Origin of the sequence: Sphingopyxis sp., assembly GCF_035565275.1 — a bacterium.
In the GTDB taxonomy this organism is placed as follows: domain Bacteria; phylum Pseudomonadota; class Alphaproteobacteria; order Sphingomonadales; family Sphingomonadaceae; genus Sphingopyxis.
The window spans coordinates 1-46,083 of record NZ_DATMST010000166.1 but is presented as its reverse complement, the minus strand read 5'-3'; the positions used below and the strand labels follow the sequence as shown (position 1 = coordinate 46,083).

The 46,083-nt window shown below is 64.8% G+C and carries 44 protein-coding genes, 1 tRNA gene and 1 pseudogene; 17 read left to right on the top strand and 29 right to left on the bottom strand.

All coding sequences use genetic code 11. From position 1 onward, the window contains the following. The 4 genes from VN047_RS11725 to VN047_RS11710 form a co-directional block, all read right to left on the bottom strand. Positions 1 to 291: FAD:protein FMN transferase (locus VN047_RS11725; RefSeq protein WP_325542868.1), on the bottom strand; the 291-nt coding region annotated here is incomplete at its 3' end. Positions 292 to 347: 56 nt separating this feature from the next. Next, a complete protein-coding gene (locus VN047_RS11720) occupies positions 348 to 1,175 on the bottom strand; it encodes a DUF4198 domain-containing protein (RefSeq protein WP_325542866.1) in 828 nt (275 codons plus the stop codon). Positions 1,176 to 1,195: 20 nt separating this feature from the next. Beyond that, the gene (locus VN047_RS11715) at positions 1,196 to 1,726 is read right to left on the bottom strand and encodes a DUF2271 domain-containing protein (protein ID WP_325542864.1); all 531 of its coding nucleotides are present in this window, start codon (positions 1,724 to 1,726) and stop codon (positions 1,196 to 1,198) included. Between the two features lie 12 nt (positions 1,727 to 1,738). Further along, complete coding sequence (locus tag VN047_RS11710) at positions 1,739 to 2,383, bottom strand: PepSY-associated TM helix domain-containing protein (RefSeq protein WP_325542862.1); 645 nt, start codon at positions 2,381 to 2,383, stop codon at positions 1,739 to 1,741. Between the two features lie 217 nt (positions 2,384 to 2,600). On the opposite strand from VN047_RS11710, the gene VN047_RS11705 reads away from it, so the two are divergent. Further along, entirely contained in the window at positions 2,601 to 3,497 is an 897-nt protein-coding gene (locus tag VN047_RS11705; protein WP_325542860.1) for a LysR family transcriptional regulator, read from the top strand. Between the two features lie 18 nt (positions 3,498 to 3,515). Here the strand turns inward: VN047_RS11705 and VN047_RS11700 are convergent, their stop codons facing one another. From VN047_RS11700 to VN047_RS11690, 3 genes are read right to left on the bottom strand one after another with little or no spacing between them, the layout of a single operon-like run. Then, a complete protein-coding gene (locus VN047_RS11700) occupies positions 3,516 to 4,592 on the bottom strand; it encodes a tartrate dehydrogenase (protein WP_325542858.1) in 1,077 nt (358 codons plus the stop codon). Further along, positions 4,589 to 5,887, bottom strand: a complete 1,299-nt coding sequence (locus tag VN047_RS11695) for a glycerate kinase (RefSeq protein ID WP_325542856.1) — start codon at positions 5,885 to 5,887, stop codon at positions 4,589 to 4,591. Before VN047_RS11695 ends, VN047_RS11700 begins: the two co-directional genes overlap by 4 nt. 24 nt (positions 5,888 to 5,911) lie before the next feature. Next, complete coding sequence (locus tag VN047_RS11690) at positions 5,912 to 6,892, bottom strand: phosphoglycerate dehydrogenase (protein ID WP_325542854.1); 981 nt, start codon at positions 6,890 to 6,892, stop codon at positions 5,912 to 5,914. Positions 6,893 to 7,156: 264 nt separating this feature from the next. Here VN047_RS11690 and VN047_RS11685 point away from each other — a divergent pair, with 264 nt between their 5' ends. Together VN047_RS11685 and VN047_RS11680 are read left to right on the top strand one after the other, a co-directional pair. Further along, positions 7,157 to 8,554, top strand: coding sequence for an acyclic terpene utilization AtuA family protein (locus VN047_RS11685; RefSeq protein WP_325542852.1), 1,398 nt, complete (start codon positions 7,157 to 7,159; stop codon positions 8,552 to 8,554). Next, entirely contained in the window at positions 8,554 to 8,862 is a 309-nt protein-coding gene (locus tag VN047_RS11680) for a DUF4387 domain-containing protein (protein WP_325542850.1), read from the top strand. Before VN047_RS11685 ends, VN047_RS11680 begins: the two co-directional genes overlap by 1 nt. Before the next feature lie 39 nt (positions 8,863 to 8,901). Here the strand turns inward: VN047_RS11680 and VN047_RS11675 are convergent, their stop codons facing one another. After that, complete coding sequence (locus tag VN047_RS11675; protein ID WP_325542848.1) at positions 8,902 to 10,704, bottom strand: AMP-binding protein; 1,803 nt, start codon at positions 10,702 to 10,704, stop codon at positions 8,902 to 8,904. 113 nt (positions 10,705 to 10,817) lie between these two features. On the opposite strand from VN047_RS11675, the gene VN047_RS11670 reads away from it, so the two are divergent. The 4 genes from VN047_RS11670 to VN047_RS11655 all read left to right on the top strand — a co-directional run bounded on the left by VN047_RS11670 (position 10,818) and on the right by VN047_RS11655 (position 15,181). Further along, complete coding sequence (locus VN047_RS11670) at positions 10,818 to 11,993, top strand: citrate synthase (protein WP_325542846.1); 1,176 nt, start codon at positions 10,818 to 10,820, stop codon at positions 11,991 to 11,993. A 43-nt stretch (positions 11,994 to 12,036) separates the two neighbouring features. Further along, on the top strand, positions 12,037 to 12,702 hold the full coding sequence (locus VN047_RS11665) for a Crp/Fnr family transcriptional regulator (protein WP_325542844.1): 666 nt from the start codon (positions 12,037 to 12,039) through the stop codon (positions 12,700 to 12,702). Further along, complete coding sequence (locus tag VN047_RS11660; protein ID WP_325542842.1) at positions 12,702 to 13,838, top strand: AbrB family transcriptional regulator; 1,137 nt, start codon at positions 12,702 to 12,704, stop codon at positions 13,836 to 13,838. Before VN047_RS11665 ends, VN047_RS11660 begins: the two co-directional genes overlap by 1 nt. A gap of 119 nt (positions 13,839 to 13,957) precedes the next feature. Beyond that, the gene (locus VN047_RS11655; RefSeq protein WP_325542840.1) at positions 13,958 to 15,181 is read left to right on the top strand and encodes an MBL fold metallo-hydrolase; all 1,224 of its coding nucleotides are present in this window, start codon (positions 13,958 to 13,960) and stop codon (positions 15,179 to 15,181) included. A 77-nt stretch (positions 15,182 to 15,258) separates the two neighbouring features. Here the strand turns inward: VN047_RS11655 and VN047_RS11650 are convergent, their stop codons facing one another. Both VN047_RS11650 and VN047_RS11645 read right to left on the bottom strand, forming a co-directional pair. Continuing rightward, a complete protein-coding gene (locus tag VN047_RS11650) occupies positions 15,259 to 16,548 on the bottom strand; it encodes a citrate:proton symporter (RefSeq protein WP_325542838.1) in 1,290 nt (429 codons plus the stop codon). Between the two features lie 69 nt (positions 16,549 to 16,617). Next, the gene (locus tag VN047_RS11645) at positions 16,618 to 18,861 is read right to left on the bottom strand and encodes a TonB-dependent receptor (protein WP_325542836.1); all 2,244 of its coding nucleotides are present in this window, start codon (positions 18,859 to 18,861) and stop codon (positions 16,618 to 16,620) included. A 332-nt stretch (positions 18,862 to 19,193) separates the two neighbouring features. On the opposite strand from VN047_RS11645, the gene VN047_RS11640 reads away from it, so the two are divergent. After that, on the top strand, positions 19,194 to 19,970 hold the full coding sequence (locus VN047_RS11640) for a class II aldolase/adducin family protein (protein WP_325542834.1): 777 nt from the start codon (positions 19,194 to 19,196) through the stop codon (positions 19,968 to 19,970). Between the two features lie 144 nt (positions 19,971 to 20,114). Continuing rightward, on the top strand, positions 20,115 to 21,617 hold the full coding sequence (locus VN047_RS11635; RefSeq protein WP_325542832.1) for an MFS transporter: 1,503 nt from the start codon (positions 20,115 to 20,117) through the stop codon (positions 21,615 to 21,617). 29 nt (positions 21,618 to 21,646) lie between these two features. Here VN047_RS11635 and VN047_RS11630 read toward each other — a convergent pair whose 3' ends face one another. From VN047_RS11630 to VN047_RS11620, 3 genes are read right to left on the bottom strand one after another with little or no spacing between them, the layout of a single operon-like run. After that, the gene (locus tag VN047_RS11630) at positions 21,647 to 21,955 is read right to left on the bottom strand and encodes a DUF4387 domain-containing protein (protein ID WP_325542830.1); all 309 of its coding nucleotides are present in this window, start codon (positions 21,953 to 21,955) and stop codon (positions 21,647 to 21,649) included. Further along, positions 21,948 to 23,330 carry an acyclic terpene utilization AtuA family protein gene (locus tag VN047_RS11625; RefSeq protein WP_325542828.1) on the bottom strand — a complete coding sequence of 461 codons (1,383 nt, stop codon included), beginning with the start codon at positions 23,328 to 23,330 and terminating at the stop codon, positions 21,948 to 21,950. The genes VN047_RS11630 and VN047_RS11625 overlap by 8 nt, the downstream gene beginning before the upstream one ends. Further along, positions 23,330 to 25,570, bottom strand: coding sequence for a TonB-dependent receptor (locus tag VN047_RS11620; RefSeq protein ID WP_325542826.1), 2,241 nt, complete (start codon positions 25,568 to 25,570; stop codon positions 23,330 to 23,332). The genes VN047_RS11625 and VN047_RS11620 overlap by 1 nt, the downstream gene beginning before the upstream one ends. 230 nt (positions 25,571 to 25,800) lie before the next feature. On the opposite strand from VN047_RS11620, the gene VN047_RS11615 reads away from it, so the two are divergent. Beyond that, entirely contained in the window at positions 25,801 to 26,400 is a 600-nt protein-coding gene (locus VN047_RS11615; RefSeq protein WP_325542824.1) for a Crp/Fnr family transcriptional regulator, read from the top strand. Positions 26,401 to 26,404: 4 nt separating this feature from the next. Here VN047_RS11615 and VN047_RS11610 read toward each other — a convergent pair whose 3' ends face one another. Then, positions 26,405 to 26,965, bottom strand: coding sequence for a methylated-DNA--[protein]-cysteine S-methyltransferase (locus VN047_RS11610; RefSeq protein ID WP_325542822.1), 561 nt, complete (start codon positions 26,963 to 26,965; stop codon positions 26,405 to 26,407). Positions 26,966 to 27,132: 167 nt separating this feature from the next. On the opposite strand from VN047_RS11610, the gene paoA reads away from it, so the two are divergent. The 3 genes from paoA to paoC are packed head-to-tail and all read left to right on the top strand — an operon-like array spanning position 27,133 to position 30,936. Further along, on the top strand, positions 27,133 to 27,777 hold the full coding sequence (paoA, locus tag VN047_RS11605; protein ID WP_325542820.1) for an aldehyde dehydrogenase iron-sulfur subunit PaoA: 645 nt from the start codon (positions 27,133 to 27,135) through the stop codon (positions 27,775 to 27,777). Continuing rightward, the gene (locus VN047_RS11600) at positions 27,774 to 28,724 is read left to right on the top strand and encodes a xanthine dehydrogenase family protein subunit M (protein ID WP_325542818.1); all 951 of its coding nucleotides are present in this window, start codon (positions 27,774 to 27,776) and stop codon (positions 28,722 to 28,724) included. The genes paoA and VN047_RS11600 overlap by 4 nt, the downstream gene beginning before the upstream one ends. 4 nt (positions 28,725 to 28,728) lie before the next feature. Beyond that, the gene (gene paoC / locus VN047_RS11595; RefSeq protein WP_325542817.1) at positions 28,729 to 30,936 is read left to right on the top strand and encodes an aldehyde oxidoreductase molybdenum-binding subunit PaoC; all 2,208 of its coding nucleotides are present in this window, start codon (positions 28,729 to 28,731) and stop codon (positions 30,934 to 30,936) included. A 13-nt stretch (positions 30,937 to 30,949) separates the two neighbouring features. Here the strand turns inward: paoC and VN047_RS11590 are convergent, their stop codons facing one another. Next, entirely contained in the window at positions 30,950 to 31,516 is a 567-nt protein-coding gene (locus VN047_RS11590) for a nucleotidyltransferase family protein (RefSeq protein ID WP_325542815.1), read from the bottom strand. Positions 31,517 to 31,567: 51 nt separating this feature from the next. On the opposite strand from VN047_RS11590, the gene VN047_RS11585 reads away from it, so the two are divergent. After that, entirely contained in the window at positions 31,568 to 32,554 is a 987-nt protein-coding gene (locus VN047_RS11585) for an XdhC family protein (protein WP_325542814.1), read from the top strand. A gap of 10 nt (positions 32,555 to 32,564) precedes the next feature. On the opposite strand, the gene VN047_RS11580 is transcribed toward VN047_RS11585, so the two are convergent. The 8 genes from VN047_RS11580 to phhA are packed head-to-tail and all read right to left on the bottom strand — an operon-like array spanning position 32,565 to position 40,058. After that, a complete protein-coding gene (locus tag VN047_RS11580; protein WP_325542812.1) occupies positions 32,565 to 33,317 on the bottom strand; it encodes an Asp/Glu racemase in 753 nt (250 codons plus the stop codon). 4 nt (positions 33,318 to 33,321) lie between these two features. After that, complete coding sequence (locus tag VN047_RS11575) at positions 33,322 to 34,230, bottom strand: fumarylacetoacetate hydrolase family protein (protein WP_325542811.1); 909 nt, start codon at positions 34,228 to 34,230, stop codon at positions 33,322 to 33,324. A gap of 16 nt (positions 34,231 to 34,246) precedes the next feature. Then, entirely contained in the window at positions 34,247 to 35,383 is a 1,137-nt protein-coding gene (locus tag VN047_RS11570) for a cupin domain-containing protein (RefSeq protein WP_325542809.1), read from the bottom strand. Then, entirely contained in the window at positions 35,380 to 36,393 is a 1,014-nt protein-coding gene (locus tag VN047_RS11565; protein ID WP_325542807.1) for a carbon-nitrogen hydrolase family protein, read from the bottom strand. The genes VN047_RS11570 and VN047_RS11565 overlap by 4 nt, the downstream gene beginning before the upstream one ends. Further along, positions 36,390 to 37,631: a kynureninase gene (gene kynU, locus VN047_RS11560; protein ID WP_325542805.1), complete on the bottom strand. Its 1,242-nt coding sequence runs from the start codon at positions 37,629 to 37,631 to the stop codon at positions 36,390 to 36,392. Before kynU ends, VN047_RS11565 begins: the two co-directional genes overlap by 4 nt. Next, the gene (gene kynB / locus VN047_RS11555; RefSeq protein WP_325542803.1) at positions 37,628 to 38,257 is read right to left on the bottom strand and encodes an arylformamidase; all 630 of its coding nucleotides are present in this window, start codon (positions 38,255 to 38,257) and stop codon (positions 37,628 to 37,630) included. Before kynB ends, kynU begins: the two co-directional genes overlap by 4 nt. Next, complete coding sequence (locus tag VN047_RS11550) at positions 38,254 to 39,174, bottom strand: tryptophan 2,3-dioxygenase (RefSeq protein ID WP_325542801.1); 921 nt, start codon at positions 39,172 to 39,174, stop codon at positions 38,254 to 38,256. The genes kynB and VN047_RS11550 overlap by 4 nt, the downstream gene beginning before the upstream one ends. Then, positions 39,171 to 40,058: a phenylalanine 4-monooxygenase gene (gene phhA, locus VN047_RS11545; protein WP_325542799.1), complete on the bottom strand. Its 888-nt coding sequence runs from the start codon at positions 40,056 to 40,058 to the stop codon at positions 39,171 to 39,173. The genes VN047_RS11550 and phhA overlap by 4 nt, the downstream gene beginning before the upstream one ends. Before the next feature lie 272 nt (positions 40,059 to 40,330). Here phhA and maiA point away from each other — a divergent pair, with 272 nt between their 5' ends. Beyond that, on the top strand, positions 40,331 to 40,972 hold the full coding sequence (gene maiA, locus VN047_RS11540; RefSeq protein ID WP_325542797.1) for a maleylacetoacetate isomerase: 642 nt from the start codon (positions 40,331 to 40,333) through the stop codon (positions 40,970 to 40,972). A gap of 23 nt (positions 40,973 to 40,995) precedes the next feature. Then, the gene (locus tag VN047_RS11535) at positions 40,996 to 41,469 is read left to right on the top strand and encodes an Lrp/AsnC family transcriptional regulator (RefSeq protein WP_325542795.1); all 474 of its coding nucleotides are present in this window, start codon (positions 40,996 to 40,998) and stop codon (positions 41,467 to 41,469) included. A 42-nt stretch (positions 41,470 to 41,511) separates the two neighbouring features. Here the strand turns inward: VN047_RS11535 and VN047_RS11530 are convergent. Further along, positions 41,512 to 41,604, bottom strand: a tRNA-Ser gene (locus VN047_RS11530). Positions 41,605 to 41,847: 243 nt separating this feature from the next. Between VN047_RS11530 and VN047_RS11525 the strand changes: the two genes are divergently transcribed. Then, positions 41,848 to 42,618: a DUF1134 domain-containing protein gene (locus tag VN047_RS11525; protein WP_325542793.1), complete on the top strand. Its 771-nt coding sequence runs from the start codon at positions 41,848 to 41,850 to the stop codon at positions 42,616 to 42,618. A gap of 74 nt (positions 42,619 to 42,692) precedes the next feature. On the opposite strand, the gene VN047_RS11520 is transcribed toward VN047_RS11525, so the two are convergent. The 5 genes and pseudogenes from VN047_RS11520 to VN047_RS11500 form a co-directional block, all read right to left on the bottom strand. Further along, a complete protein-coding gene (locus tag VN047_RS11520) occupies positions 42,693 to 43,247 on the bottom strand; it encodes a nucleotidyltransferase family protein (RefSeq protein WP_325542791.1) in 555 nt (184 codons plus the stop codon). Positions 43,248 to 43,260: 13 nt separating this feature from the next. Further along, entirely contained in the window at positions 43,261 to 43,815 is a 555-nt protein-coding gene (locus VN047_RS11515) for an adenine phosphoribosyltransferase (protein ID WP_325542789.1), read from the bottom strand. A gap of 28 nt (positions 43,816 to 43,843) precedes the next feature. Beyond that, positions 43,844 to 44,656, bottom strand: a complete 813-nt coding sequence (locus tag VN047_RS11510; protein ID WP_325542787.1) for a cytochrome c1 — start codon at positions 44,654 to 44,656, stop codon at positions 43,844 to 43,846. Between the two features lie 31 nt (positions 44,657 to 44,687). Next, entirely contained in the window at positions 44,688 to 45,974 is a 1,287-nt protein-coding gene (locus VN047_RS11505) for a cytochrome b/b6 (protein ID WP_325542785.1), read from the bottom strand. 13 nt (positions 45,975 to 45,987) lie between these two features. Then, positions 45,988 to 46,083, bottom strand: a pseudogene (locus VN047_RS11500) (ubiquinol-cytochrome c reductase iron-sulfur subunit); the annotation flags it as partial.

The window sequence follows — 46,083 nt, the reverse complement described above, 5'->3', positions numbered from 1 at the left end:
TTCGGTCAGGCGGCCCATCCCCGCGTCGAAAGCGCCGCCGCTGGCGCGCGCGATCCGAAGCGCCGCCTTGACGACATGGGCGAGTTCGTCCGGCACGCGATGCCATCGCCCGGGCGGCGCGCGGTTAAAGCGCGAGAGGTTGGAGCCCGCCTCCCACTGGCTCATCTGCGCCACGACCAGATCGAACGCCGCTTCGATGCCGTGCACGATCGCGGGGGGTGGCGACGCGGCTTGCAGCGACCAGCTTGTCCCCATGGTCTCGCCGGCAAAGCTTTCGATCTCCGCGCGCACGTCGCGCCCCGCGAAGGCCGCGGGGGTCAATGCGCGGGGGACGAGGATGCGGTCGGTCAGGGCGCAAGCACCTCGAGCGTCGTGACATAGCTCGCGCGGCGCTGCGGTGCCGTCGGCGCGGCACCTTCCTCGCGCGCCGTGCGCGGCGTCGTGACGTTGAGCCAATAGAGCCCGGGCGCGGTCCAATCGACCTCGACCTTGCCGTCGGCGCCGGTCTGGAGGTCCATCTGGCCGAGTTGATCGCGATAACGGATGCCGCCGGGGATCACCGTCACCGGCAGGCCCGCGGCGGGCTTGCCGTCGAGCAGGAACTGAAAGGTCGCGGCCTCACCCGCGATCAGGTCGTTCGGATGGGTGACCGGAACCAGCTCGATCCCCTTCCCCGTCGGTTTGAACAGGGTCGTCGTCGGTTCGCCGACGGTCACGAAAATCTCGTTGCGGTTATTCGATTCGGCGGTCCGCACATTGGTCGCGCCCGCGGGAATGCGCTCGGCAAGGTTCGCCGTCGTCGTCCCGCGCGGCAGGCGCTCGGTCTTGCCACCCAGGTCATAGCTGCCCGACACGCCGTCGGACAGCGACGCGATGCGCCATGTCCCCTTTTGCGTCAGATGGACGTCGAAGGTGCTGCGATAGCGCCCCGTCGCCTTATTCTCGATCGCCGCTTCGCTGCCGTCGGGCGCCCACGCCTTCATCGCGTCGAGGCGCATCGGATGATGTTCGAAATAGAAGAGATCGTTCGAGATCGCGGCATCGACGGTGACCCACACATCGTCGCCCGACAGCACGGTCGCCGACGGCATCATCCACTGGCGGTGCGCCGACGCCGGGACGGCGATCGCGGCGAGAGCGGCGGTCGCGACAAAACCCCAAATATGCTTCTTCATATCCCTGTTCCTTCTTAAGCTCAGCGGAAGGCGACCGAGACGGCGCCCAATTCGGTGGTTCCGGCGGCGCGCCCGCCCGCCCCGGCCTTCGCGGGCCAGGTGAAGGGGATGCGCAGCAGTTCGCGGCCACCGACCTCGCGCGCCGCCTCGATCACCAGCGTGTATTGGCCGGGCGCGGCCGCACCGAGCTCAGCGCGGGTGAAGGAGATCTTGTGCGCGCCGGGCGCGCGCGTCGCGCCGGTGATGCCGTTCGCCGGGAAGGTCATCGATCGCCCTGCGGCGCGCCACCACTGGCGCACGTCGCGAAGCCACTTCGTGCCTTCGTTCGCCTTCATGTCATAATCGTACCAGACCGCGACGGTCTTTGCGGGAGCGCCGGCCTTTTCGACCCAGATTGCGACATAGGGCTTGTGATATTCGGCGACCTTCAGCCGCGGAATGTTGACCGTGACGTCCATCGTGCCCGGTGCGGCCGCGAGCGCCGGGGCGGTGAGCATGGCACCGAGGCCGATCGTTCCGCCGAAGATGCGCGCGGGGGTGGAAAGCTGCATGGACTGGTCTCCCTAATGAATGAAGATGATCGCGATCGCGGCGGGAATCGCGAGGCCGAGGCCGACGAGCGGCCAGGTGCTCTTGCGCTTCGCCGAATGGAGCTGGAGCAGAAACAGGCCGGTGATCGCGAAGACGAGGCAGGCGAAGGCGAAGATATCGATGAACAGGCTCCACTCGCCGCCCGAATTGCGTCCCTTGTGCAGATCGTTGAGGTACGAGATCCAGCCGCGGCTGGTGACCTCGCTCGACGCGGCGCCGGTCGCAAGATCGATCGCAACCCACGCATCGCCGCCGGGGCGCGGTGCGGGCAGATAGACTTCATCGGCCGACCATTCAGCCTCGGCGGATGCCCTGACCGGAAAACTGCTTTCGACCCATTCGATGATCGCGGGCGGCAGCGGTGCCTTTTCGGCAGCAGGCGCCGCCGCCTTGAGCCGCGCGAGCAGCGCGGGCGGCATTTGGGCCGATCCCTGCGTGACGACGGGCGTCCCTTCGATATCGGCAGCATGATTAAGCGTGAAGCCGGTGATCGCAAAGAGCAGCAACCCGATCAGGCTGACAGCCGAACTCATCCAGTGCCACATGTGGAGCTGTTTCAGCCAGAAGGCTTTCCGGCTCTTCCTGGTCGCCGGTCGCGAGGATGGTGGTGCGTGCATCAAGGGTTCTGATCGGAAGTGGTGCGATGGCCATTATCGAGAACGATTCGCAATTACAATAACTATTCGGACTTTTCAGCGGTGGCGCGAGTCGGGCGGCCGGACGGCGCGAGCGCGGCCATGCATAATCCGCATCAAATCATTCGCCCTATTCGCGATCTTGTATTTCGCCCGCATTCTTGGGACCAAGATGGCCCGCGCCGACAGGAAGAGACCGATGGATTCCAGCCTACTCGAAGATTTTCTGACGCTCATCGATTGCGGAAACTTCTCGAGAGCGGCCGAAAAGCGCGCGGTCAGCCAGCCGAGCTTCAGCCGCCGCATCCGCACGCTCGAGGAATGGGTCGGCGCGGTGCTGATCGACCGCAGCACGCATACGGTGCGCCTGACCGCGGCGGGCGACCGCTTCCGGACCACCGCCGAGGAAACGCTGCGCCGGCTCCAGCTCGGGCGCGAGGAGGCGCGCGCGGTGGCCAAGGCGTCGTCAGAAACGCTGCGCTTCGCCTCGACGCACGTCCTTTCGCTGACCTTTTTCCCGAGCTGGCTGCGGAGCCTCGAAATCGATGCGCAGCGCAATGTGACCATCGAGCTCATTGCCGACAATATGGTCGCGTGCGAGCGGCTGATGATCGAAGGTCGCGCGCAGTTCCTCTTGTGCCACCATCATGAAGCCGCGAACGTCCGGCTCGGTTCCGATTTCCGGTCGGTCAGGCTGGGAAGCGACATTCTCCTCCCCGTCGCCGCGCCGCAGGTCGTCGCGTCGGGCATCACCGCCGATACGCCGCAGCTCGCCTTCACCAGCGATTCGGGAATGGGGCGGATCCTGGCATCGGCGTGGGCCACGAAAGGACTGCCGCCGAAACCGCAACCCGCCTTCGCCTCGCATCTCGCCAGCGTGCTCGCCGCGATGGCACGCGACGGGCGCGGGGTGACCTGGTCGGCGCTGAGCCTCGTCGAGGACGACCTTGCCGCGGGCCGGCTTGTGCGCGCGGGCGGCGAATCCGACGAAGTACCGATCGAGATCCGGTTATGGCGTCCGAAGGCGCGCCAATCGCCCGCTGCCGAAGCCTTCTGGAGCCGGCTGCTCAAGATCGAGGCGGCGAACCCCGCCTGACCGCGAGCGGACGCGCCGTCAGGCGAGCGCGTCGGCGATCGCCTTGCCGCATTCGACCGTCCCCGCCGGGCCGCCGAGATCGCGCGTGCGCAGCCCGGGCTGGGACAGCACCGCCTCGATCGCCGTCAGCACTGCCTGCGACGCCTGGAACTCGCCGAGATGGTCGAGCATCAGCGCCGCCGACCAGATCTGTCCGACCGGATTGGCGATCCACTGCCCCGCGATGTCGGGCGCCGATCCATGGACCGGTTCGAACAGCGAGGGAAAGCGACGCTCGGGGTTGATATTGCCCGCGGGCGCGATCCCGATGGTGCCCGTGCAGGCGGGGCCGAGGTCCGAGAGAATATCGCCGAACAGGTTCGACGCGACAACGACGTCGAACCAGTCGGGATGCTGGACAAAATGCGCGGTCAATATGTCGATATGATATTTGTCCCAGCGCACGTCGGGATAGCTGGTCGCCATCGCTTCCACGCGTTCGTCCCAATAGGGCATGGTGATCGAAATGCCGTTCGACTTGGTCGCCGACGTCAGATGCTTCTTTTCGCGGCGCTGCGCGAGTTCGAAGGCATAGCGCAGGATGCGGTCGACCCCGACGCGCGTCATCACCGTTTCCTGCACCACGACCTCGCGGTCGGTGTCGGGAAATATCTTGCCGCCGATCGACGAATATTCGCCCTCGGTATTTTCGCGGACGACGAAAAAGTCGATATCGCCGGGTTTGCGGCCCGCCAGCGGGCTCGGCACGCCGGGCATCAGCTTGACCGGGCGCAGGTTCACATATTGGTCGAACTCGCGCCGGAACTGGATCAGCGATCCCCATAACGAGACATGGTCGGGCACCGTTTCGGGCCAGCCGACCGCGCCGAAGAAGATCGCGTCGTGGCCGCCGATCTGCTGTTTCCAGTCGTCGGGCATCATCTGGCCGTGCTTCAGATAATAGTCGCACGAGGCGAAGTCGAAATAGTCGAATTCGAACCCGCAGCCGTAGCGCGCCGACGCCGCTTCGAGCACCCTTATGCCTTCGGGCACGACTTCCTGGCCGATGCCGTCACCCGGTATCACCGCGATGCGGTGGACATTCGTCTTGTTCATTCTGGATGGCCTCCCCGGACGCGCGGGCCATCGATCAGGATCGCGCGAAAATCATTCACATTGGTCTTGGTCGGACCGGTCGTCACAAGCGCCCCGGTCGTACTGAAAAAGCGGTACGCGTCGTTTCGCGCCAGACAGTCGGCGGCGGACAGCCCCGCGCCGTGCGCGCGCGACAGGATATCGGGGCCGATGATCGCCCCCGCATTGTCTTCGGTCCCGTCGATCCCGTCGGTGTCGGCGGCGAGTGCGTGGACGCCCGTCATGCCGTCCAGCGCCACGGCAAGCGCGAGCAGATATTCGGCATTGCGGCCGCCACGCCCGTCGCCGCGGACGGTGACCGTGGTCTCGCCGCCCGACAGCAGGACGCAGGGTGCCGACACCGGCGCACCGCTCTCGCAAACCCGGCGTGCGATATCGGCGTGTATCGCTGCAACCTCGCGCGCCTCGCCCTCGATCGCGTCGCCAAGGATCAGCGGCGCATAGCCGAGATCGCGTGCGACCGTCGCGGCTGCGTCCAGCGCCATCGCGGGCGTTGCGAGCACATGGCATTCGGCGTCAAATGCTCCCGGTTTCGGTGTCTCGCTCGCCGGATCCGCCAGCCATTCGGCGACCGGTCCGGGTTCAGCCAGACCATAGCGGGCAAGAATTTCCAGTGCCTGCTCGCGCGTCGTCGGATCGGGAACGGTCGGTCCCGATGCGATCGTCGAGGGGTCGTCGCCAGGCACGTCGGAGATGACGAGCGTCACGACCCGCGCCGGCGCCGCTTCGAGCGCGAGCCGCCCGCCCTTCACCATCGACAGATGCTTGCGCACGCAGTTGATTTCGGAAATCGTCGCGCCGCTTTTGAGCAGTGCCTTTGCGAGCCGCTGTTCGTCGGCGAGCGAAATGCCCGGCGGCGGCGCGCTGAGCAGGGCCGAGCCGCCTCCGGACATCAGCGCGATCACCAGATCGTCGGGGCCCAGCCCCTTCAGCAGCGCGCGCATCCGGCCGGTCGCGTCGATCCCCGCCTGATCGGGAACCGGATGCCCCGCCTCTTCGACCGCGATATGTTCGCAGGGCACCGCGTGTCCGTGGCGCGTGACGACCAGCCCCGACAAGGGACCGCCCCAATGCGCCTCAAGCGCCGCCGCCATCGCGGCGCTCGCCTTTCCGGCGCCGATCGCCACCGTGCGGCCTTTCGGCTGCGGCGGCAGCGCGGCAGAAACGATGCGCGACGGCAGCGCACTTGTCACCGCCGCGTCGAACATGCGCCGCAACGCGAGCTGCTCATGGTCGGCTCCGGATGGCGTCGTCATGATATCGGCCTCACGCCCAAAGCCCTATCCCGCGCCCCGGCCGTCGGCGACGATGCATTGCGCGGGGGGATCGCCGCCATCGAGCACCGCGACGACGCAGCGCGCCGCGACCATGTTCGTGCGGTCGAGCCCCTCGCGCGTAGAAGCCCCGGCATGCGGGGTCGCGATGACGTTCGGCAGCGCGATCAGTTCGTCGGTCACGGCCTTGTAGTCGGGATCGCTCTCGCTCACGAAGACATCGAGGCCGGCCGCGGCGATCTCGCCCGACCTGAGCGCCGCGAGCAGCGCACGATCGTCGACAAGTCCGCCGCGCGCGGCGTTGATCAGGATCGCGGTCGGTTTCATCCGCCGAAGCGCCGCGGCGTCGATCATGAAGTGCGTTTCGGCGGTCAGCGGCGCATGCACCGAAACATAATCGCTTCGGGCCAGCAATTCGTCGAGTTCGACGAGCGTGATGCTGTTCTGCGCGATGAAATCGGCGTCGACATGCTGTTCGACCGCGAGGATTTCGACGTCGAACCCCTGCAGGCGTTGTACCAGGCTGCGCCCGATCCGGCCCAGACCGACGATGCCGACGGTCTTTTGGTACAAGTCCGACCCCATAAGGATAGACCAGTTGCCGCCGATCATATTCTGCTGCGTTTCGCGGAAACGGTGCCCCGCGGCGAGCATCAGCGCCATCGTATGGTCGGCGACCGACGCGTCGTTGCCCCCGGCGGCGATGCACACGACCTTTCCGAGGTCATTTGCAGCCGCGATATCGACGCGCTCATAACCGACCCCGCGCCGCGAGATGATCCGAAGGTCGGGCAAGGCGGCCTGCAGTTCGCGCGTGACGCGGGCGTGCCCCACGATCCAGCCCGCGGCGCCATCGATCATCCGGACAAGTTCGTCATGCGAGAGATTGCCGTCGGCCTGCCCCGCCGGCAGCTCGGCCTGAATCACCTCGCACCCCGCACCCTCAAGATAAGCAACGGTTTCCTCGTCGAAAAAACGCTGGGTCACGACTATCCGCCGGTTCTGCACTTCGGGTCCTCTCGCTGCCATTCGGGTCACTTGCGACCTCGGGTATCGACCGATCCCCCCAATCTCAATCGCACAAAGGCTATGAAATCATACGGCAAGCGCGAGCGCCACTTCGTTTCGCCCGTTTACCGCTCCGCACACGAGTTTGGAGGCCGAAAGAAACATATATTGACGACTTTTGTACATCTTGACGCATGCATCCGTTTCACCGATCGCGATGGCGTTCAAGCAAGGAGATGAAATATGACGCGGGGATTGACCGAACCGGTCGTGATAATGGTCCCGAACGGATCGCTCGGCGCGGGCGCGAACGAGGAAGAGATGGATTATGGCATCGCCCGCGGCGCGCAGGTGATCGCAACCGATGCCGGATCGACCGACAGCGGTGCCGCCTATCTGGCGCTGGGCATTTCGAAGAACAATCGCGGCGCGGTAAAGCGCGACCTGACGATCATGATGAAGGCCGCATCGAAGGCGGGCATCCCGATCGTGGTCGGGACCAGCGGCCAGGCAGGCGGCGACCTCAATCTCGAATGGACACGCGATATCGCGGTCGAAGTCGCGCGCGAACTGGGTATCCGCCCGAAGATCGCGCTGCTTTATTCCGAGCAGAGCAAGGACACGCTGAAAGCGAAGAACGCCGCGGGCCGCATTCGCCCGCTCGCACCGATGGGCCCGCTCGACGATGCCACGATCGATTCCTGCGAGCATATCGTCGCGGCGATGGGCCCCGAACCCTTCATGGCCGCGCTCGAAGCCGGCGCCGACATCATCCTCGGCGGCCGCACGACCGATACCGCCGCCATCTGCTGTTATGCGCTGTGGAAGGGTGCGCCGCCCGGGCCAAGCTGGCATGCTGGCAAGATCGGCGAATGCGGCGGTCAGGCATCGATCAAGGAGGTCGACGGTCGCGGGATCCTGATCCGGATCGACAATGACGGTTTCGAGGTCGAAGCGTTGAACGCGGTCAACAAATGCACGCCGCACAGCGTCTCGGCCCACATGCTGTACGAAAATTCCGACCCCTTCTCGCTCACCGAACCCGGCGGCGTGCTCCACACGACCGACAGCCGCTATGAGCTGGTCGATCCGCGCATCACGCGCGTCACCGGATCGGTCTGGGAAGAGCGTCCCTATACGATGAAGCTCGAGGGTGCTTCAGCGGGCCAGTACCAGACCGTGATGCTTGTCGGCATCCAGGATCCGGTGGTGCTGAACGACCTCGAAACCTTCGAAGCGAACATGACCAAGCATCTGTACAACCGTGTGCGAATGACGATCGGCGACGCGGCGGGCGATTTCCACATCTCGCTGCGCCTCTACGGCTGGAACGCCGTGTCGGGCGAAAAGGTACCCGAGGGCACGCCGCCGCCGCGCGAAGTCGGCGTCTTGTTCGTCGCGACCGCCGATACGCAGGAAATGGCGAACCAGATTGCCAAGGCGTGCAACCCGATCTTCTTCCACATGTATATGCCCGGCCATCACGGCGAAATGCCGAGCTATGGCTTTGCTTTCAGCCCCGCGGACATCCCGCGCGGCCAGCTTTACGAATTCCGCCTCAACCATGTCGTCGAATGCGACGATCCGATGGAACTGGTGCGGACCGAATGGGTCGATCTGAGCGTCGGGGAGGCGGCATAATGGCAAGCGTCGGAGAAATTTGCAGCTATGTCCGGTCGAAAAACGCCGGCCCCTTCTGGGTGACATTCGACCTGTTCTTCAAGGATCGCGAAGATTTCGCGCGGTACGCACGCCATCCGGCGATCGGCCCCGAAACCTTTCATCGCCTGTTCGGCGCCGAACCGTCGCAGGTGAAGAGCTTTCCCGTCGAAAGCCTGAACATGGTCAAGATTTCGTGCGTGCGCCCGACCCCGTCGGGATCGCGCGTCGAACGCGACCTGCACAGCGGCCAGATGTTCGTGCGTCTGCTCGACATCGAACTCGACTGACTGCATCCGGCCGGCGCCCGCGCGGCGCCGGCCGGACGATCAACCGGCGATGATCACACCCGGTCCGCCGGAGAACAATGCGCCGATCGCACCGGCATGCAGACTGCGCGCCACCGACTGCGCGATATAGCCCTTGTCCGTGATCTCGCCGCGCCGCGGATCGGGTGCGCCGGCAAGCACCAGCGCCCGGCCGATCCGGCCGCCCTGCCCCTTTGCCTTGGCGTTGAAGCGGTGCAGGCCTTCCGTGACGGCCGCCTCGACCCCGGCGCGATCGCGGCGCGGATCGGGGTAGAAAAGCGCGCCGATCTCGGCCCTGTCCTCGCCGCAGATCACCGCGTCGGAAACCGCAGGCCCGATCGCCGACAGCAGAGCCAGCCGCAATTCGCTGACCCCGACGAAAGTGCCGCTCGCCAGCTTGAAATTCTCCGACAACCGGCCTTCGTAGACGAGACCGCTCACCGGATTGTCCGGATCGGACAGGCGGACCGCATCGCCAAGCCGGTAATAGCCCTGTTCGTCGAACGCCGCGGCGGTGGCTTCGGGTGCGCCCAGATAGCCATCCATCACCTGCGGCCCCGCGACGCGCAGCTCGAGCTTGCCGTCGGTCGGTACGAGGCGGATCGCGGTGCCCGGGATCGGCAGCCCGAGCAGCCCCATGCGCATGTTCGGCCAATGGACATTAGCGACCGAGGGGCCGGTTTCGGTCGCGCCATAACCGCTGCCGAAACTGATCGTCTCGCCAACCGTGCGCACCGCGATCGCCTCGAACCGGTCGACAATGTCCTGCCCCAGCGCGGCGCCGCCGTTCTGGACGACACGCACGCGGTCGAAGAAGCGGCGCGCCAGTGCGGGATCGCGATCCAGTTCGTCGGCCAGCATCATCCAGCCCGCAGGCACCATCGAATGCGAGGTCGGCGAGATTTCGGCGAGGTTGCGCAGCGTCTCGCCGAAGCGCGCCGCGGTCGGCTGGCCGCGATCGATATAGAGCGTGCCGCCCCGATGGAGCGCCTGATGGAGCACCGAATGCGCGCCCATACTGTGGCTCCATGGCGCCGAATTGACCCAGACGGGCGGATCGGGGTCGTCGAAACAGGCGGCAAGCTGCGCGACGTTGAGCGCGATCATGCGCTGCGTGCAGACCACGGCCTTCGGCATGCCCGTCGAACCCGAAGTCAACAGATAGCGCGCGGCATCGGCGGGCTGCTCGCGTGCCGTCACCTCCTCGCCGCCATAAAGCGCGTCGATCGGAATGTCGCCGGGGCGCGGGTTCGCCGACGCGATCACCGGCAGGCCCGCGACGCACCCGAACTCCAGCCCGTCGGCGAACAGCGCCGCATCCTCAACGTAGACGGCTCGCGGTCTTATCCGCGAGCAGGCGGCGGCAAGCCGCGCGGGGTTGGCGCCCGCGAGCCCATATTGCGGCGACACCGGCGCGGTGACCCCGCCGATCCGCATGAGGGCGTAGCTGATCAGCGCGTTGTCGATCGAATTGGCCGACAGGATCAGCAGCGGACTGACGCGATCGAGACCCATATGCGCAAGCGCGCCCGCGAGACGGGCGACGCGGCTCCGGCCCTCCGAATAGCTCACCGTTCGCCAGCCCGCCCCCGATCGCCCGGCCAGCCAGATCCGATCGGGTGCGGCGGTCGCCCAATGATCGAGCGCGGCGTTCATCGTCCGGCATCCGGTCGGATATTCGCCCAGATTTTCGATCCGCACCTCGCCGTTGGCGAACTTCCTGCACGCGAAGCGATGCGGCGGGGCATAGCGCGCATCGCGCATGCCTTCGATCAGCACATCGGGGCCACGCAAAGTGATCTCGTCAACCGCCTCGACCATCATATCCACCCCATATCCCCGCATCCGATTCACTCGCCGAACAGGGTCTCAAATTGTAACACCGCACGATCAACGTCAAGATTGACGAATCACTATCAACATGTAACCAAAAGAGGATGGAAGACGATTACATCTCGGCCGAGGAAGCTGCAGGCATTCTCGGCGTATCGCGCGCCACGATCTACGCTTACGTCAGCCGCAAGGGCATCCGTTCGCGTCCGGTGCCGGGGACGCGCCAGCATCGTTATCGCCGCGTCGATGTCGAACAGATCAAGGCGCGCAGCGGACGCTCGGCCGCCAGTGGCGGCATCGAGATCGCAAGCCGGATCACGACGATCGGCGACGACGAAATCTTCTACCGCGGCCGCAGCGCCGCCGAACTGTCGGACAGCGCGACCTTCGAACAGGTGGCGGCGCGATTGTGGGATGTCGACGCATCGGTTTTCGACCGCCCGGCGCCGCGAGGCTCGCCGCTTTTCGAGCGGCTCGACACGCTGCTCGCGGCCGAGGCCGGGGTCGACCGCGCGATCGCGCATTTCCCGTTCCTCGAGCAAGCGAACCCGCGCGGATATGACCTCAGCCACGCGGGCATGGCCGCGACCGGGGTCGACATCGTCCGCTGGCTGACCGCGATCATCCTCAACAAGCGCGAGGCATCGGCCGACCCCGTCCACCTGCAGTTCGAGCGCGCGCTGGCGCTGCAGCCCGAACAGACCGAACTCCTGCGCCGCGTGCTGATCCTCGCCGCCGATCATGGCGTCAACGAAAACACCTATGCCGTGCGCATGGTCGCACGCGCGGGCGTCACGCCCTGGCGCTCGGTCTCGGTCGGGCTCGCGCTCGCAGTGGGGCGGCAGAGCAAGTTCGGACAGAATGAATCGCTGCGCCGTTTCATCGGCGAAATATTGGCGGCGCCCGATCCCGAAGTCGTGGTGACGCGGCAGATCAAGGAGAATCAGGAACTGCCGGGTTTCGGCAGTCCGATCTATCCCGACGGCGATCCGCGCGCGGCGGCGCTCGTCACCTTCTGCGACCATGCGCTTTCCGATCGCGCCGAGTATCGCAAGCTGCGCCGCGCGATCGAACTCGCCCATGAATTCGGCGGACTGCGACCCAATTTCGCTTTCGTGAGCACGTTTGCCGAGGCGCTCACCGGCCTGCAGACGCGGCGCGAATTCGTCGGACTGAGTTCGAGCGAGGCGCCCTATCTGATCGGCCGTTCGGCGGGCTGGGTCGCGCATTGTATCGAGCAGGTCGCAAGCGACGGCCACTTCGCGGACTCGGGCGATTGAGCCCGCGCGCCCCTCTGTGACCGCCGCGACCGGAAAGGCTGCGATGCACGAAACGCTGGGCGACGACGACCGCTGGCTATCGCTTCTGCCGCAGGAGACGCGCGATTTCATCCGCGCACGCGTCCGGCTGCGCCATTTCGCCGACCGCGCGCGCGTCTATGCGGTGGGCGACGAGGCCGACGGCCTCTACCAGATCGTGTCGGGCGAGGTCAGGCTGATGGCCTATCCTGCGGTCGGGCGCCAACTCCTCACGCTGGTCGCGCGGCGGCGGCACTGGTTCGGCGAGCTTTCGGTGGTCGACCGCGGCCCCCGCCCGCACGATGCGATCTGCCAGGGCCCGGTTGCACTGCTCCACCTGCCGCTGCGCGACATCGACGCCTTCGCAAAGACCGACGCCGGCATTTACGGCCATGTCGCGCTGATCGGATGCGCCCATCAGCGGGCAGCGCTGTCCTATATCGGCTCGATGCTCGCAAAGCCCAGCCGGGCGCGGCTTGCCGAAATGATCCTGAACATGGCTTCGCGCGAAGCGGGTTTCGACCACCCGGTGCTGCAGATCAGCCAGGAGGATCTTGCAGGCCGCGTCGGCATGTCGCGCCAGCATCTCGGCAACCTGCTGTCGGACCTGAAGGCGGCCGGCTGCATCGCGACCTCTTATGGCCGCATCCATATTCTCGATCAGGCCGCACTCGCGGCGATGGCCGACTGATGGCGGAGCCCGCCGACGACGCGCCCGATGATGATGGCGCCGAAAACAAGGCTTCGGCCGCCCGGCGCGCCGGTGCCTGGGCGGCGCTGCTGATCCTGTCGATCGCGAGCACCTGGGCGCTCCGCACGCTCCACGTCCCGGCGGCGCTGATGCTCGGTCCGATGCTGTCGGCGATCGTCATCGCGCAATATCATGGCAAGCTCGAGATGCAGCGACCGGTCGTCATGGGCGCGCAGGCGCTGCTAGGCTGCCGGCTCGGCATGGCGATTTCGCCCGAACTGCTGAACTCGGCTCTCGCCTATCTGCCGATCCTGTTTGCCTTCGTGCTCGCCGTCGTTCTCGCGACCGTGACCCTCGCGATCGTGGTCAGCCGCGCCAACTGGTTCCCCGGCACGGTCGCCGTCTGGGGGCTTTCGCCCGGTGCCGCGTCGGCGATGGTGATGCTCGCCGAAATGTACGGTAGCGACGCCCGGATCGTCGCGGTGATGCAATATCTGCGCGTCCTCGTCGCCGCGCTCGTAGCAATTCTGGTCGGCACCCTGATGGGCAGCCCCGAGGCGAATAGCCACGGCATTCCGACGACAGGGTCCGGCGTCGTCTGGTTCCCGCCGATCGACGGGTTGGCCTTTACCGAAACGCTGGCCCTCGCGCTGCTCGGTGCAATCGCCGCGTGGGTCAGCAAGCGGTCGATCGCGATCCTGTTCGTCCCGATGATCGGCGGCGCGTTCCTCCAGATCAGCGGCCTCGGCCGGCTCGAGCTGCCCGCCTTCCTCGCCGCGGCGGTTTTCGCGGTGATCGGCTGGAATATCGGCCTCAAATTCACGCGCGCCTCGCTCCGCGCCTCGATGAAGCTCATGCCGCGCATCGCCGCCGTAATCGCTGCGATGATCGCGCTGTGCGGCATCCTGTCGTGGCCGCTCGCGCACGTGATCGGGGTCGACGCGCTGTCGGCCTATCTCGCGCTCAGTCCCGGCGGGCTCGATTCGGTGCTGATCATCGCCACGAGCACGCATGTCGACCTGCCGCTGATCCTCGCGGCGCAGGTCGTGCGACTGATCGTCGTCATGACCGTCGCGCCGCCGCTCGCGCGCCTTGTCGTCCGGCGCGTCCTCCCGGGCGGTCGCGAGTCCGGATAGTCAAGCCGCGCCACGCATGAAACCATAGGTTTTGCGCGATTGAGCGGGGTTCGCGGCCCCGATATCCCTGATTTTCCAGGGCGGATCATCCGCCCCCGATCATCAGGGAGGGAATGAAAATGCGACATCGATGGACCCGGCTCGCGCTCGCCACATGCATCGCCGCCGCGCTCGCCGCGCCCGGCCTCGGCCACGACGCGGGCGAAGGTGAAGCCAGGCCGTTTCGCGGCCCGCTGAAACCCGACATGCCGCTTGCGCAAGGCTATAACGATGCCGCGAAAGCGCTGGCGCTGGTCGACGACAATCCGTTGATCCGCTGGGAATATCGCGTGTGGTGCGAAACCGGATATCGCAGCGTCGGCGACGCCGGCACCGGGCAGGCGGTCGATACCCCGTCCGACGTCACACGCGACATGGTTTCGCCGAAAGGCTTTTTCCACACCGGCCACGCGCGCGAGCTGTTCACGCCCGGCGGCGCGCGTTTCCTCGATAATGCCTGGTATTTCGGCGCCAACGGGCTGGGCGTCGTCGTCGTCAAGACGCCCGAGGGACTGCTGCTGTTCGACACGATGGGCACGCCCGAAGAATTCGAGAAAGCGGTGTTGTCCGAAATGCCCGCCGCGGGGCTCGATCCGAAGGACATCACGCACGTCTTCGTCGGGCATTTCCACTGGGATCATACCGGCGGGGTCAACATGATGCGCACGCTGGCGCCCAACGCCAGGGTCGTGATCAGTGAACCCGACGCGCGCATCATCGATACGGCGCGCACCAACCTGCTCGCCGGAAAGCCGGTCGAGCCCGCCAACGCCCTCGCCTCGCCGCGCGCGAAGCCAAAGACCCCCGAAGAAGCTGCGGCGCTCCGCGACCTTCGCCTCCGCTCGATTCCCGAACGGTTCGACATCCGCGTGCCCGCAACTCCGGGGCTCAAGACCGGGATGCTGAAGATCCGGACGGGTGATAATACAGAGGTTTTCGCGATGCTGACGCCCGGTCACACACCGGGTCAGATGGCGGTGGTCGTTCCGGTGCGCCATCAGGGCGGCGTCCGCAACCTGTTGATCATGAGCGGCAACGATCAGCCCGAAGAAGCGGCGCAATATGCGATCTCGACCGATTATCTGCGCTCGGCCGCAGCACAGCTTGGCGCCGACACGCTGATCAACACCCACCCCTATCAAAGCGCGATGTATTACCATCTGCGGCAGTTGAAGGCGGATCCGAACGCGCCCAACCCGTTCGCGATGGGCGTCGATGGCGTCAACCGCTTCCTCGGCATCTACGCCGAGTGCCAGCGCGCGACGAAGCAGCGGCTGCAGGACGGAACCTGGCTCGGCTTCTGATCGGACAAAGGCAAAAAGAGAACGGGCCGATCCGCTGGCGGATCGGCCCGTTCTTTATGTGCGGGGTGCCCGTCCCGCTAAAGGATCACACCGGTCAGCGTCGCGGCGGCGATCAGGATCAATGACAGGAGGAAGGCCCATTTTAGGCCGAAGCGCTGCATTTCGCCGACATCCTTTCCGATCAATCCCGCGAGCAGATAGATCGCGGCGATCAGCGGGCTGAGCCCGTGGATCGGCAAGGCGAGCAGCGACGCCCGCGCAATGACTTCCGGCGCGACCTGATAGTGGCTCGCGGTTTCGGCGATCACCGGCACGACGCCGAAATAGAAGGCGTCGTTCGACAGCACGAAGGTCAGCGGCATCGCCAGAAATGCGGTCACGACCCCGATGTGCGGACCAAGCTCGGGCGGAATCAGCGTCACCGCGCCATCCGCCATCGCATCGATCATTCCGGTACCCTGCATGACGCCGGTAAAGGAACCCGCAGCGAGGATCAGCAGCACGATCGGCAGACCGTTTTCGGCATGCGCCTGGATGCGCTCACCCTGCTGCGACACCTTCGGATAATTGACGAGCAGTGCGATGGAAAGGCCGATCATGAACACGAGCGGCAGCGGCACGATCCCGCTGATCGCGGCGCCGAGGATGGCGAGCGTCAGTGCGAGGTTGAAATAGAACAGCCCCGGGCGCCGCAGCGTTTCGTCGCGATCGAAAAGGATTGGCCCGCCGGCGCCGTGCACTTCGGTGCCCTCGACCGCGATCCGTCCGCGTTCCCTGCGCCCGAGATGCCAGGCGATCAGCAGCGTTCCGGCGATCCCCGCCGCCCATGTCGGGAGCAGCGGAACGAAGATATCCGACGGATCGATGTGCAACGCCGCCGCCGCGCGCCCCATCGGCCCGCCCCATGGCGTGAGGTTCATCACGCACGATGCCGAACCCAGATTGACCGCAAGGACCAGCGGATTCATCCCGAGCCGGCGATAGACGGGCAGGAAGGCGGTGACGGTGATCAGCGCCGTCGTCGCGCCATCGCCGTCGAGCGCGACGACGAGCGCAAGGATCGCCGTACCCAGCGACACGCGCACCGGATCGTCGCCCGCGAATTTGAGGACGCGACCGACGAGCGGGTCGAACAGGCCGGCATCGATCATCACCGCGAAATAGAGCACGGCGAACAGCAGCAGCGTCGCCGTCGGCGCCAGCTTCGAAATGCCGTCGACCGCCATCGCGCCAAGGTCGGCGCCATGACCCGCAAGCAGTCCGAAGACGATGGGAACAACGGTCAGCGCGACGAGCGCCGACATGCGCTTGGTCATGATCAGGACCATGAAGGTCAGGACCATGAGATAGCCGAGAAGCATGAGCATTATGTTTGCGATTCCATTCCCTTATCGCGGTGGACGTGCCGCCGCCCCCGGCCGGCACGCCCTGCCCCCTTACCGCAACGCCGCGCTGAAGGTGACGCCGAACTGACGCGGCGCGCCATATTGGACATAATGGTAGAAGCTGTTGCCCGTCTGCCAGATGCGATAGGTCTTGTCGGTGAGGTTGCGGCCCCACAGCCGGACCGAGAAGCGATCGTCGAGATGATAGGTCAGGCTGGCATCGATCAGCGTTCGCGCTTTCCGGTATTCGAGAAAGTCGTTGATATTGTTGTCGTAGATGTCGCTCTGATAATCCATCGACACCTGCGCACGCAGCCAGCCCCAATCGGCATCTTCTGACGTCTGCACGCCCAGATCGGCCGCCAGCGCGTGCTTCGGCGTGCGGCTCAGCCGGTTGCCCGCACCGTTGGTGATCACCGGCGTGCCGTCGGCGAGGAAAGCAGATGTCTGGACGAAATCGGTGAAATAGGGATCGAGATAGGTATAGCGAACCGTCGCGTCGATCCAGCGCGCGGGCGCGATGATGACCTCGGTCTCCACCCCCTTGATCGTCGCATCGCCCGAATCGACGGTCACCCGCGAACCCGTGGGTCCCTGCGTCGCGTCGGGCACGACCTTCGCGGTCTGGAAATCGCGATACTTCATCCTGAACGCCGAGACGTTGACGCGCAGCCGGCGGTCAAGCCAGTCGGTCTTGAGCCCGATTTCATAATTGGTGCCGCGTTCGGGGTCGGTCGGAACGCGCGCCAGCGCGGCGTTGCTCGGCTGTTCCTGGAACGCGCCCGCCTTGAACCCCGTCGACACCGTCGCGAAGGCGAAGATATTCTCGTTGAAGCGCCAATTGGCGCCGACGCGATAGGTAAAGATGCCGTCGTCGAAGACGCCGGGCGAGTCCGCTGTGTCATACGCCGTCGTCGGCGCGGCGAGCGAGCCGGTCAGACGCCGCGCGCGATAGACTTTCCGTTCCTTCGTATAGCGCCCGCCGGCGAGCAGCTTCAGCCCGAAGTCAAAACCATATTCGGCCTCGCCGAACACCGCATAGCTGTTGTTCTTCGCATGGCCGAAGAAACGGTTGATCGTCGTCGGGGTCGCCGACTGCTGCGTCTCGCGTTGGCGGTGGATGTCGTCGTGGTTGTAATAGAGGCCCGCGACCCAGTTGAACGCACCGCCGCCGTTCGACGACAGCCGCGTTTCGGCCGAATAGGAATCCGCCGATTCGACCTGAAATACCTGGATCCCCGATACCGGCAGCCCGATCAGGGCATTGGTCGCGACGTCGGTGCCGTCGAGATCATTGGCATAATCGAAGTCGAGCGTCCGCCACGCCGCCGTCGTCGTCCAGTTCGCGAAGCCGAGGTCGGTCGAAAATTCGGCGCGCGCGCCGCCCGTTTTCGATGTGTTGAAACCGAGATGGTCGGGGTTGGCGCGGCGCGGATTGTCGTAATCGGCATACCCCTTGCCCGGCGTGAAGGGCAGCAGGAAGACGTTGAAGCGCGACGTGTCCGACAGGTCCTGATTGGCGATGTCGGCCGAAAGCAGCAAGCTGCTTCGCTCGCCGATGTCGGCGCGGACGTGAAGGCGCGCCGACAGCTTGTTCTCGTCGTCGAGCGCGCGGCCGTCGACGGTCTTGCGGAAACCGTCGTTGGTTTCGGCACCGAGGACGAGGCGCGCGGCGATCCCGTCCGTGATCGGCGCGTTGAGCATCAGATTGCCGTTAAGCTGGCCATATTCGCCGAAGGTCAGCTGCGCGGTCGATTCAAAGCGGTCGACCGGTTTCGCGGTGATGAAATTCACCGCACCCGCGACGACATTCTTGCCCCACAGCGTGCCCTGCGGCCCCTTCAGCACCTCGACACGTTCCATGTCGTAGAAGTCGATACCGAGCATCGCGGGGCGCGCAAGATAGACGCCGTCGAGGAAGGCCACCGACGACGGATCGCCGCCGGCGCTGCCCGCGCCGCCGCCGACGCCGCGGAACCACAGGCGCGGCGCCGATTTCGGAAAGGCGTCGAAATTGATGCCCGGCGTCACCTGCGCGAGCCGCGCCGCGTCGGTGATCCCCTTGGCCTGAAGCTCGGCGCCCGTCACCGCGGTGACCGTTACCGGCGTATCCTGTTGCGATTCCGCGCGGCGACGCGCGGTCACGACGATATCGTTGATACCGGCTTGCGACGTCTGGGCCTCTTCATCCGGCACCGCCGGCGCCGACCCGGTCTGGGCGAAGGATGGGGCCGAGCAGAAAAGCATGGCAGTCGTGGAAGCAAGCAACAGCGGACGTGTCCGGAATTCAGGCATAAATCCTCCCCTCGCGCGGAAGCCGTCTTGGGGCACCCTGCGCATCGATCTGGCTAAGGCCGGTGTATTTGTTGGCCGTCCGCATCACCTTGCGCGTCGCCGGATGAAGTCAATCGGGTTGGCCTGACGCAGGAGAACATACAGAGTCCATAAATGGCTCAAAACGGGATTATGCATCGTTATATGCGCCCTCACTATCGGCAAACGGGGCCAATCGGGGTACCCGGGCGCCCTCCCGCAGGCGATCGGACAGACTCGCGAATTGCAAAGGATTTGGCAGTCGCGGATGCGGCGTCCTGATAGGCAGGACCCGACATATCGGGAGACTGTTCATGACGACCTTGCTGGAAAGACCCACCATCCGCGACACCGTATCGGACGAGGAATGGGCGCTGCGCGTCGACCTCGCGGCGGCGTACCGGCTCGTCGCGCTCTATGGATGGGACGACCTGATCTTTACCCACCTGTCGGCGCGCGTGCCCGGGCCCGATCATCATTTCCTGATCAATCCCTATACGCATATGTTCGAGGAGATCACCGCATCGTCGCTGGTGAAGATCGATATCGAAGGCAACAAGGTGACCGATACGCCCGCGCCGGTAAACCGCGCGGGCTTCGTCATCCACTCGGCGATCCATGCAGGACGGGAGGACGCAGCGGCGGTGCTCCACCTTCACACGCCGCACGGTCAGGCGGTCTCGGCGATGGCGTGCGGGCTGCTGCCGCATACCCAGACCGCAATGATCGCGCAGCACGACGTCGCCTACCACGACTTCGAAGGCATCGCGACCGAGCTCGACGAACGCGAACGGCTCGTCGCCGACCTCGGCACGAAGAATATGATGATCCTGCGCAACCACGGCACGCTGACCGTCGGCGCGACCGTCGCGCAGGCGTTTTTGCGCATGTATTTTCTCGAGCGCGCGTGCGAGGCGCAGGTGCTGATGCTCGGCGTCGGACGCGAGGGGCTCAACAACCCCAATCAGGGCGTCGCCGAAAAGGTCGAGCAGCAGACGCAGCCCGAGGGCATGGGGATGCTCGCGCAGAGCCTTGCCTGGCCCGCGCTGCTCCGCAAGCTCGACCGCATCGACCCGGGCTTCCGCGACTAGGGTCCGTACCATTAATTGCAGCACGATGCGTTTCGCGCATGAATACACACGCGGACAAAATGTAACTTAGTTGTCATTCCTTTGCCGCTGCGCCTGATAGGTCCGGTCGATCGCCGGACAGCGGCGGCAAAGGGAGAGACATAAGTGGCGGGTAAAAAACGTACGGATCCGGCAGGCGCCGGACAGGATCCCGCTGCCGATGCCCCGGCGTTGAACGAAGCCCCGCCGCTCGGCTGGGGCACGATGCTTTTCTATGGCCTCGGCTCGGCGTCGAACGGGATCAAGAATCGCAGCATCTCGACCTTCCTGCTGCTCTTCTACAGCCAGGTCGTCGGCCTGCCGGCGACGTGGGTCGGCAGCGCGCTCGCGGTGACGCTGATCCTCGACGGGCTGTTCGATCCGGTCATCGGCCAGATTTCGGACAATTTCCGCAGCCGCTGGGGCCGCCGCCACCCGTTCATCTATTTCTCGGCGATTCCCTACGCGATCGTGTTTGTGATGCTCTGGACACCGCCGGTCGGCTGGTCGCCGGGCGCGCTGATCGCCTATATGACGGTGTGCATCGTTCTCCTCAGATCGATCGACACCTTCTTCGAGGTGCCCGCGTCGGCGATGTCGGCCGAACTGACGACCGACTATCACCAGCGCACCTCGCTGATTGCCAGCCGTTATTTCTTCACCTTCGCGGGCGGCCTGACGATGATCTGGATCGCCTACAGCTTTTTCTTCGACGAGGATCGCGGCGGGCTGTTCGTCCGCGCGTCCTATGGCCAATATGCGATGCTCGCCGGCATCGCGATCGCACTCAGCATCCTCGGCTGCGCGATGGGCACGCACCACCGTATCCCGTGGCTGCGCCAGCCGCCGCAACGCAAGCTGACGATCGGCCTTTTGTTCCGCGAACTCGCCCAGACGCTTGCCAACCGTTCGCTCTGGCTTGCCAACGCGGCGGGCCTGTTTACCGCGATCGCGACCGGGATGGTCGGCGGGCTCGCGACCTATTTCCAGGTCTATTTCTGGGAACTGACGCCAAGCCAGCTGTCCTATCTGCCGATCGCGGGCATGATCGCTGCGCTGATGGGAATCGTGATCGGTCCGTGGATCACGCGCTGGCTCGGCAAGAAAAAGGGCGGAATTGCGATGTTCGCCGCGCTGATGATCGTATCGGTCACGCCGATCTCGCTCCGCCTCGCCGGGCTGCTGCCGCCGAACGGCACCCCGCTCATCTTCGGCCTGTTGTTCGCTGAAGCGCTGCTGATCGCGATGCTGACGCTGATGACCTCGATGGCGATCACCTCGATGATCGCCGACGTCGCCGAGGACAGCGAGGTCAAGACCGGGCGCCGGTCCGAAGGCCTGCTCTTCTCGGTCGACAATGTACTCAAGAAATCGACCGCAGGCGCCGGCGTGTTCGCCGCCAGCCTGATCCTGACCGCCGCGGGCCTGTCGGGACAGGTCCGCCCCGGCGAGATATCGGAAGCGGCGCTGCACCAGATGGGGCTCTATTTCGTGCCCGCGATCATCCTGATCTATGGCGGCGCGATCGTCAGCCTGCTCGTCTTCCCGCTCGACGAGAATACGCACAAGGCGAACCTTGCTGCGCTGCGCACGCGCAAGGAAACCGGAAAGACCGACCGGCCGGCCTGAAAGGTCGACCGGTCGGCAGCGGAGGAGAGCTAGTCGATTTCGACCGGGAGCAGCGGGACGAAATATTGCCCCGCATGCGAATCCACGTCGCCGAGCGATCCCTGCACCGCGGTGCGCGGGAAGCTGATCTTGAAGACCTGGATCGACGGCAGGCGAAACTGCCGCACCGCATTTTCGGACACACCGAACAGGTCGGCAATCGCGCGCGGCGCAAGCTGCGGCGCGCGCGCAATCCGCTCGAAGCTTTCGGCGTCGTGGCAGAAGATATCGATCGTCACCCAAAAGGGGCCGGCGCTTTTCGACCGGACATATCTGGCGATCTCGCCGAGCTTAGCCATGCGCCGTCTCCCCGATCGTCTCGAAGTGCGTCCGTGCCAGTTCGTCGGGCCGGTCGATGCGGACGACATGGTTGAGCTTGAATTCGTAATGGCGTCCCAATTCGACCTCGGCGGGCGAAAAAGGAAAGGCGAAGCTCGGCAACGGATCGTCGAGGTTGAGCGGGAAATGCAGGATATACGGGTTGCAGTATTTGGCGATCTCTGTCGCCAGTTCCTGCGTCGGCGCCCAGACAAGCGTCATCAGTCCGACCTCGTGTGGCGGCGTCGCGGCGGGCGTCTTGTTCACTGCATCCTTGCCATAGGGGCGAAATTCGATCCCGTAGTCGCCTTCTTCGAGGCCGAGCACGCGCGCGATACCCGCTCGCAGAAAGGCATCGAGATTGCCGAGCCATTCGTCGAACCGTGCGAGCAGCTTGGGATCGGCGATCGCGCTGAACACCATCGTCCGGTATCCCGCGGCGCCCGATCCTTCGAGCTTGACCGTGTAGGGCATTTTCTCGGCGCGCGAACCGGTCACGCGTACCGTTCTTTCGTCGACGGCGTCGTAACGCGCATCGCTCGCGTCGAGCAGAACGCCGGGTTCGCGCAGCCGGAACGGATCGCTATTCTCGTAAAGCAGATGCGCCGACACCGTATACGGCGTGCACTGGTTCGCCGCGTGCAGCGGCTCGATATCGAAGCCATCGGCGTCGATCGACAGCATCACGCCGCCCATCCGCGTGTGCACCGTGCACAGCCCGCCGCATTCGGCGGTCTTCGCCGCATGCCACGAGGCACCGGCGGGGAAACCCCGCATCAGCGGGACCGCCGACAGGACGGCAGTGTCGGTCGTGCGCCCCGACAGGATGATATCGGCGCCCTTCGCGATCGCATCGGCAAGTGGTTCGTAACCGAGCAGGCCGACGATATGGTCGCATTCAAGCAAGCGCTCGCGCGTCAGCGGCAAGGCGGGGTCGAGCGGATCGATCTTGCCGGCGCCCAGCAGCGGCAACAGATCGTCCGCCGATACCTCCGAATAAACCAGCGCGAGACGGGCTATCAGCCCCTCTTCGCGGGCGATCTCGCGCGCGATGCCGGCCATCCAGTCGACCCCCGAATCGGTACCGCAAGTGCCGCACGATCCGACGAGCAGCGGCACGCCCAATCGGTCGCGCGCGAGCATCATCTGACGAAGGTCGTGCTTCGTCGCCTGCCGCGTCATCTTCGACGTTCCGGTGCCCAGATAATGCGGCCCGGAATCGGTCGATCCGCCATCGATGGCGAGGCAATCGGGGGCAAGCGCAACGCCGCGCTGAAAGGCCTCGTCGTTGCAGCCCGCCCCGAGCACGCCCGACGGAACCAGAACCTTGCAGCGCGGCGTATCCCCTTCGTGCATCACAGGAACTTTGCGCGGAGCGTCACACCGAACTGTCGCGGCGCGCCATATTGGACATATTGGTATACGCCGCCGTTAGTCTGCCAGATGCGATAATTCCTGTCGGTCAGATTATGCCCCCAGACCTGCACCGAATAGCGGTCGTCAAGGTGATAGGTCAGGCTGGCGTCCCACAGCGTGCGCGGCTTGCGATATTCCTTGAAGTCATTGATATTGTTCTCGAACGCGTCGCTCTGATAGTCCATCGTCACTTCGGCGCGCAGCCAGCCCCACGATGCATCGCGCGAGCTTTGCAGGCCCGCGGTTGCGGTCACAGCATGCTTCGGCGTGCGGCTCATCCGGTTCCCCGCGCCATCGACAAAAGTCGGATCGCCGTTGATGTCGAAACCCGCGGTCTGGATGAAGCGCGTGAAATAGGGGTGAAGATAGGTGTAGCGGACGGTCGCGTCGAACCAGTCGACCGGCGCGAGAATGAATTCGCTTTCGACGCCCTTGATCGTCGCGTCGGCCGAATCGACGGTCACGCGCGTGCCAACCGGTCCCTGCGTCGCGTCGGGGACGACCTTGATCGTCTGGAAGTCGCGGTAATCCATCCAGAAGGCGGATATATTGGCGCGCAGCTTGCGGTCCAGCCAGTCGGTCTTGAGCCCGATTTCATAGTTGGTCAGCCGTTCGGGATCGGTCGGAATGCGCGCGAGCGCAGCCGAACTGGGCTGTTCCTGGAACGCGCCAGACTTGAACCCCGTCGATACGGTGCCAAAGGCAAAGATATTGTCGCTGAACCGGAAATCCGCGCCGACGCGATAGGTGAACACGCCCTTGTCGAAGACCCCCGGCGTGTCGCCGGTGTCGTAACTGGTCGTCGGGGCTGCGATCGCGCCCTGCAGCCGGCGCGCATCATAGGTCTTCTTTTCCTGCGTATAACGCCCGCCTGCAAAGAAGCGCAGGCCGAAATCGAACTTGTACTGCGCCTCGCCGAACACCGCATAGCTGTTGTTCACCGAATGGCCGAAGAAGCGGTTGATCGTCGTCGGGGTCGCCGACTGCTGCGTCTCGCGCTCGCGGAACACTTCGTCGCGGTTGTAAAAGACCCCCGCGACCCAGCTGAACGGCCCGCCGTGAAGCGACGACAGCCTGCTTTCGAGGGAATAGGAATCGGCCTTTTCGCGCGCCAGCACCTGCAGCCCGCTCACCGGCAGGCCCGTCGCCGCATTGGTCGCGGCGTCGGTCCCGTCGAGATCGTTCGAGAAATCATAATCGAGCGTGCGCCACGCGGCGACGGTCGTCCAGTTCGCGAAGCCGAGAACGTCGGTCGACAGTTCGGCACGCGCGCCGCCGGTCGTCGACTTGGTGAAGCCCAGCCGGTCGGGATTGGCGCGGCGCGGATTGTCGAAGTCGGCATAACCTTCGCCTGGCGTGAACGGGTTGAGCAGCACATTGTAGCGCGAGCTGTCCGACAAATCCTGCTTCGCGACATCGCCGGTCAGGAGCAGCCAGGTATCGGGGCCCAGGTCTGCGCGAACATGCAGCCGCGCCGACAGCTTGTTCTCGTCGTCGAGCGCGCGGCCGTCGATGGTCTTGCGAAACCCGTCGTTGGTCACCGCTCCCAGCGTCAGGCGCGCGGCAACCCCGTCGGTCACCGGCGCGTTGAGCATCAGATTGCCGTTCATCTGGCCATATTCGCCGAAGGTCAGCTGGGCGTCGGCCTCGGCATGATCGACCGGCTTCGCGGTCACGAAGTTGACCGATCCGGCGACGACATTTTTGCCCCACAGCGTGCCTTGCGGCCCCTTCAGCACCTCGACGCGTTCGAGGTCGTAGAAATCGATGCCCAGCATCGCCGCGCGGCCGAGGTAGACTCCGTCGAGGAAAGCCACCGACGACGGGTCGCCCCCCGCACCCTGGTTGCTGCTGCCAACGCCGCGAAAGAAGGGCCGCGGCGCCGCCTTGGGAAAAGCATCGAAGTTGATCCCGGGCGTCGCCTGCGCAAGGCGCGCAAAATCGGTAATCCCCTTCTGCTCGAGCTGGTCGCCCGAAAAGGCGGTGACGGTGATCGGCGCGCTCTGCAGCGATTCTTCGCGGCGGCGCGCGGTCACGATGATTTCGTCGATGCCCGATCCCTGCGCGGCCTGCGCGTCTTCAGCGGGGGCGGCGGGCGTTTCCTGCGCCATCGCGGGCGCAGCCAGCGTTGCAAGCAATGCGCTCGAAGCGCGCAGGATGCTTATTTTCGTTGATGCCATCGGTCCTCTCCCTTTTCTGCAGGTCGGCTTCGGCCGATCCGTGATTCGATGGCCTTGTGCATCGGTTCGCTGGTCGCGGCGTGACACCTATGTTACATTCATGTCCGGAAAACCGCGCTAATGGCGCCACGCGGGGAGGCAAGCCAGCTCGGTCGATGCAAAGAATTATTACGCACGAAAACTGGATCGGTGATCTGCCCGGCCGGGCACGGGACGCGGTTTTATCCCGAATGAGCGAAGTCGAAGTCGCCCCCGGCGAGATCATCGCCGAGGCGGGTCGCAGCGCGACGCGCATGTTCCAGGTCGCCGAAGGCTATGTCCGCCTCGTCGGATTGCATGAAGATGGCAGCGAAGCGCTCATCACGATCTTCGTCGCCGGCAATTGTTTTGCCGAGACCGCCGTCGTTTCACGGCGTCCCTACAACCATACATCGATCGCGATGGTAAAAAGCCGCGTCCGCGTGCTGCACGAAAATGATTTCTGGGACCTCTATCACAGCCACAGTGCGATTCCCGAGGCGCTGTGCCGGAAGTTCGCTGCAATCATCAGCCGACAGTTCACTGCGCGCGAGATGCGGGCGACCACCCGCCTGAGGGTCCAGATCGCGAACATGTTCGCCGACTTTGCCGAGAAATGCGCTGGCGACCTGACGTCCAGCCCGATCGCGCTCGACTTCCCCTTCACCCAGTCGGACATCGCGAGCATCTTCGACGTCACGCGGCAGAGCGTGCAGCGCGAGGTCACCTATTTCAAGGAACAGCAGTTGGTCGAGAAACGCGATGGTGCCTGGACCGTGCTCGATCTCGACCGACTGAGGCGAATGACCTGAGCGCCTAGAAATCGAATCCCTGCTGAGCCGGTGGAGCCGCCACGCTCGTCACGCCTTCAAGCTCCAGCATCCGTGCTTTCGATAGCGAGCCGCCGGGCGCGGAGAAGCCGCCGATCTTGCCGCCCGCAGCCGTGACGCGGTGACAGGGAATGATCAGCGGAACAGGATTTCTCGCCATCGCCTGCCCAACATCGCGCGCAAATTCGGGACCTGCGCCGAGCGTTTGGGCAATCGCGCCATAGGTCGTGGTCTCGCCCCAGCCGAGCTTGCGCACTTCATCATACACGCGCGCGAAGAATGGGTCCTGCGGACCGAGATCGACCGGCACCTTCGCAAAGTCGACGCACTCTCCCGCGAAATAACGTACGGCCCTGTCGATGATCGACCGCACTTCGGGCGGCGGTTCGGCATGCGCCGCGTCAGCGAGTCCGCGCAAGATGGCGCGCTCGGCCTCGCGCGCCGTCGGCGCAGGCAAGCGCAGGCTGGCGATGCCGGAGCCGTTCCAGCCGATGGCGGCGATGCCCGCCACCGTTTCGAAGAGTTGATAGTGGTTTTTGCGTACCATTTTCTACGTCATGCACCGGGAATTGCGGCGGGCGGGATCTGTGTGTTAGGAACTGAAGATAACCCGAAATGACCCGGGACGGCAACGCATCGTCCCGTTCTGCATTCCATTGCCAAAGCCTTGCGGACACCGTTGTCCGGCGGGCGCAAAAGATGATGGGGACTGGCATGTCGATACCGGACGATTATTCCATTTCACGGCGCGGGCTGCTCGCGGGCGGCGCTGTCTCGGCCGCCGCCGCGACCGTAGCCGCCAACCCCGAGGCCGAAGTGGCGCCGGCAAAGCCCGTCCGCCGCCCGCCCACCGCGCGCGTGTCTTTCGAGGTCAATGGCACGGCGCACCAACTCGAGCTCGATACGCGCACCACGCTGCTCGACGCGCTGCGCGAACATCTTCGCCTGACGGGAACCAAAAAGGGCTGCGACCACGGGCAGTGCGGCGCCTGCACCGTCATCGTCGACGGACGCCGGATCAATAGCTGCCTTTCGCTCGCCGTCCAGCATGACGGCGACAGGATCACCACGATCGAAGGGCTCGGACTGCCGGGCAAGCTCCACCCGATGCAGGAAGCCTTCGTGACGCACGACGGCTATCAGTGCGGCTATTGCACGCCCGGCCAGATTTGCTCGGCCGTCGCGGTGCTCGATGAAATCAACGCGGGCATCCCGAGCCATGTCACGGCGAACCTCACCGACGCACCCAAGGTCACGACGCGCGAACTGCGCGAACGGATGAGCGGCAATATATGCCGCTGCGGCGCCTATTCGAACATCATCGATGCGATCACCGACGTCGCGGGAGTGAAGGCATGAAGAGCTTTACCTACGAGCGTGTCGATACGCCCGCCGCGGCAACCGCCGCCTTCGCGCGCAACGCCGGGGCGCGCTTCATCGCGGGCGGCACCAATTTGCTCGACCTGATGAAGCTCGAGATCGAGACGCCGGCGCATCTGATCGACGTCAGCCGGCTCGGCTTCGACAGGATCGAGGCGACCGGGGACGGCGGGCTCAGGATCGGCGCGATGGTGCGCAACACCGATCTCGCGTCCGATGCGCGCGTGCGGCGCGACTATGGTCTGTTGTCGCGTGCGCTCGTCGCCGGCGCGTCGGGCCAGCTCCGCAACAAGGCAACGACTGCGGGCAATTTGCTCCAGCGCACCCGCTGCCCCTATTTCTATGACACCAACCAGCCGTGCAACAAGCGGAAGGCCGGCAGCGGCTGCGCGGCGATCGGCGGCTTCAGCCGGCTGCACGCCGTGGTCGGCGCGAGCGAGGCGTGCATCGCCACGCATCCCAGCGACATGGCGGTCGCGATGCAGGCGCTCGACGCGGCTGTCGAAACCGTCGACGCCGCGGGCAAGACGCGCAGCATCGCACTCGCCGATTTCTATCGCGCGCCCGGAACCACCCCGCATCTGGAAACGACGCTGGCGCCCGGCGAACTGATCACCGCGGTGACGCTGCCAAAGCCGGTCGGCGGGATCCACATCTATCACAAGGTCCGCGACCGCGCGTCCTATGCCTTCGCGCTGATCTCGGTCGGCGCGGTGGTCCAGCCCGACGGCAGCGGACGCGTCGCGCTCGGCGGGGTCGGATACAAGCCATGGCGCGTGAAGGCAGCCGACGCCGAATTGCCGCGGGGCGCCAAGGCAGCGACCGCGGCGCTCCTCGCAGGCGCGAAGACGAGCCATGAAAATGCCTACAAGCTGCCTCTGGTCGAGCGGACGCTCGCCGGGGTGCTGATGCAAGCGAAGGGTTGAGCCCATGAAGTTCGACACGCCCGCCACCGACAATCCGATCGACCGCCTGAAGGTCGTCGGCAAGCCCACCAACCGCATCGACGGTCCGCTCAAAACCAGCGGCACCGCGCCCTATGCCTATGAACGGCATGATGTCGTCCCGAACCAAGCCTATGGCTATGTGGTCGGTTCGGCGATTGCCAAGGGCCGGATATCCTCGATGGACCTGCGCGCAGCGCGGGCGGCACCCGGTGTTCTCGCGATCGTGACCGCCGCGAGCGCGGGCAAGCTCGGCAAGGGCGATTTCAACACCGCGCGCCTGCTCGGCGGCCCCGATATCCAGCATTATCATCAGGCCGTCGCGCTCGTCGTGGCCGAAAGCTTCGAGCAGGCCCGCGCAGCCGCGGCGCTTGTCCGGGTCCAATATACCCGCGCCAAGGGCAGTTACGATCTCGCGAAGGCGATGGATGGTGCGGTCAAACCGCCGCCAGCCTTCGGCACCGAATCCGACACGCGTTTCGGTGACTTCGATTCGGCGTTCGCGAGCGCACCGGTCAAGCTCGACGCGCGCTACACAACCCCCGACCACAGCCACGCGATGATGGAACCGCACGCATCGATCGCGAGCTGGGACGGCGACAAGCTGACCCTGTGGACGTCGAACCAGATGATCGCTTGGTCGGTCGGCGACATGGCCAAGACGCTGGGCATCCCCAAGGAGAATGTCCGGCTGGTCTCGCCCTATATCGGCGGCGGTTTCGGCGGGAAATTGTTCATTCGCTCCGATGCGGTGCTCGCTGCGCTCGGTGCCAAGGCCGCCGGACGCCCGGTCAAGGTGGCACTGCCGCGGCCGTTGATGACCAACAACACCACGCACCGGCCCGCCACCATCCAGCGCATCCGGCTCGGCGCAACGACCGACGGAAAGCTGACCGCGATCGGGCATGAAAGCTGGTCAGGCGACCTCAAGGGCGGCGGCCCCGAAACCGCCGTTGCGCAGACGCGGCTCCTTTACGCCGCGCCGCACCGGATGACCGCGATGCGGCTTGCGGTGCTCGACCTTCCCGAGGGCAATGCGATGCGCGCACCTGGCGAGGCACCCGGCCTGATGGCGCTCGAAATCGCAATCGACGAGATGGCCGAAAGGCTAGGCATGGACCCCGTCGCTTTCCGTATTCTCAACGATACGCAGGTCGATCCCGAGAAACCCGAGCGGCCCTTCTCGCAGCGCCGCCTCAACGAATGCCTGCAGTTCGGTTCAGAGCTCTTCGGCTGGGAGGACCGTAATCCCGAGCCCGGCGTCACCCGCGATGGCCGCTGGCTGGTCGGGATGGGCGTGGCGGCGGCGTTCCGCAACAATCTCGCCGAAAAGTCGGCCGCGCGCGTGCGGCTCGACCGCCACGGCATGGTCGTCGTCGAGACTGACATGACCGATATCGGCACCGGCAGCTACACGATCATCGCGCAGACTGCCGCCGAAATGCTCGGGATCCCGCTCGATCAGGTCGACGTCCGGCTAGGCGATTCGCGCTTCCCCGTCTCGGCTGGATCGGGCGGCCAGTGGGGCGCGAACAGCTCGACCGCAGGCGTATATGCGGCGTGCGTCAAGCTGCGCACCGCGGTCGCGGAAAAGCTGGGCCTCGATCCGGCCGACGCGGTATTCGAGAAGGGCAAGGTACGGTCGGGCGGCAAAAGCGTCGCTCTCGCCAAGGCGGCGGCCGACGGGGAAATCGTCGCCGAGGATTTCATGGAATATGGCGACCTTGCGCAGAAGTTCCAGCAGTCGACCTTCGGCGCGCATTTCGCCGAAGTGGGGGTCGATGCGATCACCGGCGAAATCCGCGTCCGCCGCATGCTCGCTGTCTGCGCGGCGGGCCGGATTCTCAATCCCAAGGCGGCGCGGAGCCAGGTCATCGGTGCGATGACGATGGGCGCCGGCGCGGCGTTGATGGAGGAACTTGCCGTCGACAAGAGATTCGGCTTTTTCGTGAATCACGACCTTGCCGGATATGAGGTACCCGTCCACGCCGACATTCCGCATCAGGAGGTCGTATTCCTCGACGAGGTCGATCCGACCAGCTCGCCGATGAAGGCCAAGGGCGTCGGCGAACTCGGGATTTGCGGCGTCGCGGCCGCGGTCGCCAACGCCGTCCATCATGCGACGGGTATCCGCGTGCGCAACTATCCGGTCACGCTCGACAAGCTGCTGGACAAGCTGCCGGACGTCGCGTGACGATGATCTTGTCTCAGCGCATATCCTCTGGCCGGTCGATATCGGCCAGTTCGTCCGGATCCGCCGCGACGAGAGTCGCCCCCGCAAGCAGCACCCGGCCGCCACGGTCACCCTCGCCTTCGCGCAGGCGACCGAAATATGCGCGCGCGAACAGCGCCGGCGGCATCGCTGTGTCCCCCTTTGCCGACGCGACGACGGGCGCTTTCCCGGCGTCGAACGCGGCGAGCAGGGCAGAAAGATGCGCCGGACCGACGAAGGGCATGTCACCCAGCGCGACGAGTGCCGCACGCGCGCCGTTCGCCTCGGCATATGCGATGCCGAGCGCGAGCGACGACGACAGCCCCTGCGCCGGATGGGGGTTGATCAGCACGTCGAAGCCGAGCGCTGCAAACTGCTCGGCCAGTGGGCTCGCCTCGCGGCATATCGCAACCCGCCAGCGGGTATCGAGTCCCGCGAGGCGCTTCGCCGCGTGGAGCGCAACGGGCTCGCCCGCCAGCGGGGCAAGCAGCTTGTCGCTGCCGAAGCGCTCGGACCGTCCGGCGGCGAGCAATATGGCAGCAACCTCGGCGGCTTCGATCATTGCAAATCCTTCAGCGGGGCCCATGCCCCGCCGGTACGCAGGTCGGACAAAATGAGCGGTCTGGCAACATCGCCCCTCGATATTTTGCTTTTCCTCCGCACGTATGCCGACGACGGCCAAGCGTGTGTTCTCGTCACACTGACCGGCATCGAAGGTTCCTCGCCGCGCGCGCTCGGCGCCCAGATGGCGGTCGCCGCGAATGGCGACTTTGCGGGTTCTTTCTCCGGCGGCTGCATCGAGGCGGCGGTGGTTGCCGAAGCGCTGGAGGCGCTGGGCAGCGGAACCGCGCGGCTCGTCCGTTTCGGGGCTGGTTCGCCCTATCTCGACATCCGCCTGCCGTGCGGCGGCGGCATCGACCTGTTGTTCACCCCGCAGCCTGATCCGATCGCTATCGCCCAGTCGATAGCGCTGCTCGACGAGCGCAGGCCCGCCGCGCTCGCGCTGTCCGGCGCCAGGGTCCGGGCGCGCGAGGCCGACAGGCCGACGGGCTGGCAAGGCGATGATTTCATCGTGGCCTATACCCCGCGACTGCGGATCATTGCCATCGGCCAAGGCGAGGAACTGACCGCAACGGCGCAGCTCGCGCACGCATTCGGCGCCGAGACGCTGGTCTTTTCACCATATGAAAGGGATGTCCGCGCGCTCAACGCCCGGGGAATCGCCGCGGACATCCTCGCCTTTCGGACTGCACGCCCCGAACTCCGCTCGGACCCGTGGACGGCGTTCGTCTTCCTGTTCCATGACCGCGACTGGGAGGAAGCGCTGATCCCGTGGGCGCTGGACCTGCCGAAATTCTATATCGGCGCGCTTGGCAGCAAGCATTCGCACGTGGCGCGCCAAGCCATGCTGAAAACCGCTGGCGTACCGAGCGATCACCTCCAGTCGCTGCGATCTCCGGTCGGCCTCGTTCCATCAACGCGTGACCCGGCAGCGCTCGCCGCGTCGATCCTCGCCGAGATCGTGCAGGAATTCGCAGCGGATGCGGGTCTGGCGTTGATACCGGCGGATACGATGCCGGAACTTCGCACGACCTGCTGAAGCCGGGCGTCTAGAAACGCCCGGACAGCAATGCCCCGGCGCCGGGAACTTCCGTCAACAGCCCGAGGCGCGTCAGCATCTGGTGTGCAGTGCAGATGGCGGCCGAGACGACGGGCAAGCCGATTGCGTCCTCGACCTTCTGCACCGACGGCAGCGACGGCATCTGGACGCAAGCCGACAGCACGAGCGCGTCGATGCCGGTCAGGTCGAGCCGCCTGTAATGGTCGAGCAGATTGGCGGGATCCTGCGCAGCGACCTCCAGATTGTCGGGGATTTCGAGTGCGAGCCAGTCGCTTACCTCGATGCCTTCATCCTGGATGTAGGACACGACCATCTGCGTCAGCGGTTTCATATACGGTGCGACCAGCGCGATGCGCCTGGCCTTCAGCGCCGCCAGCCCCTCGATCAGCGCCCCGGCGCTGGTGACGATCGGAGCGGCACGGCCGTTTTCGACCGTACGCTGATGCAGCCGCGCCTCGGACACGCGGTGATAGCCCTCGCCCATGCTCATGATCGCGACGAGGCAGGCATAGCCGAGCACATCGACCGCGGCGTCGGACAGTTCGAGCGCGCAGCGATCGGAGTCGGCGTCCATCGCCGCAAGCTCTTCCTTCGTGACCTTCTTCATCCGCATCCGCGACGAGTGGAAGGTAAAGCGTTCCGGCGCGATCACCTCGCGCGCACGGAGCAGCGCGGGGATCTCGGTCTCCATCGTGACGTTCGAGCTGGGCACGATCTGCCCGATGCGGATGGGTCGTGTCATCGCCTCAGACCGCGATGATCGGGTTGCGCAGCGTACCGATGCCCTCGACGGTGCATTCGACGACGTCGCCCGGCCACATGAACTCCTGCGGCGTACGGCCGGCGCCGACCCCCGCGGGCGTGCCCGTCGCGATAATGTCGCCGGGCTCGAGCGTCATCACGCTCGAAATGTCGGCGATCAGTTGCGGCACATTGAACAGCATGAAGCGCGTATTGCTGTTCTGCTTCTCGACGCCGTTCACATGGGTGAGGATATTGAGGTTGTGCGGATCGCCGATTTCGTCGGGCGTAACGATGCACGGCCCCATCGGCGCGAAGCTGTCCTGCCCTTTCGAGACGATCCACTGCCCGGCCCGGCGGCAGTCGCGCGCTGACACGTCATTGATCACGGTATAGCCGAACACGTGGTTTAGCGCGTCACCCTCGGCGACACGGCGCGCGGTGCTACCGATAATCACCGCCAGCTCGGTTTCCCAGTCGAGCTGCTGCGTCACCTTCGCATTGTGACGGATCGGATCGTTCCACGCGACAACCGCGGTCGGCGGTTTCGAGAAGATCACCGGCTGCTGCGGCAGTTCGTTCGATGTGTCGAGCGAACGCGCCGATTCAGCGACATGCTCGGTATAGTTGAGGCCGATTCCGAAGATATTCTTGCGCGGGCGCGGGATTGGCGCGAGCAAGATGACATTGCCCGCGGGCAGCGAAGTGCCGAGCAGGTCGGCGGTAGTCGCCGCTGCCACGGCTTCCGTCAGGAAGCGGAGCGCGATCGGACCAAGGTCAATAAAATCGAGCATCGTCGACGGCAGATCCTGCCCGATCGCATCGCCGAAATATTCGACGTCGATCACGAGCCCGTCGTGGAGAAGGCCGAGCCGCGGTTCGGTCTCGGCGGTGCGATAAGTCACGAAACGCATAATCTGTCCTGTCTGCTCAGGCGGGCTGGTTGCCGCCATTTTCTGAATAGGGTTCTTCGATCCGGACGCCGAGCGCCTCCATCACGGGGAAATCGTTAAACGAGAAGAGGAAGGCTTCCTCGGAGGCGTCGAGATTGACATGCTCGTGCCACATCCACGCGGGCACGCAGAAAATGTCATGCGTGCCCCAGTCGAAGCGCTCGCCGCCGATGATCGAATAGCCGCGCCCGCCCGCGACATTATAGACGACATTGCCGGTGTGACGGTGCGCCTTGCCGCGGAAGCCGGGCTTCAGCATCTGCATATGCGCGCCCATCGTCTGGAGCGCCCAGCCGCCGGTCAGCGGATTCGAATAGCGGACCATATGCCCGTCGAACGGCGTGCCCTCTGACACTTTCGCGAGGTTCCGCAGCGCGTCGCGCGTTGCTTCCCAACGATAGACCATTACCGGCGAGTAAGGTTTCTCCCACGCCGCCACACCCTCGGGCCGCAGCGCGGCGCCGCCATAGCTCAGCGGCAGGTCGTCAGCGGGAAAGGCGGCCGTCTGCGCGGGCTGGTCGTAGACCGCGTAGAAATTGGTCTCGAGGCTGTTCATCAGCGGGATGTCGAGCCCGTCCTGCCAGATCGACACCTCTCCCCCGGCCACGACGCCATGGTCGTGCCAAGCGCCGTTCGGGGTCAGCACATAGTCGTTGGCGCCAAGCGTGATGTGGTGCCCGTCGACGACGGTATAGGCGCCCTTCCCCTCCATGATGAAGCGGTGCGCCGAGGCAGTATGCTTGTGCGCGGGGGTGATTTCGCCGGGGCGCATCGCCTGCATCCCGCTGAACAGCCAGCCGCACACCGCGACATTTTCACGCCCCGCATCGCTGTCGTTGAGCAACGTCACGACGCGGCGCCCCGCTTCCTCGGGCTTCACCAGGTCGAGCGCGCGCAGGCACATGCCGCGCATTTCGGCATAGCGCCACAGCGTCGGGCGATAGCGCGTCTCGGGCTCCCACGGCTCGATCGCATTCGCACGCTTCCAGAACGCACCTGCATTACGCGCCGCAAGCTCTTGATAAAAGGCTTCGAGCTCGGGCGTGTCGGTTACGCGCGCGCGGCCGAGCACATCGTCTCGCGGATCGATGATCGTGCTGTTGCCAGCCATCATGACGTCTCCTCATCGGGATCGACAGGCTCCGGCGCGTCGATGAAAAGGGCCGACGCCCGGGGAGTCCGGTCGACCGTCAGGTTGAAGATGTCGAAGCGGTTATAGCCGCCGATGATGTCGTGCATCAGCTTGGGGCGGATGCAGTTGCCAAGATCGATGTCGGCATAGACGATGCCCTCGTCGTCGATCAGTGCCTCGCCGACCAAGTTTCCGTGCGGGTCGATTACCCCCGAAAAGGCGCTGTTGGACCGCGACAGCAGGTCGCGGTTCTGCGGGCGGTCCGCCGACATCGCCGCGATGATCTCCTCGCCCACAGCCGAGCAGGCGACGATCGTGAAGATCTTGCCCTCGAAGCTGTGCGCGGTCGCGCGGATCCTGATCGCCTCCGCCATATTGTAGGAAGCGGGCGCAACGGGCAGCGCGATATAATTGGCCACGTGGACCAGCTCGCCCTGCGAGAGCAGCGCAAAGCGCGCGAGCGTATTGGTATTCTCGCCGCACGCCAGCGTCCCGAGCGGCCCCACGGGCGTATCGTAGACGCGGATCGAACTGCCGTCGCCGCCCGCCCATGTGAGCTTCTCGGCCCAGGTCGGCACCAGCTTGCGGTGCCGCCCAAGCAGGCTGCCGTGGGCATCGATGATCAGGTTGGTGTTGTAGAGCGTGCCGACGCTCACCGGATCGCGCTCGTTGATGCCAATGACGACGGTGCAGCCATGGTCGCGCGCGGCGGCGCAGAGCGCCGCGACTTCCGGGCCGTCGACGCGGATCGACGCTCGATAGAGGCGCTCGTGCCATTCGGCGCCTTCGATCGGGGTCATCAGCCAGTTCCAGTAGGGATAGGCGGACACGAACACTTCGGGGAAGGCGACGAGCTGCGCGCCATTTCCGGCCGCCTCGGCGATCAGCGCGCACGCCTTGTCGACGGTGCGCGCGGTGTCGAGAAAGACCGGCGCGGCCTGCACCGCGGCGACACGCGATTTGGGCAGGAAGGGTGCCGACACGTCGCTCATGTCACTGCTGCCCGCTGATGATATTGCGCCTTGTCCCACGCGCGCGTCGCGCAGACCTTTTCGAGCCGCTCGACCGTTTCAACGATGTCGCGATAGCGCAGGTAAAGCGGCGTCAGCCCGAAGCGTAAAATATCGGGCGCGCGGAAATCGGCGATGACGTCAAATTCCTTGAGCGCCTGGACGATCTGATAGCCGTGCGGGTGTGCGTAGGCGATCTGGCTACCCCGCTCGGCGTGTTCCTGCGTGCTCACCAGTTCGAAGCCATAGGCGTCGCACAAAGGCCGCATCTGTTCGATGAACAGGTCGCCGAGCGCGAGCGACTTGAGGCGGATTTCGGCCATGTCGGCTTCGAGCATCAGGTCGACACCGACTTCGAGCGCTGCGAGTCCGAGCACCGGCGGCGTCCCGCACTGGAAACGCTCGATCCCGGCGGCGGGATCATAATCCTCTTCGAAATCGAAGGGCCGTGCGTGGCCGAACCAGCCCGACAGCACCGGCGTTGCTGCATGGTGGCGCGCCGCCGCGAACAGATACGCGGGCGCCCCGGGGCCGCCGTTGAGAAACTTGTACCCGCAGCCGATCGCGAAATCGGCATTGGCGCCGTCGAGGTCGACCGGAATCGCGCCCGCGCTGTGGCTGAGATCCCAGACGACGAGCGCGCCGGCTTCGTGCGCGGCGCGTGTGACCGCAGCCATGTCGCGGACACGGCCCGACTTGTAGTGGACCTGCGTCAGCAACAGAACGGCGACGTCTTCATTCAGCGCGCCGACGACATCGTCAGGCGCAACGGTTATCGCCTTGAGGCGGCCGCCCGAAAAGGCCTCGATGCCCTGCATCATATAGACGTCGGTCGGGAAATTCGTCGCCTCCGACAGGATGACCGTCCGTTCACGTCGCAATGACAGAGCCGCCGTCAACGCCTTGAAGATATTGACCGACGTCGAATCGGTCGCGACAATCTCGCCCGGCTTCGCGCCGATCAGCCGCCCGATCTTGTCACCGATGCGCCGCGGCGCGGTCGACCATCCGGCGCCGAGCCACGAGGTGATCAGCCCCTCGCCCCATTCGCCGGCGACAACTTCTCCCAGCCGTTCGCCCGTCGCCTTGGGCAGCGCACCGAGCGAATTGCCGTCGAGATAGATGAGGCCTTCGCGCAGGTGAAAACGATCGCGGAAAGGCGCGAGCGGATCGGCGGCGTCGAGCGCCGACACATCGGCGGCGAACATCGTATCGGTCATGCAATGTCCCTCAAGATGGCGCGAACCGGACTGGCGTCGGCGCCCACGATGCGCAGCGGCAATGCGACAAGTTCGTACCGGCCGGGCGGCACGTCATCGAGCACCAGCCCCTCCAGTATCCGCATGTCGGCCGCCTTCACCGCGTGATGCGCGTCGAGCGTCTTCGACTGTTCAGGGTCGAGCGATGCGGCATCGGTGCCAATCAGCCGCACGCCCATTTTACCGAGCCGCGCGATCACCTCGCTCGCGATCGCGGTGAAATCGCTGTCCCATTGCTTGTGCGGGAAATGCTCATAGGTCCGCAGCAGTACGCGTTCGGCGCCCTCAACCGCATCCCAGTCCATATCGCCGATCTCGACCCGCCCGCGCGCGTGCCGCACGTCGAGCAGCACGCAAGGGCCGATATAGGCATCGAGGTCGCAATCGGCCGACGAAGCGCCGTCATTGGCATAATGCAGCGGGGCATCGCCGTGCGTGCCCGCATGCAGCGGCGTGAACATGCCGCCGACATTGACCGGGCAGCCGTCGCCGATCACCGCATGGCTGTGGAGCGCGAACGGCGGCTCGCCCGGCCATACCGGCACCGCAGCGTGGAGCGGCTGCGAAATGTCCCGGATCCGGCTCATGTCCCCATCCCTTCGGCATAATCGCCGCCCCCATAATCTCCACCTTCGCGCGGCGCGACCATCTCGGTCCGCATCGACCAGAGTTCGGGGAAGAAGCTGAGGCTGAGCGCCTTGACGAGATAATTGACCCCCGACGAGCCGCCCGTCCCCGGCTTGTGGCCGATGACCCGAGCGACGGTCTTCATGTGCTTGAAGCGCCATTCCTGGAAATAATATTCGAGCGCGGTGATCTTCTCGGCGAGCGTGTAGAGGTCCCAGTGCCGGTCGGGGTCGGTGTAGATCGCGAGCCACGCCTTCTCGACCGCCTCCGAGGCCTCATAGGGGTTGGTCCAGTCGCGTTCCAGATGATCGGCGGGAATGTCGAAGCCGCGCCGCGCGAGCAGCTTCAGCAGTTCGTCGTAGAGCGACGGCGCCTCGAACGCCGCGCGCAGCCGTGCCGTGGCCTCCGTATCGCCCTTGTGGACGATCATCATATCTTCGCGCTTGTTACCGAGCAGATATTCGAGTTCGCGATATTGCTGCGACTGGAAACCCGACGCGCGGCGCAGGAAGCCGCGAAAGGTCAGGAAGTCGTGCGGGGTCAGCGTCGCGAGTACTTCCCAGCTGTGGATCATGTGGCGCTGGATCGTCGCAATGCGGTCGAGCCCCTTGCCTGCAATTTCCAGCCGGTCGGCCTTGATTGCCTCAACCACCAGCCGCGCCTCGTGCAGCACCAGCTTGATCCACAGCTCCATCGTCTGATGCATGATGATGAACAGCATCTCGTCGGGCTTGTCCGATACCGGCACCTGCGCCGACAAGAGCTGCTGCGTCTGAAGATGGCGGGCATAGGTCAACCCATTGTCCCACTGGATCGTCTCGCCATCGATCTCGGTCTCGAAGATATCGGTTTCGCCGTCGCGGCTTTGCCTGATCATCGCGGCGCCTCCTGCTGCATGAAGGCCGGTCCCGGCCGGACCGGTTGCAGGGGACCTTCATAGGCGAGGTCGCCCGGGAAATCATCTTCGGGGTCCAGCGTCGCTTCGCCTGCAATCTTTTTATAAATTCGCGAAAAGTCGGCTTCTTCAGTTGCGCGAAGCAATTCTCCGAAGCCTTCGACCACGAAATAGATGCGCTGGAATTCGTCGAAATGATATCTGGTCCGCATCACCCGATCGATATCGAGCCAGATGCGCCGGGGATCATGCGACGTCAGCGAGCGGATCGTTTCCGCATAGCTGGAAAGAATCCCCCCGCCAAAGGCACGCAACTCCCCATTCTCGACCACCAGTCCGAACTCGGTCGTATAAAGCCAGAGCCGTCCGAGGAAGTCGGAAGCGCCGAGTTTCTCGGCACGCAGCCCGGCCTGACCGTAAGCGACCAGAAACTCGCCGAAAGCCGGATTGGCCAGCATCGGGACATGACCGAAAATATCGTGGAACATATCGGGCTCTTCGCTGTAGCCGATCTGTTCGGGCGGGCGAAGGAAGTTGGCGGCGGGAAAACGGCGGTTCGCGAGATGGTCGAAAAAGGGTTCGTTGGGAATCCAGCCCGGGACCGCGACGATTTCCCACCCCGTCGCGGGTTTCAGATGCCGGTTCAGTCCTGCGAAGTCGGGGATGCCCGGTCCAACCGAGCGCAGCATGTCGAGTCCGCGCAGGAAATCTTCGCACGCATAGCCCGCGAGCGCGGCGGACTGCTGGTCAAGCAGCGTACGCCAGGTCGCATGCTGCGCGGGCGTGAAACCCCGCCAGTTCTGCGATATGGTCCAGTCGGACGCCGCGCCTTCGGGCGGCGCGTCGAAGATATGTGTCGCGGCCAAATCGTCTCCCCTGACTTTCGCGGAGAATAATTCCCATCGCGGCGAACATTGTCCGCAATTGGCTCTGATCCATCCCGCGAAATCCGGATATGTTCCGCACATTTGTTGTCATGTAGAACGATGTTCTTCGCAATCGCACAAACTCCTTCACAATGATCATGGATTGCGAATCAAGGCGGAACGATCCCTATATGATTGGTGGCGCTTGCCCCGTCGCGGATGCATAAGGACGTACGGGTCCGCGCCGCGATCCCTCGGACAAAGGATGCAGTATGAGCGAAATGGTCCTGCACGGTTACTGGCGCTCCAGCGCCGCCTATCGCGTCCGCATCGCGCTGAACCTCAAGGGTATCGGCTACCGGCAGGTCGGGCATGATCTGCGCGCGGGGGAGCAGCGCGATCCGGCCTATCTCGCGATCGCGCCGCACGGGCTCGTACCCGCACTCGAACACGAAGGGCAGATATTGATCGAGAGCCCCGCGATACTCGAATGGATCGAGGCAAAATGGCCCGAGCCACCACTTCTCCCCGATACACCCGATGCGGCGGCAAAGGTTCGCACGATTGGGGCGCTGATCGGGTGCGACATCCATCCGCTCAACAATCTCAGAATCCTCACGCGGCTGCGCGACCAGTTCGACGCCAGCAATCCGCAGGTGAAAGACTGGATCGCGCACTGGATCGGCGAAGGTTTCGGCGCCCTCGAGCAACTGATCGCGCGCGACGGCGGCGTCCATGCCTTTGGCGACACCCCGACGCTCGCCGACTGCTATCTCGTTCCGCAAGTCTACAATGCCGAACGGTACAATGTGGACCTTGGCGCCTTCCCGCGCATCTTGGCCGCAGCCGACGCCGCGCGCTCCCTTCCCGCCTTTGCCGCTGCGCATCCCGACCTGCAGCCCGACTTCGGCTGAACCCGGCGATCGAGGAAAGAAACATGGACAGACTCGACTGGAAAATCGTTGCCGCGCTCGAACAGGAAGGGCGCCAGTCCTTCGCCGAACTTGGCGAAACCATCGGCCTGTCGAAATCGCCCTGCTGGTCGCGCGTCCGCAGCCTCGAAGAGTCGGGGGTCATTCGTGGCTATGCCGCGCGCCTCGATCCAGCCACCCTCGGGCTCGCGGTTCAAAGCTTTGTCGAGGTACGCATCAGCCTCGACGCGCACACCGAGTTCGAGGCCGCGGTGGTCGCGCACCCCGCCGTCGTCGAATGCCACACGACTGCGGGTGACAGCGACTATATGCTGAAAGTGTTCGCGCGGTCGGTGGACCATCTCGACGAACTGCTTCGCCACGACCTGTCGAAACTTCCGGGCGTTCACCGACTTTCGACGGTCGTCTGCCTGAAACCGATCAAGCAGCAGGGCCCTCTTGCCGAATGGGCGCTCATGACCGAGCAGCAGCGACGTTGACCCCGATCCCGGCAGTGCCGGAAGAGGACGGGGAAGATGAAGTGGCGGAGACGGAGGGATTCGAACCCTCGGTACCGGATTTACCAGTACGACGGTTTAGCAAACCGTTGGTTTCAGCCACTCACCCACGTCTCCGCATGGTCTGTCGCGCTAACGACAGGCTGGCCTAGGCGGGTCGCTATAGCCACGCCCTTCGCGCGCCGCAACGTCAAACATTGCCATTTTTTCATGTCATCGCGCACGCTTCACCGCCAAATCGATTCGGTCCGGCGTAAAATCGACTCGGGTCATCGCCCGTTCATTGCCCGCTGTTCAAAGCGAGTCATGATTAACGCAGGTTTTGGCGCTTTTATGCCGTTCGATTTTTGGGGGTCAGATATGCGGAAAACGTTCACCAGCCTTGCCTTGGCAGCGATGGCATCGCTCGGCCTCGCGCTGGCGCCGCTCCCTGCGGCGGCGCAGATGCGCGAAATCGATCCCAGCAACACGACGATCGATTCCGACATCGACAATCCCGCGCCGCCCCCGGCCACGGGCAATACCTATGACGAGCCGTCATACGACAGCGATCTCGCGACCGGTGACCAGCAGACGAGCGAAACCCCGATTGACGGCAACACGATCGGTGCCGATGCGACCGCAACCACCGTGGCCCCCGACGATGGCTCGACTTACAAGAAGGACGACCTCATCGGTGCCGCCGAAGGCATTTTCGGCAAAGGCGCCCAGGGCCTTGCGGGGCTGATCGAGGATATCCTGAAAAAGCAGGGCGAACCCAATGGCTACATCGTCGGACGCGAAGCCGGCGGCGCACTCGTTCTCGGCCTTCGTTACGGTTCGGGAACGCTTCATCACAAGATCGAGGGTGAATTGCCCGCTTACTGGACTGGTCCGTCGGTCGGCTTCGATGCGGGCGCCAACGCCGGTAACACCTTCGTTCTCGTCTATAATCTCTTCGACAGCGAAGATCTCTACAAGCGCTTTCCGGCGGGTGAAGGCGCCGCCTATCTGGTCGGCGGCTTCAACGCCAGCTATCTGCGCCGCGGCGACGTCGTGCTGATCCCGATCCGTGTCGGCGTCGGCGCCCGTCTCGGCGCGAACGTCGGCTATATGAAGTTCAGCAAAAAGCAGAACTGGCTCCCCTTCTAGGAACAACCCGTTTGCCACGGGGGCGATAGCCCGCGCTTCGGCGCGGGCTTTTTCTTTGGCGCGGCGCGGAGCGATTATCGGCGCAGAACCACGAGCCGGGGATAGTGTTCGTTCCATCGCTTCGACAAGAGGCGCTGCTGAAAAACAGGCCATTTCTCGTCGGCGAAAGCCGGAGTGGGGCGTAGCCGCAGCGCAAAAAGATCGTCGAGACCCAGCGGCGCGCTGATCTCGACCCTTCCGTTGTCAAGGCGTGCGGCGACCGCCGTCGCCGTTTCGGGCCAGTGGCACATCGCGTCTGCCACCGATCCGTAAGGCGCGTCGCCGTTTCGCCGATGCATACGCGCCTGATTTTTCACCGACCAGGCGTGTTCGGGGAAAAGGGCCGAGAGCTTCTGTTCGATATTGCGATCGACTTCTTCATCCGCTCGTTCGGGGGCGAACCAGATCACATCGACATCGGTCGCCGGAAAGGCGGGCGGACGGCCATGGAGGTGGTCCCACACCGCGTTGCGCACAAAACCCGCGCCGATCCAGCAGTCAGGAAGATCGAGCGCGGCTACCGCTCCCAGCGCTTCCAGCCGAGGCGCGTCGCTGCGCAGCAAATCCTCGAGGACGGCGAGCGGGTCCACGCCCTTCGCTCCGCTAGTCGCCGTCGAAGGCGATCAGCGTCTCGCAGGCAAGGCCCGCGGCCTCGAGCCGCTGCGATCCGCCCAGATCGGGCAGGTCGATCACGAATAGGGCAGCCGCAACCTCGGCCCCGACACTCCGCATCAACGCCGCGGTCGCAAGGATCGTACCGCCGGTTGCGAGCAGATCGTCGACGAGCACGACGCGGTGTCCCGGCAGCACCGCGCCTTCGTGCAGTTCGAGCCGGTCGACGCCATATTCGAGTTCATAGTCAACGCCGATGGTGACGCCGGGCAGCTTGCCCGCCTTGCGCACGGGAACGACGCCCAGTCCCATCGCAGTCGCCATCGCGGCGCCGAACAAAAAGCCGCGCGCCTCGACCGCGACGATGAAGTCGGGGCGGTGGACGGCGGCGCGCGCGCTCAGCCGACGGACGCTTTCGGCAAAACCGGCAGCGTCGCCGATCAGCGTCGTGATATCGCGGAACTGGATGCCCGGCTTCGGAAAGTCCGGGATGGTGCGGACGAGCGACGCGAGGTCGAGGTCCGGTCGGGGCGGAAGGGCGATCATATCTCTACAACCGCCCTTCCCTTTTCCCTCAATGCTTCTTGTCGGCCCAGATGTTCCGGTACGACAGATAAGTCAGCACGGTGAAGATCAGCAGGAAGAAGAACACCGCATAGCCGACCTGGACACGCTTGATCAGCTTCGGTTCGGCGGTCCAGACGAGGAACGCGGTCACGTCCTTCGCCATCTGGTCGACGGTCGCCTTGGTGCCATCGGCATAGGTGACCTGGTTCGGAGCCAGCGGCGGCGCCATCGCGAGGTTGAGGTTCGCGAAATAGGGGTTGTAGTGCAGCCCCGTGCCCGGCTTCAGTTCGGCAGGCAGGTTCGCCGGCGGATTCTGGAACCCGGTCAGCAGCGAATAGATGTAATCCTTGCCGCCTTCGCGCGCCTTGGTGATCAGCGAAAGGTCGGGCGGCAGCGCGTTGTTGTTCGCGGCGCGCGCAGCGACCTCGTTCGCATAGGGCGACGGGAAATAATCCGACGGCAGGCCATCGCGCGTGGCCGGCTCGCCCGTGTCGGGGTTGACCGACGGCACCTGGAAGCCCTTGGCGAAGGTCTTGATCTGGCCTTCGGTGTAGCCGAGGTCCGCAATGTCGCGGAAGGCGACAAGGTGCAGGCTGTGGCAGGCCGAGCAGACTTCCTTGTACACCTGCATCCCGCGCTGCAGCTGGGCCTTGTCCCAATGCGGCAGGACAATGCCGTCGCTGGCCAGCTTCAGATGCCGGGGGTGCTTGTGGAACGAGTGAGCGACATTCTCTTCATTGCTGAGCGGCGTCGTGAGAATCGCGAGCACCAGCGCGGTAATGAAACCGAGGCCGACGAGAAATCCGAGCGGGCGAACCATGGCTGTATCAGCTCCTGTTAAAGTCCGGCGCTCAGGCCGTTGCCGAAGCCGACGAGGGGTCGGTGGCGTGTTTGGCAAGGACCGCTTCGGTGATCGAATTCGGCATCGGAAGCGGGCGTTCGATCCGCGACACGATCGGCAGGATCACCAGGAAGTGAGCGAAATAATAGATCGCGCCCAGCTGGCTGAGGATCACCCACGGCTGTTCCGCCGGCTGCATGCCGCACCAGCCGAGGAGGAGCACGTCAACGACGAGGATCCAGAAGAAGATGCGGTACAGCGGACGATAGTTCGACGACTTGATCGGCGAGCTGTCGAGCCAGGGCAGGAAAAACAGCAGCGCGATCGAGCCGAACATCGCGATGACGCCCCAAAGCTTCGCGTCGATCCACAGGAAGTTGAAGGTGAAAGCCTTCAGGATCGCGTAGAAAGGCAGGAAGTACCATTCGGGAACGATGTGCGCCGGGGTCGAAAGCGAGTTCGCCGGGATATAATTGTCGGCGTGGCCGAGCGCGTTCGGGCTGAAGAAGGTCAGCGCGACGAAGATCAGCAGGAAGACGCCGACCCCGAAGCCGTCCTTCGCGGTGTAATAGGGGTGGAACGGCACGGTGTCCTGTTCATCCTTCACCTCGATGCCCGTGGGGTTCGACGAACCCGGGATGTGCAGCGCCCAGATGTGCAGGATGATGACACCCAGGATCACGAACGGCAGCAGATAGTGCAGCGAGAAGAAGCGGTTGAGCGTGGCATTGTCGGGGACGAAGCCGCCGAGCAGCCATTCGCGCACCGGCTCGCCGACGATCGGTATCGCCGAGAAGAAACCGGTGATCACCTGCGCGCCCCAGAAGCTCATCTGGCCCCACGGCAGCACATAGCCCATGAAGGCGGTCGCCATCATCAGGAGGAAGATCACGACGCCGAGCAGCCACACCATTTCGCGCGGCGCCTTGTACGAACCGTAATAGAGGCCGCGGAAGATGTGCAGATAGACGACGATGAAGAACATGCTCGCGCCGTTCATATGCGCGTAGCGGATGAACCAGCCGGCATTCACGTCGCGCATGATATGCTCGACCGAGTTGAACGCGACGCCCGCATTGGCGGCATAGTGCATCGCCAGAACGATACCGGTGATGATCTGGATCATCAGTGCGGCGCCGGCGAGGACGCCGAAGTTCCAGAAATAGTTGAGGTTACGCGGCACCGGATAGCCGGGGCCCGTGGCGTTATAGACGAGGCGCGGAATCGGCAGCTTCTCGTCCATCCACTTCATCAGCGGATGCGTCGGCTCATAGGGTTTGGCCCAGGGAAAGCTCATCTTATCTCGCTCCTCAGCCGATCGTCACGACGGTGTCGCTGTTGAATTCATAGGGCGGCACAACCAGATTCTTGGGTGCCGGGCCCTTACGGATGCGCGCCGCGGTGTC

Excerpts from the sequence above, each read along its gene's own strand:
- VN047_RS11720 (WP_325542866.1), bottom strand. The coding sequence starts at position 1,175 with ATGAAGAAGCATATTTGGGGTTTTGTCGCGACCGCCGCTCTCGCCGCG.
- VN047_RS11715 (WP_325542864.1), bottom strand. The coding sequence starts at position 1,726 with ATGCAGCTTTCCACCCCCGCGCGCATCTTCGGCGGAACGATCGGCCTC.
- VN047_RS11710 (WP_325542862.1), bottom strand. The coding sequence starts at position 2,383 with ATGCACGCACCACCATCCTCGCGACCGGCGACCAGGAAGAGCCGGAAA.
- VN047_RS11705 (WP_325542860.1), top strand. The coding sequence starts at position 2,601 with ATGGATTCCAGCCTACTCGAAGATTTTCTGACGCTCATCGATTGCGGA.
- VN047_RS11700 (WP_325542858.1), bottom strand. The coding sequence starts at position 4,592 with ATGAACAAGACGAATGTCCACCGCATCGCGGTGATACCGGGTGACGGC.
- VN047_RS11695 (WP_325542856.1), bottom strand. The coding sequence starts at position 5,887 with ATGACGACGCCATCCGGAGCCGACCATGAGCAGCTCGCGTTGCGGCGC.
- VN047_RS11685 (WP_325542852.1), top strand. The coding sequence starts at position 7,157 with ATGACGCGGGGATTGACCGAACCGGTCGTGATAATGGTCCCGAACGGA.
- VN047_RS11680 (WP_325542850.1), top strand. The coding sequence starts at position 8,554 with ATGGCAAGCGTCGGAGAAATTTGCAGCTATGTCCGGTCGAAAAACGCC.
- VN047_RS11675 (WP_325542848.1), bottom strand. The coding sequence starts at position 10,704 with ATGATGGTCGAGGCGGTTGACGAGATCACTTTGCGTGGCCCCGATGTG.
- VN047_RS11670 (WP_325542846.1), top strand. The coding sequence starts at position 10,818 with ATGGAAGACGATTACATCTCGGCCGAGGAAGCTGCAGGCATTCTCGGC.
- VN047_RS11665 (WP_325542844.1), top strand. The coding sequence starts at position 12,037 with ATGCACGAAACGCTGGGCGACGACGACCGCTGGCTATCGCTTCTGCCG.
- VN047_RS11660 (WP_325542842.1), top strand. The coding sequence starts at position 12,702 with ATGGCGGAGCCCGCCGACGACGCGCCCGATGATGATGGCGCCGAAAAC.
- VN047_RS11655 (WP_325542840.1), top strand. The coding sequence starts at position 13,958 with ATGCGACATCGATGGACCCGGCTCGCGCTCGCCACATGCATCGCCGCC.
- VN047_RS11650 (WP_325542838.1), bottom strand. The coding sequence starts at position 16,548 with ATGCTCATGCTTCTCGGCTATCTCATGGTCCTGACCTTCATGGTCCTG.
- VN047_RS11645 (WP_325542836.1), bottom strand. The coding sequence starts at position 18,861 with ATGCCTGAATTCCGGACACGTCCGCTGTTGCTTGCTTCCACGACTGCC.
- VN047_RS11640 (WP_325542834.1), top strand. The coding sequence starts at position 19,194 with ATGACGACCTTGCTGGAAAGACCCACCATCCGCGACACCGTATCGGAC.
- VN047_RS11630 (WP_325542830.1), bottom strand. The coding sequence starts at position 21,955 with ATGGCTAAGCTCGGCGAGATCGCCAGATATGTCCGGTCGAAAAGCGCC.
- VN047_RS11625 (WP_325542828.1), bottom strand. The coding sequence starts at position 23,330 with ATGCACGAAGGGGATACGCCGCGCTGCAAGGTTCTGGTTCCGTCGGGC.
- VN047_RS11620 (WP_325542826.1), bottom strand. The coding sequence starts at position 25,570 with ATGGCATCAACGAAAATAAGCATCCTGCGCGCTTCGAGCGCATTGCTT.
- VN047_RS11615 (WP_325542824.1), top strand. The coding sequence starts at position 25,801 with ATGAGCGAAGTCGAAGTCGCCCCCGGCGAGATCATCGCCGAGGCGGGT.
- VN047_RS11610 (WP_325542822.1), bottom strand. The coding sequence starts at position 26,965 with ATGGTACGCAAAAACCACTATCAACTCTTCGAAACGGTGGCGGGCATC.
- paoA (WP_325542820.1), top strand. The coding sequence starts at position 27,133 with ATGTCGATACCGGACGATTATTCCATTTCACGGCGCGGGCTGCTCGCG.
- VN047_RS11600 (WP_325542818.1), top strand. The coding sequence starts at position 27,774 with ATGAAGAGCTTTACCTACGAGCGTGTCGATACGCCCGCCGCGGCAACC.
- paoC (WP_325542817.1), top strand. The coding sequence starts at position 28,729 with ATGAAGTTCGACACGCCCGCCACCGACAATCCGATCGACCGCCTGAAG.
- VN047_RS11590 (WP_325542815.1), bottom strand. The coding sequence starts at position 31,516 with ATGATCGAAGCCGCCGAGGTTGCTGCCATATTGCTCGCCGCCGGACGG.
- VN047_RS11585 (WP_325542814.1), top strand. The coding sequence starts at position 31,568 with ATGAGCGGTCTGGCAACATCGCCCCTCGATATTTTGCTTTTCCTCCGC.
- VN047_RS11580 (WP_325542812.1), bottom strand. The coding sequence starts at position 33,317 with ATGACACGACCCATCCGCATCGGGCAGATCGTGCCCAGCTCGAACGTC.
- VN047_RS11575 (WP_325542811.1), bottom strand. The coding sequence starts at position 34,230 with ATGCGTTTCGTGACTTATCGCACCGCCGAGACCGAACCGCGGCTCGGC.
- VN047_RS11570 (WP_325542809.1), bottom strand. The coding sequence starts at position 35,383 with ATGATGGCTGGCAACAGCACGATCATCGATCCGCGAGACGATGTGCTC.
- VN047_RS11565 (WP_325542807.1), bottom strand. The coding sequence starts at position 36,393 with ATGAGCGACGTGTCGGCACCCTTCCTGCCCAAATCGCGTGTCGCCGCG.
- kynU (WP_325542805.1), bottom strand. The coding sequence starts at position 37,631 with ATGACCGATACGATGTTCGCCGCCGATGTGTCGGCGCTCGACGCCGCC.
- kynB (WP_325542803.1), bottom strand. The coding sequence starts at position 38,257 with ATGAGCCGGATCCGGGACATTTCGCAGCCGCTCCACGCTGCGGTGCCG.
- VN047_RS11550 (WP_325542801.1), bottom strand. The coding sequence starts at position 39,174 with ATGATCAGGCAAAGCCGCGACGGCGAAACCGATATCTTCGAGACCGAG.
- maiA (WP_325542797.1), top strand. The coding sequence starts at position 40,331 with ATGAGCGAAATGGTCCTGCACGGTTACTGGCGCTCCAGCGCCGCCTAT.
- VN047_RS11535 (WP_325542795.1), top strand. The coding sequence starts at position 40,996 with ATGGACAGACTCGACTGGAAAATCGTTGCCGCGCTCGAACAGGAAGGG.
- VN047_RS11525 (WP_325542793.1), top strand. The coding sequence starts at position 41,848 with ATGCGGAAAACGTTCACCAGCCTTGCCTTGGCAGCGATGGCATCGCTC.
- VN047_RS11515 (WP_325542789.1), bottom strand. The coding sequence starts at position 43,815 with ATGATCGCCCTTCCGCCCCGACCGGACCTCGACCTCGCGTCGCTCGTC.
- VN047_RS11510 (WP_325542787.1), bottom strand. The coding sequence starts at position 44,656 with ATGGTTCGCCCGCTCGGATTTCTCGTCGGCCTCGGTTTCATTACCGCG.
- VN047_RS11505 (WP_325542785.1), bottom strand. The coding sequence starts at position 45,974 with ATGAGCTTTCCCTGGGCCAAACCCTATGAGCCGACGCATCCGCTGATG.